This window comes from Micromonospora sp. NPDC049257 (assembly GCF_040678915.1).
Classification (GTDB): Bacteria; Actinomycetota; Actinomycetes; order Mycobacteriales; family Micromonosporaceae; genus Micromonospora; species Micromonospora antibiotica.
The window spans coordinates 1-57,671 of the sequence record NZ_JBFAQU010000017.1; the positions used below are offsets into that span (position 1 = coordinate 1).

Consider the following 57,671-nt stretch of genomic DNA (forward strand, 5'->3'; position numbering starts at 1 on the left):
ACCCGCCCACACCCACCCCCACACCCCGGTGATCAAGAGGTTTGCGTCATCCGTCGGCCGTTTGGTGACGCAAACCTCTTGATCACCGGGGAGATGCGGGGCGGGGCGGCGTGGGGGAGGGGGGAGGGCGTGGGGTGGGGCGTGGGGGTGGTGGTTGACAGGGGGGTGGGTGGGGGCTCTAGGATGCTTCCTGCGTGAAGTAATCGCCATTCCTGCCATTGTGGGGCGTGCGGCCGGGTTTTTGGTCGGGTGCCTGTGCCGGTGGTGGCGGATGCTATTTCGCGGATTCTATTGAGGTCATCGTCGGTTTGCGGCGGTGGCCTTTTCTTATGCGCCGAGATCGATTGGTGAAACAGCCAATTAAGGGCTGGGAAACGTGGCGGCAATCAATTGGGCAGAGGCTCTTGCTGCCCGAAGTCCACTGCGGACCGCCACGGTGACGTCCCACCCGTCACCCGGCGGCACCGCCGACGACCACCGCTACCGCACCGATTGCCGAGTTGGACCAATGTCTGCCGACCAGTGCTGGTCGGCACGGAAAATCGTCCGGCGAAATTCGCTCCGCGCAGGGAGAATGAATGTCACAGTTCCGGGGCCGCCGCATCCTGGCGGGCGCCATGACCCTGATCGCCGCCGCCGCACTCACCGGTTGTGGCAGCAAGACCTCCGACGAGAAGTCGACCGCCGGTGTCAGTGCCGACGTCTCCGGCGACTCCGTCAAGGTCGGGCTGCTCAACTCGCTCTCCGGCACGATGGCCATCAGCGAGGTCACCGTGCGGGACTCCATCATGCTGGCCGTCGAGGAGATCAACGCCGCCGGTGGCGTGCTGGGCAAGAAGATCGTCCCGGTCGGTGAGGACGGTGCCTCCGACTGGCCCACCTTCGCCGAGAAGGCCGAGAAGCTGATCTCCCAGGACCGGGTCGCCGCCGTGTTCGGCTGCTGGACGTCGGCCAGTCGCAAGGCGGTCAAGCCGGTCTTCGAGAAGAACAAGGCGCTGCTGTTCTACCCGGTGCAGTACGAGGGGCTGGAGCAGTCGCCGTACATCTTCTACACCGGGGCCACCACCAACCAGCAGATCGTGCCCGGCCTGGACTACCTCAAGGCGCAGGGCAAGAAGTCGGTCTACCTGGTCGGCAGCGACTACGTCTTCCCGCGTACCGCCAACAAGATCATCAAGGCGTACGCGGCGGCGAACGGGATGACCGTGCTCGGCGAGGACTACGCCCCGCTCGGTTCCACCGAGTTCGGCACCATCGTCAACAAGGTCCGCTCCGCCAAGGCCGACGCGGTGTTCAACACCCTCAACGGTGACAGCAACGTCGCGTTCTTCAAGGAGTACACCTCCGCCGGGCTGACCGCCGCGAGCATGCCCGTGGTGTCGGTGTCGATCGCCGAGGAGGAAGTCAAGGGGATCGGCACCCAGTACCTCAAGGACCAGCTGACCGCCTGGAACTACTACCAGACCACCCCCGGCGCGGCCAACCAGAAGTTCGTCGCCGCGTACAAGGCCAAGTACGGCGCGGACAAGCCGACCAGCGACCCGATGGAAGCCGCCTACGTCGCGGTGTACCTGTGGAAGGCGATGGTCGACAAGGCCGGCACGTTCGAGGTGGAGAAGGTCCGGGCCGCCTCCGGTGGCATCACCTACGACGCCCCGGAGGGCCTGGTCACCGTGGACGGCCCCACCCAGCACATCGCCAAGACCGCCCGGATCGGCAAGGTCGGCGCCGACGGGCTGATCGCCGAGGTGTGGAACTCGGGCAAGCCGATCACGCCCGACCCGTACCTGAAGAGCTACCCCTGGGCGAGCGGCCTGAGCTGACCGATCCCGGCCCGGGCGGGAGGCACCCCCGCCCGGGCCGACCCACCACTTCGGAGCGCGAACGTGACAGTCCTCTTCGGTCAGCTCTTCACCGGCATCAGCATCGGCGCGGTGCTGCTGCTCATCGCCCTCGGCCTGGCGCTGACCTTCGGCCAGATGAACGTGATCAACATGGCGCACGGTGAGTTCATCATGGCCGGCGCCTACACCACCTACGTCCTGCAGCAGACCGTGACCGCCGCCGGCTGGTCGCTGCTGGTGGCGCTGCCGGTCGCCTTCGCGGTGGCCGGCACCATGGGCGTGCTGCTGGAGGTGCTGCTGATCCGCCGCCTCTACGCCCGCCCGCTGGACACCCTGCTGGTCACCTGGGGCGTCTCGCTGATGCTCCAGCAACTCGCCCGCGACGTCTTCGGCAGCCCCAACGTGCAGACCCGCGCCCCGGCGCTGCTCACCGGAAACGTGTCCCTGCCCGGCGGCCTCACCGTCGCCAACAACCGGCTGTTCATCCTGGCCCTCGCGGTGGCCGCCGTTGTGGCGCTGACCCTGGCACTGCGGCTCACCCCGCTCGGGCGGCGCATCCGCGCCGTGGTGCAGAACCGGGACCTCGCCGCCGTCTCCGGCATCCCCACCGCCCGGGTCGACCGGACGACCTTCTTCATCGGCTCCGGGCTGGCCGGCGTCGCCGGGGTCGCGCTGACCCTGCTCGGGCCGATCGGCCCCACGATGGGCACCAACCTGATCATCGATGCCTTCCTGGTCGTCGTGGTCGGCGGCATCGGCCAGCTCAAGGGCAGCGTGATCGTCGCCTTCGCGCTGGGCGTGCTCCAGGCCACCGGCGAGTACCTCACCACACTCAGCGTCGCCAAGGTGATCGTCTTCGTGGCGATCGTGGCGTTCCTCCAGTGGCGGCCCCAGGGGCTGTTCACCCTGCGTACCAGGAGCCTCGCATGACCGCCGCGCCGCTGGTCGGCACCGATCCCGCCAGCGCGGCCGGCACCCCGGCCGGCGGCCGGCGGGGCCGCCGGTTCGACGGCCCGGCCCGCACCGCCGCCGGGTTCGCCCTCGGTGCGGCGCTGCTGTTCGCCGTCGCCCCGCTGACCCTGTCGGACTTCCGGCTGTCGCTGCTGGCCAAGTACCTGTGCGTGGCGATGGTCGCGGTCGGCATCGGCATCGCCTGGGGCCGGGGCGGCATGCTCACCCTCGGCCAGGGGGTGTTCTTCGGCCTCGGCGGCTACGCGATGGCGATGCATCTCAAGCTCGCCGACGCCGGCCCCGGCGAACTGCCCGACTTCATGCAGCTCTACGGCCAACTCGACGAGTTGCCGTTGTGGTGGCGGCCGTTCGCCAGCCCGTGGATCGCCCTGCCGGCCACCGTGCTGCTGCCGATGGCTGTCGCGTTCGGCCTCGGCTCGCTGGTGTTCCGCCGCCGGGTCCGCGGCGCCTACTTCGCCATCCTCAGCCAGGCCCTCGCCGCCGCGATGGTGATCCTGCTGGTCGGCCAGCAGGGCACCACCGGCGGCACCAACGGCCTCACCGACATCCAGGGCTTCTTCGGGTACGACCTGGACGACCCGGTCAACCAGCGGATGGTCTACTTCATCATCGCCGCCAGCCTGCTCGCGCTGCTGGCCCTGGCCCGCCAGCTCATCCGCAGCCGCTACGGCGAGTTGCTGGTGGCCGTCCGCGACGGTGAGGAACGGGTCCGTTTCCTCGGCTACGACCCGGCCGGCGTCAAGCTCGTCGGCTACGTGATCGCCGCCGGGATGGCCGGGCTGGCCGGGGCGCTGTTCGTCCCGGCGGTCGGGATCATCTCACCCGCCCTGATCGGGATCGTCCCGTCCATCGAGTTCGTCATCGGTGTCGCGGTCGGCGGCCGGGCCACCCTGCTCGGTCCGGTGCTCGGCGCGGTGGCGGTGGCCTGGGCACGTACCGCCCTGTCGGAACGGTTCCCGGGCACCTGGACGTACCTGCAGGGCCTGCTGTTCGTGCTGGTGGTGGCGTTCCTGCCGGGCGGCCTGGCGTCGCTGTGGGTGCTGGCCCGGCAGCGCCGGTCGGACCCGGCCGGCGCGCGGTGGTGGCGGCGGACCCGGCCGGTGGACCGGGCCGAGAACCGGACGGAGGTGTCGGCGGCATGACCGGCCCGCAACTCGACGGCCTGTGCGTACGCGGCCTGCGGGTCACCTTCGACGGCTTCACCGCCGTCGACGGGGTCGACCTCGACGTGCCGCCCGGCGACATCCGCTTCCTGATCGGCCCGAACGGTGCGGGCAAGACCACAGTGGTCGACGCCGTGACCGGGCTGGTCCGGGCCACCGGCTCGGCCCGCTTCGGCGACCGGGAACTGCTCGGCCGCGACGTGCACCGCATCGCCCGGCTCGGCATCGGCCGCACCTTCCAGACCGCCTCGGTCTTCGAGGAACTGACCGTGGTGCAGAACCTCGACATCGCCGCCGGTGCCACCCGGAACTGGTGGACGTTGGCCCGACGACGCAACCGGATCCCCGACGAGGTGGCCGCCGCGCTGGAGACGATCGGGCTGACCGATCGGGGTGACCAGCTGGCCGGCGCGTTGGCGCACGGGCAGAAGCAGTGGTTGGAGATCGGCATGCTGTTGGTCTCCGACGCCCGGCTGCTGCTGCTCGACGAACCCGTCGCCGGGATGAGCCACGAGGAACGCGACGCCACCGGCGCCCTGCTGGAGACGGTCAGCCGGGACCGCACCGTGGTGGTCATCGAACACGACATGGACTTCCTGCGGCGCTTCGCCCGCAGCGTGACCGTGCTGCACGCCGGGAAGGTGCTCAGCGAGGGCACCGTCGCCCAGGTCCAGGCGGACCCCCGGGTGCAGGAGGTCTACCTCGGCGTCGACACCGCACCGGAGGCGTGATGTTGGATTTGCGTGGCGTACACGCCGGCTACGGCCGCAGTGAGGTGCTGCACGGGGTGGACGTGGCCGTCCCCGCCGACGGGGTGGCCGCCGTGCTCGGCCACAACGGCGCGGGCAAGAGCACCCTGCTGCGGGTCGCCGTCGGGCTGCTGCGCCCCCGCGCCGGCACGGTCACCCTCGACGGGGAGGACGTCACCCGGCTCGCCCCGCACCAGCGGGTCGCCCGGGGCCTGGCGTACGTCCCGCAGGGCCAGCAGTGCTTCCCGCACCTGACGGCGGCGGAGAACCTGCGGCTGGTGGCCGACGGCCGGCGCGACGGGGCCGCCGCCACCGCCGAGGCACTGGACCTGTTCCCGGCGCTGCGTCCCCTGCTGCGGCGGCGGGCCGGCCTGCTCTCCGGCGGCCAGCGGCAGCAGTTGGCCATCGCCCGTGCGCTGGTCACCCGGCCCCGGCTGCTGCTGCTCGACGAACCCACCGAGGGCATCCAACCCTCGGTGGTCGCCGAGATCCAGGACCGGATCGTCGAGCTGGCCACCGGGGCCGGCATCCGGGTGCTGCTGGTGGAGCAGCACCTCGGCTTCGCGCTACGGGTGGCGACCCGGCACTACGTGCTGGAGTCCGGCCGGGTCACCGCCACCGGCGACGGCGGCCGGGACGCCGAACGGTCGGTCCGCCAGGCGCTCGCTGTCTGAACGTGTTGGATCGATGACCGAAAGTGATCGAACCTGTAACATTGGCGTGCGTAGATGGCATGGAGGTGCTTCAACCGCCCGTGACGCAGGGGAGTGACTGTGCGGAATCTGCCGGCCCGGGTCCTGGGCGTCGTGACCGCGATCTCGCTCGGTGTGGTCGGCGGCCCGTCGCCGGCCCCGGACCGGCCGGCCGGCGCGTCGGCCACCGCCGCCCCGGCGGCGGACCCGGCCGACGAACTGACCGGCGACATCGTCTTCTCCGCGCCGAGCGGCACTTTCCGGGACGCACTCGCGGTCTCGTTGCGGACGACGGTGACCGATGCCGAGATCCGCTACACGACGGACGGGGCGCTGCCCCGCGCGGACTCCCCACGGTACGACGGCACCCCGGTGGCCATCTCCGCCACCACCCAGCTACGGGCCGGTGCGTTCGTCGACGGGGTGGCGACCGGTGACCCGGGCACCGCCCTCTACGTCGAGCGGGCCGTGGACGTCAGCCTCGACCTGCCGATCCTGCTGATCGACGGGTACGGCCAGGGTGCGCCGGGACGGGAGTTCGTCGATGCGGCAGCGCTGCTCTTCGCGCCGACCGGGGGACACGCGTCGCTCTCGACGCCACCCACCCTCGCCACCCGGATCGGTTACCACCTGCGCGGCACGTCGAGTTCCCTGTTCGACAAGGCGCCCTACCGGGTCGAGTTCCGGGACAACGAGGACGACGACGTCGACCAACCGGTGCTCGGCATGCCGGCCGAATCCGACTGGGTGCTGCGGGGGCCCTACACCGACAAGGCGTTGATCCGGGAGGCGTTCACCTTCGACCTGGCCCGCGAGATCGGATTCCAGGCACCCCGGTACGCCTTCGTGGAGTTCTACCACAACGTGGCGGACCGGCCGGTGAACGCCGAGGACTACCAGGGCGTCTACCTGATCGTCGAGACCATCAAGAACTCGAAGAACCGGCTCGACCTGAAGGACCTCGACCCCGACGACGTCACCCTGCCGGCCATCTCCGGCGGGTACATCTTCAAGTTCGAGTGGCTGACGGCCGAGGAGCCGACCCTGGAGTGCCAGGGACGGCCCGCGACCTGCTGGCACTACCTGGAGGTGGTCGACCCCTCGCCCCTGCAACCGGAACAGCAGGCCTGGCTCACCGGGCACCTCCAACAGTTCAACGACCTGATGCAGTCCCGCGACTTCGCCGATCCGACCACGGGCTACCCCGCCTGGATCGACGTGGGATCGTTCGTCGACTCGTTCATCGTCAACGAGCTGACCCGCAACTTCGACGCGTACGCCCGCAGCTCGTACTTCCACAAGGACCGCGGCGGCAAGATCACCGCCGGGCCGCTGTGGGACCTCGACCTCACCTACGGCATCGGCGGCGGGGACAACCTGGAGACCACCGGTTGGCAGTACGCGCAGCCCCGCTGGCCGAAGCCCAACAACTGGATCAACCGGCTGGTCACGGACCCCGGTTTCATGGCGCTGGTCCGGGCCCGCTGGGCCGCTCTCCGCCAGGGTCCGCTCTCCGCCGCCGGGCTCGACGCGCGCCTCGCCGCTCTCACCGCGCCGCTGGCCAACGCCGCCGACCGCAACTTCCAGCGGTGGCCGAACCTGACCACCGAGAAGATCGGCCCCATCGTCACCCCGACCGCCGACACGTGGCAGGGGCAGCTCGACTACCTGCGGGACTGGCTGGACCGGCGGATGGCGTGGCTGGACTCCGCCGTCTAGGCCAGCCGGATGTCGTCACCGTCGACGGTCACCGCCCTGGGCGGCAGCGGGCTACCGGCCGGGCCGCTGCGCACCGCGCCGTCGGCGATGCCGAAGACGCTGTTGTGGCAGCCGCAGACGATGGTGCCGTCCTTGACGGAGGTGACCGTGCAGCCCTGGTGGGTGCAGGTCGCCGAGAACGCCTTGATGGTGCCGGCGGCGGGTTGGGTCACCACCACCCCCTCGGCCTTGAAGATCTTGCCGCCGCCGACCGGGATGTCCGCCACCGCGGCCAGCGCCGCCGGGGCGGGCGGCTGCTCGCCACCTCCGGCGGGGGAACCGCTCGCCCCCGCGGACGGCCCGGCCGCGCCCGGTGAGGCGCCGGCCGGGTTGCCACCCGCAGGAGCCCCGGCGGAACCGCTGGCCGCCGGAGCGGCGGCCGGTGCCGTCGACTCACCGTACGTCTGGCAGCCGGTGAGCAGGGCGGTCACACCCACCCCACCGGCACCGGCCAGCACGGCCCGCCGGGACGCACAGCCCGCCCCACGTTCGTCGCACATCTGCCCGTCGTTCCTCTCGTGTGTCACACGCCCACCCTGTCCACGGGCCGCCGCCGCGGCACGTGCCCGCCCCGCGTATCGGCTACCGGCCCGCGTCAGCCACCCGGCCCGCGTATCGGCTACCGGCCCCGCGTCACGTGCCCACCCCGAAGGTGGTGAAGTACCACAGCGACGAGGTCACCCAGATTCCCATCAGGACGGTGAAGAGCAGCCCACCGACGACCGGCAGCACCCAACCGGCCAACCCCCGTTTGGGCAGGGCCAGCATCTTCATGGTGAAGATGCCGAAGAAGAGGCAGCCGAGCAGCGAGTGCAGCAGGGTCCGCAGGTCGTAGTCGGCGAAGCCCAACGCGTAGAGGCAGTGCACCGCCACCGGCACGGTCAGCAGGAACGCCACCCGGCCGCTCCACCGGTGCAGCCCACCCGCCCAGGAGGGCGAGAAGCTACCGAGCCGGCCCCACATCGACAGCGCGGTGACCAGCTGCACCACGGCGAAGAAGGCCGCCCCGGTGCCCAACCAGACCTTGACCGCCTGGGGGCTGGAGAAGCCGGCCACGTTCACCGCGATCCCGGTGGGCTGGTGCACCTTGGCGTACGCCCCGATGGCCACCGTGACCGCCGCCCCGACCAGCAGCGGTACGACCACCGAGGCGGGTGGTCCGCCGGAGGCGGTGGACGGCGTACCGGTCGGGTCGGGCGGGATCCCGACGGACGGGGGGTCGGACAGGACCCGGACGGACAGCCCGTCGTCGACGTCGCGTCCCACGTCGGTCTCGAACCTGCGGCGGGCGGTCATCACTCACCGCCGCCCGGGTCGGCCGCCACCGGGGCCGCGGTGACGGTCCGGCCGTCCAGGATGGTGGTGCCGAACGCGGGGTCCAGCGGCGGGGCCGACACCGCAGTGCCGTCGCGGGTCACCACCCCGATCTGGCTGCCGTCGGGCAGCATGATCCAGCCGCCGTCGACACCGGAACGGCGCTGCTGCGAGGTGGCCCGGTAGAGCACCGGGTCGGGCTTGCTGGTCTGCTTGGCGGTGAACTTCCACCGGCGCTGGCCCACCACCATCTCGCCGGAGGCGACGCCGTCGCCGAAGGAGCCGGTGAGCACCTCGCCCTTCTTGCCGGTCAACCTCATCCGGCCGTCGGCGGCGGTGCCCTTGAGCCACACCTCCAGTTTCTTGCCGTCGCAGACGTACGCCACCGCCTTACCGTCGGTGACGGTGATCGCGATGGTGGCGCCGCCGTCGATCCGCCCGGTCCAGTTGGAGTCGGCCTTGGCCGCCGGTGGTGTGCTCGGCGGTGGCGTCTGCGGCGGGGCGGGCTGGCCCCGCTGCTCCGACGGCTCCGCCGGGGTGGCGTCCGGTGCCGGCTCCGCTGGTGCGGCGGGCGACTCGACGGCGGCCTCGGGCGAGGCCGCCGCGTTCGCGGCCGGCCCGGCGTCGACCGTACGCGGTGCCGCCTGGGCGCTCATCGCGAACAGGACGGCGGCCATGCCCGTCCCGGTCAGCAGGGTGAGCAACGGGGTCATGCGCTTCATGAGCAGCTCCCTTCACCGGGATGTACGAAGTCCGGGCCCCGGTCGTTCAATGTCGCGGCGAGAAGCTGTGCCCGAAAGTGGGCCGGTGGCCGGTCGGTGACTTTCGGTGACCGTCGGGGATGGCCGTTAGGGTGTCGGCATGGCTGCCGCGTTTCCGCCCCGCTGCGGGACCGGGTGACCGGTGCCGCCCGTGGCCACACCCCTGTCGCCGGTTCCCACCCCACGGGGTGCCCCCGATCCCGGTCCGGCCCACCTGTCCGGCCTGCCCAGGTGGTGTGCCCGCATCGCCCGGTCTCGTCCGTTCGAGGCGGCGATCGTGGTGCTCATCATGGCCAACGCGGCGGTCCTCGGGGTGGAGACCTATCCGGATCTCGGTGCGGCCCGACCCGCGCTGCACTGGCTGGAGCTGAGCTTCCGGGTCGCCTTCGTCGCCGAGATCGCCATCCGGGTGCTGGCGTACGGGCGTCGGCCGCAGGACTTCCTGCGGCACGGGTGGAACGTCTTCGACCTGGTGGTGATCGCGGCGATCTTCCTACCCGGGCTGCACGGCGACTCGGCGCTGCTGCGGGTCGTGCGGGTGGCCCGGGTGCTGCGCCTGGTGCGTTTCTCGCCGGGGCTGCGCACCATCGTGGCCGCGCTGTGGCGCAGCCTGCCCGGTGTCGGCGGGTTCCTCGCGCTGGCCATGGTGACCCTCTACGTCTACGGCATGGCCGGCTGGCTGATCTTCGGCCGGGCCTACCCGGAGCAGTACGGCGACATCGGCCGGTCGCTGCTGACCCTGTTCGTGCTGCTGTCCCTGGAGACCCTGCCGGATCTGGTGGAGCAGGGGATGGCGCTGTCCCCGTGGACCCTCGTCTACTACGTCAGCTATGTGCTCATCACGGTCAACCTGTTGCTGAACATCCTGATCGCGGTCATCGTGAACTCGATGGAGGAGGCTCGCCGGCTGGAGATGACCGAGCGGCTGGCGCCCGGCTACGACGCCGACGGCGACGGGGTGCCCGACGAGGTGGACCGGATCGCCCTGACCCAGCGCCTGGACGACCTGCGGGCGGTGATCGCCGAGCTGGAACGTGAGCTGCGTATCGACCGGGACGACCCGGCGAGCCGGCACCGGTCGGCCGAACGCTCCGACGCACGTTGACGACGGGCGTCGGTATCCGCCGCCGACATGTCACCCGGACCGTCGGCATTCGCCGCCGACATGTCGCACGGCCCGTCGGCCGCTGACTGGCCGGTGCCGGTCGGTGGACCCGTGACCGTCGCCCCGAGCGGTGCCGAGGGTCCGTCGGCACCCCTCCGACGTCCAGGTTTCCCGAATGGCGGGACGGTGGAGGTGGGCGGTCGCGTCCCGATCATGATAGGGATGAAGGGGCGCGCGGCCGTTACCGGCCGGACGCCCCTTCGATGTTGGGCGAAGGAGGTCGGTGTGCGGTTCGAACGTACGGTCATTCACGGGGTCGGACTCTGCCAGCGCTTCGCCACCGCACACGGCCAGTGGGCCAGCGTCATCTCCCACCCCGGCGGGCGGCGCGACATCGTGATCTACCACCCCGACGACACCGACACCGCGGTCGGCACGCTGGTGCTCGACCAGTCCGAGGCGCAGGCCGTCGCCGGTGTGCTCAACCAGGCGGTCACCGTCGACCACCTCGCCGAGCTGGAACGCCAGCTCCCCGGCGTCACCGTCGTGCGAATACCCGTCGCCGTGGGCGGTGCCGGCGACGGAAAGCGTTGGCGGGACACCGCGTCGTCCGACCTGCCGCTGTCGCTGCTCGCGGTGGTCCGCGCCGGCCGGGTCGTCCCGACCCCCGGCGACGACTACGTCCTGCTCGCCGGCGACGAGGTCGTCGTCGCGGGCGCGGAGGCGGCCACCACGGCCGCCGTGGACGTGTTCGCCGGTCACTGACCGGGTACCACCACCGACCGACCAACCACTGGTGACGCCACCACCGCGGTGGCCGTGCGACCCGGGGACGCCCGTCCCCGCGCCGCCGGTTCCGCACCGCCCCGATCGGGTCGGTGGCCGCCGACACTGATCTTTGAGGAGGGTATGTGCTGGTCCTGGTGGCGGTCCACGCACTGGCAGCCGTGGTCGCCCCGGGGCTGGTACGCCGCTTCGGCCGCCGGGCGCTCTACGCCGTCGCGCTCGCCCCGGCCGCCACGCTGGTCTGGGCGCTGAGCCGCACCGGTGGGGTCCGGGCCGGCGAGCCGGTGGTGGAGACCTGGCCGTGGGTGCCCCGGATCGGCCTGGAACTCGCCCTACGGATGGGCACCCTGTCCTGGCTGATGGTGGTGCTCGTCGGCGGGGTCGGCGCGCTGGTGCTGGCGTACAGCGCCAGGTACTTCCGCTCCGACGACCCCGGGCTGGGCCGATTCGCCTCGGTCTTCGTCGCCTTCGCCGGTTCCATGCTCGGCCTGGTGGTCTCCGACGACCTGCTGCTGCTCTACGTCTTCTGGGAACTCACCACCGTCTTCTCGTACCTGCTGATCGGCTACGACCCGGCCAAGCGGGCCAGCCGGCGGGCCGCCATGCAGGCGTTGCTGGTCACCACCCTGGGCGGGCTCGCGATGCTGGCCGGGTTCGTGATGCTCGGCCAGCACGCCGGCAGCTACCGCTGGTCGGTCGTCGCCACCGACCTGCCCGGCGGCGGCTACCTGGTCACCGCGCTGATGCTGATCCTGCTCGGTGCGCTCAGCAAGTCGGCGATCGTCCCGTTCAGCTTCTGGCTGCCGGGGGCGATGGCCGCCCCCACCCCGGTCAGCGCCTACCTGCACGCCGCCGCGATGGTCAAGGCCGGGGTGTTCCTGGTCGCGCTGCTCGGCCCGGCCGTCGCCGACGTCACCGCCTGGCGGGTGGTGCTGCTCGTCACCGGTCTGGCCACCCTCTTCCTCGGCGCCTGGGTGGCGCTGCGCCAGACCGACCTGAAACTCCTCCTCGCCTACGGCACGGTCAGCCAGCTCGGGCTGCTGATGGTGGTCCTGGGTGCCGGCACCCGCGACGCCGCACTGGCCGGCGCGGCGATGGTGTTGGCCCACGCCCTGTTCAAGGCCACCCTGTTCCTCGTCGTCGGGATCGTCGACCACACCACCGGTACCCGTGACCTGCGCGAACTCAGTGGCCTCGGCCGGCGCGCGCCGGTGCTGGCCGGGGTCGCCGTGCTGGCCGCCGCCTCGATGGCCGGGCTGCCGCCGATGGCCGGCTTCGTCGCCAAGGAGGCCGCCTTCGAGGCGTTCCAGCACGGGGGTACGGCCGACCTGCTGGTGCTGGCCGGGGTGGTGGCCGGGTCGGCGCTGACCGTGGCGTACACGCTGCGGTTCCTGTGGGGCGCGTTCGCCGGCAAGCCCGGGGTCGCGCCGACCGAGCCGCACCCGGCGGGCCGGTCGTTCCTCGCCGCTCCGGCGCTGCTCGCCGTGGCCGGGCTGGCCGTCGGCGTCGCCGCCCCGGCCCTCGACGGGCTGCTCGCCCCGTACGCCGACGGGTTCGCCTCCGCCGAGCCGGGTTACCACCTGGCGCTGTGGCACGGCCTGACCCCGGCGCTCGGGCTGTCCGCCCTGGCGGTGGCGGTCGGCGGCGGTCTGTTCCTGCTGCTGCACCGGGGACGGCTGCGGGCGACCCGGTGGACCCCTGTCGACGGCGCGGCCGGCTACGAGCGGCTGGTCGCCGGGGTGGACCGGCTCGCGGTGGAGCTGACCGGCGCCACCCAGCGGGGCTCGCTGCCGTTCTACCTCGGGATCATCCTGGTGGTGCTGGTCGTGCTGCCCGGCGGCGCGCTGCTCACCGGCGGGCCCTGGCCCCGTGAGTTCCGCGCCTGGGACACCCCGTTGCAGGCCGTCGTCGCCGCCCTGGTGATCGTCGCCGCCGTGATGGCCGCCCGCGCGCTGCGCCGGCTCACCGCGATGATCCTGGTCGGCGTCGCCGGCTACGGCACCGCCCTGATGTTCGTCCTGCACGGCGCACCGGACCTGGCGCTGACCCAGTTCCTGGTGGAGACCGTCACCATCGTCATGTTCGTGCTGGTGCTGCGCCGGCTGCCGGTGAAGTTCTCGGCCCGGCCGATCCGGGCCAGCCGGCGCGGCCGGATCGCCCTCGGGGTCGCCGTCGGCGCGGTCGTGTCCGGGATGGCCTGGGTCGCGGGGAGCGGCCGGCTGGCCACCCCGATCTCCGACCGGTTCCCCGACGAGGCGGTCTCCTACGGCGGCGGCAAGAACGTGGTCAACGTGACCCTGGTCGACATCCGCGCCTGGGACACCATGGGCGAGATCGCGGTGCTGGTGGTGGCCGCCACCGGGGTGGCCAGCCTGATCTTCCGCCGTTCCCGGGACCTGGACCGGCGCAGCGCCGTCCCCGGCCCCCGACCGGCGACCACCGGCGGGCCGCGCTGGCTGACCGCCGGCTTCGAGTCGCACCGGCACTCGGTGATCCTCCAGGTGGTCACCCGGCTGCTGTTCCACGCCATCGTGCTGTTCTCGGTCTACCTGCTCTTCTCCGGCCACAACGCCCCCGGTGGCGGGTTCGCCGCCGGGCTGGTCGCCGGACTGGCCCTGGCCGTGCGTTACCTGGCCGGCGGCCGGCGGGAACTCAACGCCGCCGCCCCGGTCGACGCCGGCGCGGTACTCGGCGCGGGACTCTTCCTCGCCGTCGGGACCGGAGTGGTGGCGATGCCGCTGGGTGGGGAGTTCCTGCAGAGCGCGGTGCTCGACCTGCACCTGCCCCTGCTGGGCAAGGTCCATTTCGTCTCGTCGGTCTTCTTCGACGTCGGCGTCTACCTGATCGTGGTCGGCCTGGTGCTGGACATCCTGCGCAGCCTCGGCGCCGAGATGGACCGCCAGCAGGAGGACGCCCACGACGACGTACGGGACAAGGAGCTGGTGTGACCCCCAACCTCACCTACATCGTGGTGGTCGGCGTGCTCTTCGCCGCCGGGGTGACCCTGCTGCTGGAACGCAGCCTGACCCGGGTGCTGATGGGCATCATCCTGCTCGGCAACGGCGCCAACCTGCTGCTGCTCACCGGCGGCCGGGCCGGTGGCCCGCCGATCGTCGGCACCACCGACGGGGCGGAGATGAGCGACCCGCTGCCCCAGGCGATGGTGCTCACCGCCATCGTCATCACCCTCGGCATGACCGCGTTCCTGCTGGCGCTGTCATACCGCAGCTGGCACCTCAACGGCCACGACGAGGTGCAGGACGACGTGGAGGACCGCCGGATCATGGACCTGGCCGACCGGGACGAGGGGCCGGGCACCGACGACGCCGACCAGCCCGACTCCGACGACCAGCTCGACGGCGACGGGCGGACCGATCCGGACAGCCGGCGGCCCTCGGCGGCGTCGGCGTCGGTGGCGGCCGGCGAGCGGGGGAGGAAAGCGTGAACTACCTCGTCCCACTGCCGGTGGTGATGCCGCTGCTCGGCGCGGCCCTGACCCTGCTGCTGGCGAGCCGCCCCCGTGCGCAACGGTGGGTCAGCCTCACCGTGCTCACCGCGACCGTGGCGGTGGCCGCCACCCTGCTGGTCCGCTCCTCGATCGACGGTCCGCTCGTCGTCGAGGTCGGCGGCTGGGTCGCGCCGCTGGGCATCGTGCTCGTCGCCGACCAGCTCGCCGCGCTGATGCTGGTGGTGTCCGCCGCCGTGACCCTCTGCGTGCTGGTGTACTCCATCGGGCAGGGCATGGCCGACGGGCACGAGGACACCCCGCTGTCGGTCTACCACCCCACCTACCTGGTGCTGACCGCCGGAGTGTGCAACGCGTTCCTCTCCGGTGACCTGTTCAACCTCTACGTCGGTTTCGAGATCCTGCTGGTCGCCAGCTACGTGCTGCTCACCCTGGGCAGCACCGAGACCCGCATCCGGGCCGGCACCACGTACGTCGTGGTCAGCCTGCTGTCGTCGCTGATCTTCCTGGTGGCGATCGGGCTGGTCTACTCGGCCACCGGCACCCTCAACCTGGCCCAGCTCGTCGACCGGCTCGACGCGCTCCCCGACGACCTGCGGTTGGTGCTGCAGGGGATGCTGCTGCTCGCCTTCGGCATCAAGGCGGCGGTCTTCCCGCTGTCGGCGTGGCTGCCCGACAGTTATCCCACCGCGCCCGCACCGGTCACCGCCGTCTTCGCCGGCCTGCTCACCAAGGTCGGCGTGTACGCCATCATCCGCACCGAGACGCTGCTGTTCCCCGGTGGCCGGACGGCCGACCTGCTGCTGGTGGTGGCGGCGTTGACCATGCTGGTCGGCATCCTCGGCGCGGTCGCCCAGTCCGACATCAAACGACTGCTGTCGTTCACCCTGATCAGCCACATCGGGTACATGTTGTTCGGGGTGGGCCTCAGCTCGTCGCTCGGGTTGGCCGCCGCGATCTTCTACGTGGTGCACCACATCACCATCCAGACCACCCTCTTCCTCTCCGCCGGGCTGGTCGAACGCCGGGGCGGCAGCACCGCGCTGGACCGCCTCGGCGGGCTGGCCCGGTTGTCGCCGCTGCTCGCCGTGCTGTTCTTCGTGCCCGCGCTGAACCTGGCCGGGATTCCACCGTTCTCCGGTTTCCTCGGCAAGCTCGGCCTGGTCCAGGCCGGGGTGGACGACGGTGGCGTGCTGGCCTGGGTGCTGGTCGCCGGTGGGCTGCTGACCAGCCTGCTCACCCTCTACGCCATCGCCCGCGTGTGGAACCTGGCGTTCTGGCGTCGCCCGCACCCGGAGATGCCCGAACCGCAGGACAGCGTGCACACCGTGCGTACCGACGGGGTGGAGCAGCCCTACCGGGGGCCGGACCGCGACGCCCACCCGGGCGCGATGCTGCCCCGCCTGATGATCGCGCCGACGGTCGCCCTGGTGGTGCTGGGGCTGGGGCTGACCGTGGTGGCCGGGCCACTGTTCGACCTCAGCTCCGACGCCGCGGACGACCTGCTGCGGCGCACCCCGTACGTCGAGGCCGTCTACCCCGGGGGTACCCCGTGAGCCACGATCCGCCGCCGCAGCGGTCCGAGGAACTCTCGCCACCACCGGAGGACCTGTCGCCGCAGCGTGCCGGTGAACCGTCGCCGCCGGTGCATCCCGAGGATCTGCCGTTGACTCCGGCGGCCCACCGCCGCAACCAGGCCGTCGCGATGATCGTCCTGGTCACCGTCTGGGTGTTGTTGTGGGGGACGCTGAGCTGGGCCAACGTGCTCGGTGGGCTGGTGGTGGGGCTGGTGGTGCTGACCGTCTTCCCGCTGCCCCCGGTGACCTTCGCCGGACGGGTGCACCCGGTGCCGCTGCTGCGGTTCGCCCTGCGCTTCCTGCGGGACCTGGTGGTGGCCAGCGTCCAGATCGCGGTGCTGGCACTGCGGTTCGGGCACCCCCCGCTGGGCGCGATCATCGCGGTGCCGCTGCGGGTCCGCTCCGACCTCAACCTCACCCTGACCGCCGAGGCGCTGTCCCTGGTGCCCGGCAGCCTCATCGTCGAGGTAGACCGGGACGCCGGCATCCTCTATGTCCACGTCCTCGGGGTGCGCGACCGCGCCGAGGTCGAACGCTTCCGCGACGGCGTGCTGGAGTTGGAGGCCCGGTTGATCGCGGCGATCGGTTCGGCGCAGGAGCAGCGGCTGATCCGGGAGCACACACCGTCCACCCTGGAAGGAAGTTCGAGATGACCGCTGTCGCCGTGATCGTCACCGTGCTGCTGGCGGTGGCCGGTGCGCTCACCCTCACCCGGATCGTCCGGGGGCCGTCGGTGCTCGACCGGGCGGTCGCCACCGACGTGCTGCTGGCGATCGTGGTGGCCGCCGTGGCGACCGAGGCCGCCTACAGCCGGGACGCGACCGCGCTGCCGATCCTGGTGGTGCTGGCCATCCTCGGCTTCGTCGGGTCGGTAAGCGTCGCCCGCTTCGCCACCCGCCGGGACGACCGGTGAGCGTCGACGCGGTGCTGGACGTGGTGGCCGCGGTCTGCCTGCTGGGCGGTGCGCTGCTCAGTCTCGCCGCCGGGGTCGCCCTGGTCCGTTTCCCCGACCTGCTGTCGCGGATGCACGCCGCGGCCAAGCCACAGGTGCTCGGCCTGCTGCTGGTGCTGCTCGGCTGCGCGCTGCGGCTGCGGACCGGGGTGGACGTCACCACGCTGGTGCTGGTCGGCGCGTTCCAGTTGGCCACCGCGCCGGTCGCCGCCCACATGATCGGCCGGGCCGGCTACCCGCACGACCGGATCCGCACCGATCTCCTGATCACCGACGAACTCGCCGCCCACCTCGACCGCCTGCACGCCGACCGCCGGCCCTGACCGGGGCGTTCCCCGGCCTTCGGGCCCCGGCCGCCGGGTCGTCGCGGCCGGGTCGTCGCTGCCCTGACCGGGGTGTCCCCGGGCGGGTCAGGGGGCCTCGACGACCTCCCGGCCGAGCGGCCAGAACGCCGCCGGGACGAGCTTGAAGTTGGCGATGCCGAACGGGATGCCGATGATCGTGACGCAGAGCGCGATCCCGGCGAGCAGGTGGGACAGCGCCAGCCACCAGCCGGCGAGCAGCACCCACAGCACGTTCGCCAGCCCGGACGGGACGCCGGCCCCGGGCTTCGCGACCAGGGTCCGGCCGAACGGCCACAGCGAGTACGACGCCAACCGCAGCGAGGCGACCCCGAACGGGATCGTGATGATGAGCACGAAGCAGACCACCGCCGCGACGAAGTAGCCGAGCGCCAGCACGATTCCGCCACCGAGGATGAGCCACAACAGGTTCAGGATGAAGCGAATCATTACTCCATAGTGACGGGTGCGTGCCACCGCGTCACCGTTCCATGATCTTATGTTCCCATGATCACTCCCACTCCTCTCATGCATCTCGTCGCCGGCGTCTGGGGCTTCAAGACCCTCGCCGTCGGGGTCGAGTTCGGGCTGTTCACCAAGCTGGCCGGCGGCCGGACCGTCACCGTGGCCGAGGTCGCCGCCGAGTTCGGGCTCGACGAACGCCCCGCCGACCTGCTGCTGTCGGCCAGCGCGTCGCTGGGGCTGCTGGAGCGGGCCGGTGACGGCTACCGCAACTCCGAGCTGGCCGAGCAGTTCCTGGTCGAGGGGCGGCCCTACTACTTCGGTGCCCAGGTGCGCTACTCCGACCTGCGCACCTACCTGCCCTGGCACCGGGTGGGCGAGGCGCTGCGCGGTAACCGGCCGCTCACCTGGGACCCGCAGCAGCAGGACTCCCTGTTCGACACCACCGACCAGGAGCTGGTGGCCCAGTTCTGGGACGCCATGTTCGCCACCTCCCGGTTCACCGCCCGCGCCCTGGCCGACGCGTACGACTTCGGCGCGCACCGCCGGCTGCTCGACGTCGGCGGCGGCGCGGGGGCGTTCCCGATCGAGTTCTGTCTGCGTCTGCCGCACCTGCGGGCGACGATCCTGGACCTGCCGCACGTGTGCGTGCGGGCCGGGGAGCGGATCGCGGAGGCGGGCCTGACCGACCGGATCAGCGCCGTCCCCGGGGACTTCCTCGCCGACCCGGCCCTGCCGGACGGGCACGACGTGATCCTGCTCAGCATGATCCTGCACGACTGGGACGAGCCGACCAACCGGGCGCTGCTGGCCCGGTGTTTCGCCGCGCTGCCGCCCGGCGGGGTGGTCGTCATCTCTGAGCTGCTGCTCAACGACGAGCGCACCGGCCCGCCGGAGGCCGCCCTGATGGGCATGAACATGCTCGTCGAGACCGAGGGCGGCAAGAACTACTCCGGTGCGGAGTACCGGGCCTGGCTGACCGACGCCGGCTTCGTCGACGTGCGTACGGTGCCGTTCGAGGCCCCCGGCGCGAACGGCGCGGTGCTGGCCCGCCGCCCCTGACCGGCCCGGCCGGCGGGCCACCACGGTCCGCCGGCCCGCCCGCTCACCCCGGCTTGTACGCGGTGACCAGCTCCCACCCGCCGGGCAGCACCGCCACCCGGGTGAAGCCGACCTCGGCGAGCAGCCCGGTGTAGAACTCGACCTCCCGCAGCCGGCTGACGCAGCTGTCCACCCCGATCAGGAAGTAGCTCCAGAAGAACTGCACGGCCAGCCGGTCCGGGGTGCGGAACTCCTCGGCGATCAGCAGCAGCCCACCCGGCTCCAGCGCCGCGTACGCCTGCTCCACCAGGCGGCGGGCGACGTCGTTGGGCCAGTCGTGCAGCACCCGGACGAACGCCATCGCGTCGTAGCCGGTCGGCAGCGGCCCGGCGAGGAAGTCGCCGCCGACGAAGCCCAGCCGGTCGGGGTGCCCCCGGGCGACCCGGGTGGCCGCCACCAGCGGTGCCACCGGCGGCAGGTTGAACACGTCGGCCCGCAGGGCGGTGGCGGTGTCGAGGATGTGCGCGGCGAGCGTGCCGTCGCCGCCGCCGACGTCCAGCAGGCGTCGCCGGTCCGGCCACAACCGGTCGGCGTGCCGGCGCAGCGTCTCGATCACCGGGCCGAGCCCGGCGGCCATGCTGCGTTCGAAGTCGGCGGTCTGCGCGTCGGTCCTGGGTGGCCAGGCGAAGTCGTCGTCGGTCATGCCGACCTCGCCGCGCAGGCTCTCGGCGAGCCGGCCGTGCAGCAGACGCCACGGGTAGCGGTCCCGGTCCCGTTCGATCGCGTCCGGGCCGACCACCGCCAGCACGGCGTCGCGCAACCCGGGCACCGCCCGGTAGCTGGCCGCGGCGATGTCGTCGCCGGGTTCGTGGCGGGTGACGCAGCCGAGGCTCTCCAGGCAGTCGAGGAACTTGTAGAGCCGCAGCGGGCGCACCCCGAACCGGTCGGCCAGCGCGTCGAGGCGTACCGGGCCGGGTTCCAGCGCGTCGAGCAGGCCGAGGGCCAGCGCGGTCTCCAGCACGTCGACGGCCTTGGGGCCGTTGACGAGCAGGCTCATCAGCGCCCGGGGGGACAGGGTGACGGTCACCGGTCCAGCTCCTCGGCCAGCGCGTCCATGAACGCGTCGACCTCGTCGAGGGTGTTGTAGACGTGCGGCCCGACCCGCAGCCAGCCCCGCCAGGTGCAGATCATGTTGCGTCCGGCCAGCCGCCGCTTGACCGCCTCGCCGTCGGGGACGTCCAGGCAGACCACCCCGCCCCGGCGCTGCGGGTCGGTGGGGCTGACCACCGCGATGCCGGCCGCCGCCGCCCGGTCCAGGACCCGCTGGGTCAGCGCCAGCGAGTGCGCCCGGATCGCCCCGATCCCGACGCCCGCGAGCAGGTCCAGGCCGACCTGGGAGATCAGCGAGGTCAACGGGTACGGCGTGCCGCCGGCGAAGCGTTGCGCCCCCGCCGCCCACCCGGTCGACACCCGGAAGGTCAACGCCCGGTCGCCGGCCTGCCACCCGGTCGCCGCCGGTTCCAGCCGCTCGGCCAGGTCGGGGCGGACGTAGAGAAAGGCGGTGCCGGCCCCGCACAGCCACTTGTGCGCACCGCCGAGGACGACGTCGACGCCGAGCGCGGTCACGTCCAGCGGGACCGCCCCGACGGTCTGGAAGGCGTCCACCACCACCAGGGCGCCGACGGCGTGGGCGCGGGCGACCAGCCGGGCCAGGTCGATGGTGGCCCCGGAGGAGAAACTCGCATGGGGTACGCAGACCAGCAGCGTCCGCTCGTCGATGCGGGCTTCGAGGGCGTCCTCGTCGAACCGGGGGCCGCCGGTGCCGACCACGTCGAGCCGCGCGCCGTAGCGGCCGAACGCGGTGCCGATGAACGGCACCGTCGGGTACTCCAGGTCGGTGGTGACGATCCGGTCGCGCGGCGGGCGGTAGTCGAAGCAGGACAGCACCCGGACCAGCAGCGTGCTCAGGTTGGCGTCGGTGACCACGCTGCCCGGCGGTGCGCCGAGCAGCGCGGCGACCGAGTCGGCGTACCGGTCGAGGCCGACGTGCCAGCCCTGCCACACGTCGTCGCGCCAGTCGCGCAGGGTGGCCCAGTAGTCGGCGAGCACCCGTTCGACGCCCCGGGGCGACGCGCCGGTGGAGTTGTTGCCCAGGTAGACGCAGGTTTCCAGCAGCGGGAACTCGGCGCGCAGGGTGGTGTGCGCGGCGGTGTCCAGGCAGCCTGCCGGGAGGGTGTCGGGTCCGCTCACTCGGAGCAGCCTCCAATCGGGTCGACCCGGGTGGTGCCCGGGTCTGCGGATACGGTGGTGAAGACCGGATCGGCGCGGACGGCCGCCAGGTAGGGGGTGCCCTCGGTGTAACCGGTGCCGGAACGGCTGCCGAGCATCCGGGTCGCCAGCCGGTGATGGGTGCGTCGCCAGGTCAGCACGGCCTCGGCGAAGGCCGCCATCCGCTGGCGTACCAGCGCCTGGTCGGGGCCCCGCAGTAGCCCGTCGCGGACCGCCGTCCGGTAGGCCTGGTCGATCGACGGCTGGCCGGACCGCACCAGGTCACGCACCTCCGGCACCGACCGGTACGCGGTGGAGTCCAACCGGTCCGGCGTCGGCGGACGGCACAGCGACTCCATCAGTTTGTAGGAGCGGGACTGGATCGCGCTGGCCCCCTCGGTGTAATCCCGGAACGTCCGGAACGCCGCCGGTTGCATGGTGGCCAGCAGCGAGAAGAGCGGACCGGCGTCGCTGATCAGTTCCCGGGCGTACGCCAGCGAAGCGGCGGCCCGGTGGGGACGACCGGTGGCCAGCGCGGTGATCGTGTCCCGCAACTCCTCGGCGACCCCGGCGAACACACACTCGTACGCCTGTAGGACCCGGATGAACAGGTATTCGTCGTGGGAGACGTAGACCGGCAACATGCTCAGCCGCAGGACCCGCTCCCGGGCGGGATCACGGCCGGCGACGGCGAGCCGGTGCAGCGCCGTCGCCGCCGCCACCGGGTCCCGGGTCGATGTCATCGGGTGCGGGTCGGTGACCGCCCCGACACGGCCGAGCCGGGTCAGCGCGGAGATCCCGGCCCGCACCCCGAGTCGGTACCGTTTGGCCACCACCGTCGGCTCCGGCCGCTGCTCGGGGAGCAGATCGGTGGCATCGGTCGCGACGGCCAACTCGAACGCGAGGGCGTCGGCGACGAGGTCGACCAGCAGCCGGTCGCGTTCCCGCCGCCCGCCGGCCCGCCCGGCCCGCACCGCCTGCTGGCTCTGCCCGGCCCGCGTCGCCGGCCCGGTCTGGTCGGTCTGGCCGCTCGACGGGGCCGGCCCGGCCGGGCGGGTGTCCATGGGCCCGGCGGCGGGCAGGGGGAGCAGGGGCAGGGCCAGGTAGCTGCGGTAGTCGTACCGGTCGTCCCACTTGTCGAGCGCCACGTCGAGGAAGGTGGACAGCTGGCGGGCGGGGGGCGTCCGGGTGCCCACCCGGGCGCGGACCTGATCCAGCAGGGCCAGCAGTTCCTTTTTGACGAAGTGTTTGCCGACGCGTTGAAATTCGGTGACAACCGCATCGTAGGGAAATCTCTCGGGATCGGCCGTACCGGACGACCAGCTGGTCAGCTCAAGCACGATCCGCACCTCGGGTGGGGGTATGTCAAGGGAGGCGCCGACGATTCTTCGAGTGGCGCTGGTCGTCATGCTTCTGCGGAGCGGGAATGGGCCGACACCGGCGTGTCGGTGTTCGGCCGGGCCGGTCGCAGCTCGGGGAAGAACCGGTGCTCGACGAGCTTGGCGAGCATCGTGGCCGGGCTGGACGGGCTGCCGTCGGCGGGGTGCCCACCGACGGCCAGGGCGACCTGGTAGTGACGTGCCCGCCACCGGGAGACCTGTTCGTCCCATCCGGCCATCGCCTCGGCGAGCCGACGTGTCGGGTCGGTCGGCGGCAGGGTGTGCAGCGTCGCGCCCCGGTCGGCGAGCTGCCCGGCGAAGGCCCGGCCGAGCTGCCGGCTCACCGACGCGACCTGACGCCAGCCGGGTGACTCGGCACCGGATCCGTTGCCCAGCGCCGGTTGCATCGTCTGAAAGTCGATCGGTGCCAGATGGTCGAACATCGCCAACTGGTCGGTGACCAGTCGCACCGCGAGCGTCGCACGGGCCAGCAGCTCCGCCGCCGCTGCCGGGTCGGCGGCCTCGGTCCGCGCCACGGCGGCGCTCAGCTCGGCCCCGGCCAGCTTCAGCCACAACTCGGTGGACTGGTGTACGACCTGGAAGAGCAACTCGTCGCGGTGCAGCACCTCCTCCGGGCGGCGTTGCAGATCGAGCAGTTCACCGGTGCGCATGTAGCGGGCGTAGTCCGTAGGACCGTCGCCGGGCAGCACGGGTGACTGGTCACGTTTCACGACTGTCCCTCCGGTAAATGCCGGCGCGGCACGGATGTCGGCGCTCAACGGTGCAATTATCCAACGAAGAACGGCAATGTGTCACCCCCCTCCCGAAGTGGAGGGTGGTCGGCTCCGGGGGAGGAAACGCACTTTTTCTCTCAGCATGTGAGCGCTAACATGAATAATTCCTTTCGTCAATGCCGAACGGTGCCTGACGTGTCACATCCGCCCGGCCCGGGCGAGGTCCGGGGTGGGTGACCCACTCCGCGCTCGCCCGACGGGGGCTGCGTGGGCAGGGCGGTCCGGCCGGGAATTCGGGCGTACTCGGAGTGTTCGATTGCTTACTGTGCGGATGCGTGGTTGGGTCGTCCTTACCCATCGGCTGCGGCGGTCGGTAGCGGCGGTGGCGGTTCGTGGGTCGACGGCTCGTGGGTCGACGGTTCGTGAGTCGACGGTTCGGTCCCGGAAGGAGTGCCATGGCGACGGTGTCGACCTCCGCCTCGCGTCTGATCGACGGCTTCGGTGAGGTGACCATCCGGCCGGTGCGGCCCGACCGGGACGTCGAGGTGATCCACGACTGGGTCACCCGGGAGCGGTCCCGGTTCTGGGGCATGCGGGACGCCGACCGCGAGCGGGTGCACGAGATATACGCGTACCTCGACTCGTTGAGCACCCATCACGCGTACCTGGTCCACCGGGACGGCCGCCCGGTGGCCCTGTTCCAGACCTACGAGCCGGCCGCCGACCCGGTCGGGCGGTGCTACGAGGTGCGCCCCGGTGACTTCGGTGTCCACCTGCTCATCGGCCCCCCGGACGGCGGTACGGAGCCCGGCTTCACCGGTGTGCTCCTCGACGCGTTCCTCGCGTTCGTGCTGGCTGATCCGACCCGGCTGCGGATCGTGGCCGAGCCGGACGCCCGCAACACCCGTGCCGTCGACCGGCTGGCCCGCGCCGGCTTCGTACCCGGCCCGCAGATCGACCTGCCGGACAAGCGCGCCCAACTGATGTTCCTCGACCGGGTCGCGCCGGGTCGCTGACCGCCGCCCGCCGGCCGTGCCCGCCGCCGGTGCCCGCCGGTCGGGTGGGCCGACGGTGCCCGCCGGTCGTGCCCGCCGACGGTGCCGCAGGGTCGGGTGCGCCCCGTGGTCCTGACCGGGTCGCCACGTCGAGACCCGCGTGGTCCTGGCCGCGACGTGGCGTGGCCGCGACGGCGGTTCACCCGAACGGGGACGGGGTAGGCCACCTCGCCATTCATCTTCTTGGTTAGGTTAGCCTCACCTACGTGCTTAGTGATCGAGTTCGCCCGGCGGGGGAGCCCCACCACGCCACCGGCACCACGACCCTGCCCGCGGCCCCCTGGCGGCTGTTCGACGTACAGGTACGCGCGGTGCGTCGACTCAGCCCGTCCTTCCTGCGGGTCACCTTCACCGGCCCGGACCTCGACCGGTTCGCCGACAACGGCTACGACCAGCGGATCAAGCTGGTGCTGCCGCTGCCCGGCCGGCCCGGCGTCCACCTGCCCGGCGGCGTCGACTGGTACTCCCACTGGCGGGCGCTGCCCGAGGACGAGCGCTGCCCGATCCGCACCTACACCGTCCGGGCGGTCCGGCCGTATCTGGCCGAGGTCGACATCGACCTCGTGCTGCACGGCGACAGCGGTCCGGCCGGTCGGTGGGCGTTGCGGGCCCGCCCTGGCGACGAGGCCGGCCTCCTCGGACCCGACGCCGGCTACCACGGTGACCACGGCGGCATCGAGTTCCGCCCCCCGGCCGCCGGTCAGCTGCTGCTGGCCGGTGACGAGACCGCCGTACCGGCGATCAGCGCCATCCTGGAGCGGCTGCCCCTCGACGCCCGGGGCCGGGTGCTGTTGGAGGTGCCGGACCGGGCCGACGTGCTGCCGCTCGTCGCGCCGCCCGGGGTCACGGTCGACTGGCTGCCCCGCGACGGCGGCGACCACGGCAGTCGGCTGCTACCCGCCGTCGCCGCCGCGGCACACCACCTGCTCTGCGACGTCGGCGTGCACCCCACCGGCCCGATCGTCGACGTCGACGTCGACCAGGCTCTGCTCTGGGAGGTGCCGACCCCGACCTCGCCGGTGCCGGTCTACGCCTGGCTGGCGGGGGAGGCCGGCGTCATCCGCGCATTGCGCCGGCACCTCGTCGCCGACCGGGGCATGGACCGGCGCGCGGTCGCCTTCATGGGGTACTGGCGGCACGGCCGGACGGACCCGGCCTGAGCGTGACCAGCGGTTGTGACCCGCGTTACCTCTCGGTGGAGCGGGAATCAGAACAGCGGATCCGGATTTGAAGCCAGGTGTGATCTTCGCACCCGTTACCGTCCGGCCGCACCCCGACCGGGCGGAGCCTTCCCGATGACCGATGTCGTCCACGACCAGTCGCCGAAGGTCGCGTCGACGCCGGGCGACCTGATGACCCGCCGGCAGCGCGTGCGACTCGTTCTCGTCCTCGGCTCGCTGATCGCCATCGGCCCGCTGACCATCGACATGTACCTGCCGGCGCTGCCGGCCATCGCCACCTACTTCGCGACCACTTCGGCGGCCGTCCAGTTGACCCTCACCGGCACGCTCGCCGGGCTGGCCCTCGGTCAACTGCTGATCGGGCCGCTCTCCGACGCGGTCGGCCGCCGCCGCCCGCTGATCGTCGGGCTCGCGGTGCACGTCGTGGCCTCGGCGCTCTGCGTCGTCGCCCCCAACATCGCCGTCCTCGGCGCACTGCGGGTGGTGCAGGGCCTCGGCGTCGCCGCCGCCACGGTGGTCGCCATGGCGGTGCTGCGTGACCTGTTCGACGGCACCGCCTTCGCCACCCTGCTCTCCCGGCTGCTGCTGGTGATGGGCGCGGCGCCGATCCTCGCCCCCACCCTCGGCGGCGGAGTGCTGCGCTGGACCGACTGGCGGGGTGTCTTCGTGACGCTTGCCGTCTTCGGCGTGCTGCTCGCCGTGCTCGCCGTGATCGGCCTGCCCGAGACCCTGCCGGCCGCCCGTCGTCAACGGGGCGGCGTGTGGACGACCGTCGGCCTGTACGGCTCACTGCTGCGCGACCGCACCTTCGTGGGGCTCGTCCTGGTCGCCGGCCTGGCCATGGCGGCGCTGTTCGCGTACGTGGCCGGTTCGTCCTTCGTCCTCCAGGAGGGGTACGGGCTCGACGAGCAGCAGTTCGCGCTGGCGTTCGGGGCGGGCGCGGTGGGCCTGATCGGGGCGGCCCAGTACAACGTACGGCTGCTGCGTCGTTTCTCCCCGCAGCGCATCCTGGTCACCTCGTTGAGCGTCGGCACGCTGGCCGGGCTGGCGCTGCTGGCCTTCGCCGTGACCGGATTCGGCGGGCTGCCCGCCCTGCTGGTGACGTTATGGGTGGTGCTGGCGACGGCCGGCCTGGCGATGCCGAACGCCCCGGCGCTGGCGCTGTCCCGCCACGGCGAGGCGGCCGGCACCGCGTCGGCCCTGCTCGGTGCCGTGCAGTTCGGCGTCGGTGCGGTGGCCGCGCCGATGGTGGGGGTGCTGGGCAACGGTGCGGTGGCGATGGCGCTGGTGGTGGCGGGTGGGATGGTGGCGGCGCTGGCGGTGCTGTTCCTGGTGGTTCGCCCGTCCCGGCTCGCCGACCTGGAACCGCCCTCGGCAGTGGTCGTCGTGCACTGACGGGACCGGCCGGACACGTCGACTCGGGTTACTCCGGCCGCGAGCGGTGCGAACAGCGGCGGAGAGGGTGAGGCGGTGACCGGCGCGGTCGCCCGCACCGGCGGCCCCGGCGGCGCGGGCACCGGCCCGCACGAGGCGAACAGGGCGGGCCCGAGGGCCCGCCCTGCCGTTTGTTGGCGACTACCAGAGGATTTGAACCCCTAGACCACATCTGCAATCCGCAACCGTGCTAAGTGGCAGTCACCATGAGCGTAGTCCCGCCCGCCGGGCCGACGCAGTCGTGCTTGTGACAGCTCAACTGACGTTGCCCGAGCTGCGCGCACCCCCGGCCACCTGGATGGATCCGTTCGACGAGACGTTGTCGGTGACCGACCACAGCCGCTTCGCCGGCGCCCCCGACCAGGACGGGTTGCACAGGATCGCCGGCTCGCAGTTCTGCACCAGGTTGTCGCGGATCGCCATGATCGGACCCCCGGCGGCGAAGGCCCAGATGCCGACGCCCGCCCCGGCGGCCACCGAGATCCGGTTGTCGGAGACGAACACGTGCCGGATGCTGCCGATCTTGATGCCCCGGATGGTGCCCGAACCACGCCACCACGCCTGGTAGAGGTGGATGTCGTTGCCGGTCACCCGGATGGTGCGGCCCTGGATCGGCGGTCCCTTGTGGTAGGAGACCCCGATGTGGATCCCCTCGGCGACCTGATCGATGCGGCAGTCGGAGACCTCGACGTCGCCGACCGCCGTACCGCCGCCGATCACCACCGCGCAGGCCCCGACGGAGACCTCCGCCGCGGCGGTCAGGTCCCGCCGGTAACCACCGGCGTACTTCTCGCCGAAGGCCGGCTCCAGCAGGATCCGGTCGGCGACGCTGCGCAGGTGCTTCGCCGCCGCCGACGGGGTCTGCACCGGGCGCGACGGGGGCGACGCGGCCACCGCCGCCTCCCAGGCGCCCTGGCTCAACGCCGAGTCGAAGCGCAGGCTCGCCCCCGGCGCCGGCAGTGCCACCTCCCGGCGGTCGCGGGCGATGTCGTCGGCCTCCCGCACGTCGATCCCCTCACCGACCAGGTAGTCGCGCAGCGTCTTGCGGCCCTCGTCGGTGTCGAAGATCCGCCCGGCGCTCTCCCCGAGCCGCCCCTTGAGCGAGGTGAGCTGCCGCTTGTACGAGGGCAGCTGGGCCGGGTCCTCGGTGGCCAGGTCCGCCAGCCGCAGCACGTACGCCTCGGCGGCCCCGGCGGTGCGCTGGTCCTCGGCGGTGGGCGGGCGCAGGGTGGTCAGGGTCTTCCACTCGCTCTGCGGGACCATCGAGTTCATCCGTACGCCCCACCGGCCGACCCGGACCACGGTGTTCCACTCGCCCGTCTCCAACCGGTCGTCGCGGTCCAGGGCGAGCCGCCCCACCAACTGGGTGGCGAGCTGGCTGCGGAACTTCTCGTCCTTGACCAGCTCGGCCAGGGTCAGCGAGGCCGGCCGGGGCGGGCAGGAGAACCGGCACCGGGTGATCACCGCGTGGTCCGGGTTCACCAGCAACACACCCTGCTGGCCGTGGCCGATGAGGAAGTCCGAGTCGAGCACCCGGACCTTCCCGGGGGCCGCGCCCTGGTCGTTGCGGACGGTCAGGCAGGTGCTCTGCGGGGACGCGCCGGCCACCCCGGTGAGCTGGCAGTGCTCGATCGTCACCTCGGCACAGTTGACCGCCGACACCGGGCCGAGCCGCCCCTCGGCGGCAGCCGGGCCGGGAGTCTCCACCGCCAGGTGCGACACCGACACGGTGCCGCAGTTGACGAACATCAGCGCGAACTCCTGACCCTGCACCCGGATCCGGCTGGCCGGCCCGCTGCCCAGCACCCGGATGTTGGCCCGGCCGGTGAAGGTGACCGGCACGGTGCTGGTGTAGAGGCCGGGGGCGAAGCAGATCAGCACGTCCCCGGCAGGCAGCGTGGTGAGCGCCTGCACCCAGTCGATGCCCGGCCGGATGGTGATGGTCGCCCACCCACCGGTGGCGGACGCGGCGAGCTGGTTGATGGCGGCCTGGACGGTGGTCGCCCCGGCCAGCGACGGCCGCCCGGTCGGGTCGTACGACACCCGGTCGGCGCGCGACAGCGCGGCGGTGAAGGTCACCGGCAGGTGGGACGGCTGCCCGGCCTCGTCGAGGAGTTGGGCGGTGACCTCCTGGGTGGCGGCGGCCGAGTCGAGTTGCCAGGCGCAGCGGGCCCGGCCGTCGGCACCGGTCTCCACGGTGACGGTGGTGGCGGTGACCGCCCCGGCGGTGAGCCGGCCAGCCCCGCCGGTGACGGTGAACCGGACCCGGGCCTTGGCGACCGGCTGACCGCCCATCGCCACCCCGGTGACCAGGTCGTGCCCCAGCGGCACCAGGGTCGCCGGGCTGCCCGGCACCGGCACCGCCTCCTGGCCGTCCCCGCCGAGCAGGCTCAGGGTGGCCTGCCCGGTCAACGGGGCGAACACCGGCCGGCAGTCGCGCAGCACGCTCCACTGGCTGCCGTCCCAGCTCACGACGCCGATCCGGCCGTGCGCCCGACGCGGCCCGTGCGGGGTCTGCGCCACCGGCGTGGTGCCGACCCGGGGCCACTGGACGTCGTGCAGCGCCGAGCGGGCCGGAAACGACCACCAGTCGCCGGTGCGGAAGCTGCCCGCCGCCGAGAACCGGATCTTGATGCCGAGTTCCAGGTCCAACTCGACGCCGCCGGCCGGCACGGTGCCCCGGCCGTCCCAGCGGCGGACCCGGGGCCGCGACGGGAAGTCCGCCCGGTCGAGGCTGCCGGTGGCGGTGCCCGGCCGGATCACGATCCGGTCCCCCTCCACCCGGTCGACCTGCACCAACGTGCCCGGCAGGCCGTTCTGCTCCCGGCCGTCGTCGGTCAGCTCCACCCAGGAGCCGTTGGTGAAGCCGGCACTGCCGTCGCGGCCGGGGACCTTCACCGTCAGCACGTCGACGTCGATGCTCTCCCAGGTCGCCACCGTGGCGGCGTTGTCCCGGGACCAGACGAAACCGGCCACCCCGGGCGCCCCACCGGTCAGGATCTCCACCCGGTAGAACTGGTTGTCCAACCCGGTGTACGGCGACCCGGTCGGGATCACGCAGTCACCCCCGGAACTGCCCGTCGGGTCGGCGCGGACCGCGAGGGTGCCGGTGGAGGCGGCGGTCAGCTCCGCCCAGCCGGGTGGGGTGTCCGCACAGCCGACCGGGGTGTTGGGCGGCCCGGCCTGCAACAACCGCACCTGCCACACGGTCCGCAGCCGGGTGGTGGTGTCCGGCCCGCCGAGGGCGACCTCCCGCAGCGCCGGGTCCTCGATCGCGGTCACGTGCTGCGACCACACCTGCAACCAGGCGGCGTAAACCCCCGGCGGCACGGGGGCGCCACCGGCCAGCCAGGAGCCGTCGAGCTTACGGACGAACGGGCCGGCCGCCGGCAGGTCCGGCTGGGCGAACACGGAGACCGGGGTGTCGTTCTCGCAGAGCACCCCGTCGAGGTAGTAGCGGCCGGCCGACAGCTTCAGGTCGGCCCCGCCGGTCAACCCGAACGCCCCACCGACCAGCGGCGCACCGGCGGCGCCGACCACGTCGGTCAGCGCGGTGGCCCGCAGGTGCGCCTGGATGTCCTGCTGTTCGTTCCAGTCCGCGTCCAGGTCGACCCGGCCCTGCTGCTTGCGGACGCTCGTCGCGTGCCGCCGCTGGTCGAACGTGACGCGGCTGATGTCGCCCTTCATGGTGTGGTTCCTCCGGTCGGCAGGACGGGCAGGGCAGCGGCCACCCGCCCCAGCGGCAGGTACTCCGCCAGCGCGAGGGTGAGGTTGTGCAGGCGTTGCGGGGTCAGGGCACGACGGAACGCCCCCAGCTCCGCCCCGGACTCCGCCCCCGTACGCAACTCGGTGGCGGCGGTGGCGGCGAGCCGGCCGTAGGTGGCGTCGCCGTAGCGGGTGCTCGCCCAGGCCGGCCCGACCCGGGTGGCCACGTCCGGGTCGTCGGGTTGAGCCTGCTGGGCCAGGTCCGGTTGGCAGCGGTAGCGGCGCGGGGTGACCGAGCCGGGCCGCAGGTAGCTGAACCGGACGTACCCCTGTTGCCGGCGGGCCACCGTCACCTGCTGGTCGAACAGGCAGTCGGTGGCGGTCAGCACCCGCGCCGTGGTGGTGCCCAGCACCGTCACCCCAGCCAGTTCCGCCGCCGCGTCCCCGGCGGCGACCGGGCCGTGCACCAGCGTGTCCGTCACGGTCAACGGGCCGTCGGTGGTGGTCAGCGCACCCGTCACGCAGCGGTGCACCACCACCCGGGTCCGGTCGTTGCCGGCGGTGACGGTGAGCCCGGTCGCCGCCGGGCCGACGGTGCAGTGCCGCAACTCCACCAGGCCCAGGCCCGGTCCGCCGTCACCGGGCGCGGCGACGGTCACCGTCCCGGCGACCAGCAGCCCGTCGACGACCAGCTCACCCGGGCGGTCCCCGACACCGACGCCGGTGACGGCCAGCGTGCCCAGCAGGCAGGGACGCACCCCGACCGGGTCGAGGTCGGTCTGCCGCCGGGGCCGGTCCGGCGGCCGGGGCCACTGCGCGGCCAGCACACTCAACCGGCTGCCCTGCCCCACCCGCACCGACAGGTTCTCCCGGTAACGGTGGCTGTCCAGCACCACGATCCGGCCGGTGCTGCCCGGGTGCGTGGCCTGGAAGTCGTGCCAGGCGGTCACCGCCTCACCCAGCGAGGCGACCACCTCCCCGGCCCGTGCCGGCTCGGTCACGCTCACCGCGAGTTGCCAGTCCACCGGCCCGTCCGCCGCCCCCAGGTCACCGCGGCGGGGGTACGGCCCGGCGCCGACGTCGGCGCTGAACGCGTACCACCAGGAGACCGCGAGGCGGTGCACGGGCCGGCCGGCGGCGACGGTGATCCGGCCGCGCACCGGGTCGACCCGCACCACACTGCCGGTCGGCAGCTCCCAGCCGGCCAGGTCGCAGATCCGTAGCAGGTCCAGCGGGACCGGCCGCAGCTCGTCGGCCGGGGTGGGCTGGATCCACACCACGAACGACGGGTCGTCGTCGCGGAACCAGCGCCGCTGCTCGGGTGGGGGCGGGGTGCCGCTGGCGAGCGCCGCCAACTCGTCGCGCAACGGCCGGCGGCGCAGCGGACCGGGCACGTTCGCCTCGTCGGCCCGGTGGTCGATGTCCGGCTCGGTCACCGTCGGCCCGGTCAGCTGCCGGCCCACCCCCACCGGGTCGATCCACCACCGGCCGTCCGCCGGCACCACGGCCGGTGCGGCGGTGGCCCGGTCCAGCCGGTACGACGGCAGCGGCCACACGTACAGGCCGATGTGCCCGATGTTGGGGCGGCCCTGACCGGCGTCCATCGCCCGTACGTCCACCGTCCGGCAGACCGTCTCGAAGGGCCCACCGACCAGCTCCAACGGCGCGGCGGCCCGGATCGACGCGGTGGCCGGCGCGTCGCGGACGTGGTTGACGTGCTGGGTGGCGACCAGCCGTTCGAAGAACTCGACGACGGCGGCGCTCCAGCCGGTGTTGGCCCGGGTCAGCTCCTCCAACGCGGCGGCGGTGCCCTTGCGCCGGCGGAACCGGATGGTGTCGGCGACGCGGGCCCGGTCGGACAGGCCGGTGCCGTCGGCCAGCGGATGCAACTGACCCGCCCCCACCAGCTCACCCAGGTAGGGCACCACCCACTCGGCGCAGGTCTCCACGAACCAGTCGTCGGTGAGTTGGTCCACGTCGGCACCCAACGCGACGGCCTGCTCGGCCATCACCTCCACCAGCGCGTGCAGCACCCCGCCGGCCGCCTCGTCCTGGCTGCGCAGCGCGGCCGGCAGCAGGCCCCAGATATCCTCGGCCCTCACGATGCCTCCAGCAGGGTGACGTCACCGGCGTCCACGGTGAGCAGATCGGCGGGCAGCAGCACGTCACCGACCCGACGGGCCGGCGCGGCGGTGATCACGTCGAGGCGGGCCGGCGACTGCCCGGCGTCGTGCAGCAGCTCCAGCACCACCGCCGTGACCCCGGGCACCCGGTGCAGCAGCGCCTGCACCTCGCTGGCGCGTACCGGCTGGGCGTAGTCGCGGGCGTCGAAGCTCAACCCGGCGACCAGCGACGCGCGGGCTGCGGTCGAGACCGCCGCGAACCGGTGCCCGGCGGCCAACAACAGCCGGGCGGTCACCGCCACCCGGCGCCGGTGGTGGCCGAGGATCCGCACCGGCACGGTCGCCTGGCGGGCGGCGTCCAGGGCCCGCAGCAGGTCGGCGCGGACCGCCGCGTCCGGCGGGATCTCCGCCCCGTCCGGGCCGGCGACGGTGAGCAGGACCAGCTGCCGGGCGTCGTCCCAGACCAGGTCCGCGCGGGCCTTGCCGATCCCGGCGAAGGCGCGGGCGAAGTCGGCGTGGTCGTCAAGCGAGACGACCCGCCCCAGGGTGCGGACCGCCAGCGGCGCGTTGCGACGGGCCCGGTCCACCCCCTCCGGGTCGTCGGCCCCCGCGGCGGGCACCGGGTTGCCGACCTCCATCAGGCCCAGCGGCCGGGACAGCGGGATCGTCAACCGGCCGGGTGCCAGATCGGCCAGCCGCCCGATGCCGCTGCGGTAGGTGGCCACCACGTTGTCCTGCCCGGTGGGCAGCCGGGCCCCGGTCAGGCCGTCGCCGAAGGTGACCGTGACGGTGCCGTCGTCGGCCCGGCGCACGGTGTAGACCCGGGCGGAGGGGGCCTGCCCGAGCAGCGCCGGAACCTCCTGCCAGCGCACCCCGTCCACCCAGACCGCCAGGGTGGTGCGGGAGCCGCTCGCGGTCGCGGCGGGCACATAGGTCAGCGGCACGTGCCGCAGGCTGAACCGTTGGAACGCCCGCCGTGCATCGCCTCCCCCGAGCACCTCCGCCCGGCTCTCCCCGTGGGTCGCCGCCGTCACGTTGCCCAGCACCCGGACGCTGTCGCGCCGGTAATGCCGCGTCACGTTGGCCGTCAGGTCCACCGTGCTCTCGTCCCGTACCCGCAGCACGGTCACCACCTCGCCGACCGGCCCGCCGTCCGGGTCGACACCGGTGAGCACCAGCGGCCGGCCCGGCTCCAGCCCCGGCGTCGGCCGGGCCAGCTCCAGGGTCGCCGTCGCAGTCAGCGGGGCGGTCAGCGGTGCAGCGGCCGGCGGCAGCAACCGGCTGTCGCCGAGCACGGTGGTGGTGCGCAGGGAGAACATGTTCGAGTCGCCGCCGGCCACGGTGACCCGGGTGGTGCGGGCGGCGATGCCGAAGTCGGCCACCGGCACCTCCGCCACCGCGTCGACCCGGCGCAGCTGCGGCACCCCGGCGGTCTCCAGGACCAGCCACGACCCGGCCACGATCGACGGGTACGACTGGTCCAGGTGCAGCGTCCGCTCCTGGCTGCCCAGCGGGGCGTCCACCCAGCTGTCCTTGCGGGTGGCGTACGCGCCCGGCAGCACCTGGTTGGTGCCCGGGTTCAACTCACCGACCCGCAGCGCCACCGGCAGCGCCGACCACGGCTGCGCCTGGTGCCCGAAGAGCGCGGCCCGCTGCGCCAGCAGGTGCACCTGCACGTCCCGTCCCGGCTGACGCAGGTCCGTGCCGAGCGGCTGGGCGGTCACCGCCGCGTCCAACCCGACCACCGTGTACGCCGGCACCACCGCACCGCCGTCCAGCGCGGTGGCCGCCGCCGGCAGCACCGCGGTGGCCGCGCGCACCCGACGGACGTCGAACCAGTCGGGGCCGAGCACCAGCAGCGCACCGCCCGGGGTGAGCACGGTGTCGGTGCCGGCCAGGTACAGGGTGGCGTCGCCGGGGCGGGGCGCGCGGGGCGCGGTGACCCGCAGCCCCACCGCGTTGAGTTCCGGCCGGGCCAGCAGCGGCGTCACCGTCTCGAAGACCTGCGGCAGCTCGCCGGGGCCGGGCACGCTCTGCGCCTGACTGCCCGCCGGGATCGGCACCCCGTCCGGGGCGCCGGGGGTGGCGGTGACGGTGAACGACAGCCACGTCGTCGCGGCCACGCCGGGACGCAGCTCGTAGCCGATCGCGCGGGCCAGCATCAGCACCGAACCGCGTTCGGTGGCGGTGCCGAGGAAACCCTCGTTGGCGATCCGCTCCTGGTAGAAGGCGAGCACGTCCAGGGTCGTCGCCCAGGCGTGCAGCAGCGCCACCGCCGGGTCGTCGACCTCCCGGGTGGTCAGCCCGGCCAGCTCCGGCCGCCCACCGAGCCGGGCCACCAGGTCGGCGGCGAAGTCGGCCTGCCGGCCCAGCCGGTAGGCGATGCCACTGCGGCCGGGCGGGTTGGGCCCCCGGCCCACTCGTGAGGTCACAGTCCACCCACCAGGTCGAGGTGCAGGATGCCGTGCTCCGGCACGCTGGGATCGTTGTCGAGGCGGATCACTTCGGTGTCGCCGGCCCGCAGCACCCGGGCGGCCAGTTCGCCGCCGGCCACCACGCCCACCGGGTGCAGCTCGGTCACCCGCACGTCGGTGACCCCGGGGACACCGACCGCGGCGGCCAGCAGTTGGCTGACGTAGAGCGGGGTGCCGAAGCTGAACCGGTCGGGGTGGAAGAAGCCCCGCACCCCACCGGGCAGGTCGCGGGCGGAGAAGAGGTCCAGCAGGGCCCGGCGTACGTCGGACCGGAACGCGCCCGGGGTGACGCACACCCACAGCCGTAGCTCCACCGGCAGGTCGACCGGGTCGCGCAGTTGCAGGTCGTACCCGGCGACGCGGAACCGGTCGAGCCGCCCGGCCAGCCGTCGGGCCAGCGCCGGCTCGTCGGTGAGCCGCTGCCCGCCGGTCAGGTCGAGGGTGAGGAAGACCGTCCACCACGACCCCGTCCAGCGGACCCGGGCGGTGGCGTTGGCCACCTCGGGTAGCCGCAGGGCCGCCGCCACCCAGTCGGCGGTGGTGACCGCCCGTTCCTGGACGGCGAAGGCGACCGGGGCGTGCTGCCGGGCGTGCTCGATGTCCTCCGGGTCGGTGCCACCGACGGCGGGCAGCGGGTTGGTCGCGGCGAGCAGCCCGACCCGGTCGGTGACCAGGGTGGTCAGCGCGTCGTGGCCGAGGTTGCCGGCCGCCCCGCCGCCGCGCCACCAGGTGACCTGGAAGACCGTGCCGGCCGGTGGTCGCCGCCCCGACACGTCGTCGCCGAACCGCAGGCTCACCCGGCCGTCGCGTTCGCGTTCCGGGACGAAACCCTGGTCGAAGCGGTCGGCGTTGAGCAGGTCCCGGCGGGGCCGCCAACTGCCCTCGGTGGTTTCCAACCGGATCAGCGGCACCGCGGCACGCGGGTCCTGGTCGAGGGCCTGACTGGCCGGGGTGTCGGTCGGGAACGGCACCGCCGAGGCGACCGGCTCGCCGGTCAGCACCGGCCGCCACCGGTGTTCGGCGGCGGCCGGGAGCTGCCCGGACACCGCGCTGGCGTGCTGGACGGCGACCAGGTTGGCCCGGGCCACCGCACAGGTCACCAGCTGGCCGGTGCCCGTGCCGGCGACGGAGGCGGTGACGGTCAGCGGGAAGGCCAACCGGTCGGCGGCGCTCCACTCGACCTCCAGCACGGCCACCCCGGTGACCGGGTCGGTGGTGGGGTTCGCCGACACCAGCCGGACCACCTGCCGGTGGGTGGGGTCGGCGTCGGCACGTCTGCCGGTCTGCGGGGAGAGCACCTCCTCCAGCAGCAGCAGGTCACCGGCGGCCAGGCCGGTGGCCGGCAGGTCGACCAGGGTGGCCCGGGTCGCGCCGACGGGCAGCCCGCAGTCCCGGCCGCCCCACACGTACAGGGCGATCTCGTTGCGGGCGGCCCTCGGGGCGAGCGGGGTCAGCGTCTCGAAGCCGGTCGCGCCGTCGGCCAGCAGCGCCGCCGCGTCGGTGGGCCGTACCGCCGGGGTGGCCCGGTCGGCGGCCAGCACCGGGGTCCCGGCGGGCACACCCCGGCTCTCCACGTCCGACCCGGCGGCCACCCGCACACTGAGCCAGGCGCGGGCCGCGCAACCGTCGTGCACCGCGTAGTCCAGCAGCCGGGCGTGCCGGCGCACGGAGATCCGGCTGCGGGCGGTGCCCAGGTACGCCTCGGTGCCGGCGGCGTCCTGCCGGTAGGACAACCGGTCGGCGACGTGCGCCAGCGCCTCCACCACCGTGATCAGCGGGTCTGCCGGGTGCCGTTCGGCCCCACCGGGCAGGGCGGCGAGCCGGTCGAGCATCAGCCGCCGGAACCCGGCGTAGTCCTTGGCCAGGTAGTCGGCCGGCGCGGTGGTCGGCGGCGGCGGCGTCACGGTGGGGGCGGCCGGTGCCGGGTCCAGGTCGCTGGGGCAGTTGGCCTTGAAGGAGAAGGTCTGCACCGACAGCACCGGGTCGAAACCGGGCGGCACCCGGTCGTCCACCGCCGAGCGCACCAACCTCAGGGTGTACGGGGAGAAGTCACCGGCCCGGTCCACCCGGACGGTCAACTCCGCGCCGGTGGCGGCGACGCTGAGCACCCGCACGCCGGTGATCCGGACCCCGCCGTCGACAAGTACGTTCCCCACCGCCAGCGCGGCCCCGGCGGGCACCCCGCCGGTCTGGCCGGGCAACGGGTGCAGGAAACCGACGTGCAGCAGCCGCTGGTCGGTGGCGTCCACCTCGACCCAGTCGATGCCGTTGAAGGCGCTGCCCGGCCGGCCCACCTCGGCCCGCCGCTCGTCGTCGTCGCAGCGCACGCTCATCCCGCACCCCTTTCCACCGACACCTGCGCCGGCCGGCCGGTGGCCCGCAGCCGGTACCCGACGTGCACCCGCACCGCCGCTTCGGCCAGGTCGACGCGGACGTCGTCGACCTCGATCAGTTCGCCGAGCCAGCGTTGCAACGCGCTGCGGGCCTGCAACTCGGCGGTGCCCACCACCGCGTCGTCGACCGGGGCGAACAGCAACTGGCCGAGACCCGCGCCGAAGTCCGGCCGGTTGACCCGTTCGCCGGGCGCGGTGAACAGCACCGCCTCCACCAGGTCGGCGACGTGCCGGTCCGGGCCGGCCAGGCCGGAGCGGCCCCGGTTGTCCGGTCGCCACGGAAACGCCGGGTACGTCATGACGCCACCGCCCGGACCTGCACGCCGGCCACCGTCGGCGGCCCCTGCGGGATGCCCTCCGCGCTGATCCCGAGCCCGACGCTGGTGGCGAGCACGGCCGGCTGCCCGTTGACCAGCACCCGGGCCGCCGGGGTGGTCCACCGGAGCTGGACGCAGGGCTGCGGTTTGGTGCCCGCGCCCACCGGCACCTGGAAGGGGCACCCGGTGACCGGGTACGCGTCGGTGGCGGTGACCACCGGCAGGCCGCCGACCAGCACCCGCGCGTTGCCGGTCTGCGGGGTGACCGGGCCGGTGTGCGGGCAGGTGAGCACGGCACCGACGTGCAGCAGCGGGCCGGGCATCAGGTCACCGTCAACGCGGTCTGGTTGACCGCCACGGTCGGGCCGACCAGGGTGATCGAGGCACCCTTGCCGTTGGAGATGATGATCCCGGTGTCGTTGATCGAGATCATCGCCCCGGTCAGCGTCTTGAGCAGGATGCCGCCGGTCGGGCCGGGAGCATCGGAGATCATCAGGGTGGCCTGGCCGGGGGTCTGCAACACGATCGGCGGGGTGGGCGGCGGGGCCGACGACACCAGCGCCGGGATCTCCGCCTTGGAGCCGTACCAGCAGCCCGTCCAGATCGGATGGTCGGCGTCGCCCTGCTCGAACTCCACCCACACCCCGGTGCCCGGCAACGGCACGGCGAACATGCCGGCCTGGATGCCGGCCAGCGGGAAACAGGGCATCGCCCAGCTCGACGGGGGGAGCGTGACGTCCGGAACGGTCACCTGGATGCGGCCCTGCTGCAACGGATCGAGGTGGTTGACCACCGTGCCGCGATACTTGCCGTAGTACCTCGTCGTCATGGCTGTGCCCTTCCCGAGGTGGAGACCTGGGCGTTGCGGCCCAGGGTGAACCGCTGCTTGACCTCGCCCGCCTTGACCGTGGTGGTCACGCTGCGCACCACGTACTCACCGTCGTAGGCCCGGCCGGCGCCGCGCACCCCGACCAGCCGCCGGCAGCGCAGCAGCCGGCCGTAGCGCAGCACGTCCAACGAGCCGGACCCGGTGATCACATTCGCCGACTGGGCGGCCCGGGCCAGGCCCCGGGCGAGGGTCTGCACGACGTCCATCCGGGCGGTGGCGTCGTCGGTGCCGCTCGGGTTCGACCGCCCGATGTTCATCCGCCGGTACGACAACGGAATCGGGATCTTGCGGCCCAGCGGCGGGTTGAGCGGGCTGACGTCCGGCACCGGCAGCGGAATCGGCACCCGCACCTGCTCCGGGAACGCGGTGAGCAGGTAGACGGTCTTCTGCACCCCGTCGAAGGAGAACGACAACGACTCCACGTTGGCACCCGCGTCGGCGTTGACCGTCAACGCCGGCTGCGGCTGACCGGCCCGCACCTCCGGCCCCCAGTAGGCGGTGTTCATCCCCGGGGTCGGCCCCGGCTCCACATAGAACGTGTAGCCCACCTCGTCGGCGAGCTGCGACACGTACGCGAAGGTGGTGCCGCGTACCGCCGGGATCCGCTGCACCGGGTTCGGCGCGAACACCAGCACGCTGGGCACCACCATCGGCACCACCCCGTACGCGGCGAACGGGGCGAGCAGGGTCAGCACCCGGGCCTCCGCCGGCATCGGCATCGGCAGGTCCGACAGGTCGATCAGGTCCATCATCTGGCTCACGTCCACCCCGGTGAGGGTGAGCGTCGACGCGCCCGCGTCGTTGCTGCGGGCCACGTCGTGCCGGGTCACCACCCCGTCGGAGAGCACCTGCGGCCGGCCGTCGACGTGCAGCACCAGCAGCAGCCGGGTCGGCGGGTCGAGGCTGCCGTCGGCGAGCATCCGCTCCACCAGCGACCCCCGGCCCAGCGCCAGGCGCAGCTGGAAGCCCGAGCGCTGCCCGGCGTTCTGGGTGACCTGCGCCTCCTGCACCGCCGCCACCAGCTCCATCGGGGCCGGCCGGAAGGTCAACGGCCCGATCAGCACCTGCAACCGCACCCCGCTAGGCATCGAGGCCCCCCGGGAAGCCCTCGGGCAGGGCGACCCGGACCACCTGGCCCGGCTGCTCCAGCTCCGCCGGGTCGAAGACGCCGTTGGCGTCGCAGAGCTGCCAGAACGCGGTGGGGTCGCCGACGGTCCGACCGGCCAGCAGGTCCACCCGGTCCCCGTCGGCGACCGGTTCCCAGCCGGCGGTGGCGAGCCGGTCCGCGGGCGGCACGAACCGGCGACGCAGGTGCACGACCTCCCGACCGGTGTCCGGGTCGACGGTGACGGTGGTGCCCACGGTGGCGTACCGGCTGTCGGGGGAGACCGCGCCGGGTGCCGGCGTGTCGACGCCACCCGCGCCGGTCGCGGCGAAGAGGGTCTGCGCGACCCGGCTCTGCGCGGCCACCAGGGCCGGATCGGTGTCCGTCGGGTCGCTCATGGCAGCCGGTCGATGCCGAGGTCGGCCAGCCGCCCGCCGCGCGCCCGGCCGGCGAGCTGTTCGAGCTGCTGGTGGGCGGCCATGGCCAGGCCACCGGCCCGGCCGTCGGTGCCCACGTCGTTGACGGTCAACACCCGCAGACCCAGTCGGATCTTGGCGCGGATCGGGTTCAGCATCGGGTCGAACGCCTCCTCGGTGATGGTCAGCTCGGTGATCCGTACCGGCCAGAGCCGGCGTCGTCCGAAGGCCAGCAGCACCAGCGGCGCCGGCGGCGGCACCACCTCCAGGGTGCCGGCGGCCAACAGCGCCGCGGCGTCCTGCACCGCGGCCAGGCTGGGATAGGCCAGCGACTCCAGGGCGGCCAGCTGGGCGGTCAACCCCAGCTCCACCGCCTCGGGGTCGGTGAGCTGGTCGGCGGCGTCGAGGTCGGCCTCCAGGGTGAGCGTCTGCACCGGCGGGCCGGTGATCCGCAACGCCTCGCCCCGCGCCCCGCCCTCGGCCCCGGCCGTCTTGAGCTGGAAGCCCCGGGTCAACGAGTCCGGGTTGTACTGCAGGGTGATCACCCGCCGGCTGCGCCCGCTGTCCGGGTCGAGCACGACCAGGCCGGCGCGCAGCAACCGGGGGCTGAGGGGACTGGTCACGGGGTGCCTCCAGAGGTGGGACGCCGCCAGCGGATCCGCTCCGCCACGGCCCGGGTGATCCGGCCCTGCATCAGCAGCGGGTCCAACCCGCTGAAGTCGACGGTGCAGTCGGTCAGGTCGGTGATCCGGATCTGCCCGGTCGACAGGCCGAGCCCGTCGAAGAGCAGGTTCACCCGGGCCACCGTGGCGCTCTGCAACGACACCGGCCGCAGCCGGCCCGGCAGGCCGCCCCCACCGGCGGCCCGGCGTACCCCACCGCCGACGGCGAGGTGCACCAGCGCGTCGGGGGCCAGCACGATCTCGTTGCTGCCGCCCAGCGGCAGGGTGATCTCCCGGGGGTTGTTGATCGACAGGTCCACGTCGACGTTGCCGATCGCCAACATGCCCGGCGGGCCGGTCGACGGTTCGTCGCTCTGCACGTCGGCGATGGTGTGCAGCAGGTCGTCACGGGAGGCGGCGGTCGGCCGCAGCAGCCGGTTGAGGCGTACCAGGTGCTCGGTGCGGGCCTGGCTGACCTCGCCGGTGTCGAGCTGCCACCGTAGGAGGTCGACGTCGCTGTCCGGCGGGGGAGCGCCCTCCGCCCCGAAGCTGGGCAGGTGCACCCGGTAGACCAGGTCGTCGCCCTCGACGATGAACCGGCCCGGGGTCCACCACGGTAGCGCGCCGGTGAGCCGGCGGTAGTCGACCGCCCCGTCGCGCAACGCCAGCCGCACCTCCCAGCTGCGCTCACCCCACAGGAACCCGTCGTGGGTGACGTCGAAGTCGATGTGCCCGTTGAGGCTGTCCAGCACCTCACCGATGCGGTAGGCGTCCAACACCCGCACCAGCGCGTCCCATTTCCCGGCCAGGGCGGCCCGCCGCTGCGCGCTGGTGGTCCGGGCGGGCGGCGGGGCCGGGATCGGGGAGCCGCCGCCGAGCATGGTGGCCAGGTCCAGCACGAACCGGGCGTTGCGGATGTCCAGCGACGGCAGCTCGCCCGACCCGCTGGTCAGGTCGTGGGTGAGGTCGCCGAGCAGCCCCTGCTCGACGAAGATGTACAACCCGAGCCCGCTGTCGGTGAAACTCAGCCCGGTCACCTCACCACCGCGTACGGCGATCCGCCGGCCGGGGGCCGCCGAGCCGTCCGGCCCGGCCGGGTCCTGCTCGTAGCCGATCGAGGTGAACCGCAGCCCGTACTCGGGGCGGCCGGTCGGTGCGCCGAGGAACAGCAGTTGGCGACGCGGGTCGGCGGTGACCTGGGCGCTGATCGCGGTCAGCGTGGGCTGCGCCAGGTTGAGCCGCAGCCCACCGTGGTCGAGGAAGTCGACGCTGAGCCCACCGGCGGTGAAGTCGGCCGTGCCGCCGGACAGGAACGTGCCGATGTCGAAGCCGACCCGGGCCGCCTCGATCGCCCCGATCCGCAGTCCACCGAGGATCCGCATCCCCTCCGCCGTGCGGGTCGCCTCCACCAGGAAGCCGTCCTGCCCGGCCGCCGGCACCAGCCGCAACTCCCCGAGCACCGCCTCGATGTCCGGGTTGAGCCGGATGGTGACGCCGTCGTGCAGATCCACCAGCAGCCCGCTGGCCCGGGTCTGCTGCACCACCAGCTCCCGCAGCAGCAACCGGCGGAACCGGCCGCCCGGCGTGCCCGCCGGCCACAGGTCGACCCGGGCCCGCGCGCTGATGCCGAGCAGGGTGATCGCCCCCGCGCCCGACGGGATCCGCAGGCCGAGCGCCGCACCCTGCCAGTTCAGCGCGTCCACCGAGATGGTGGCCAGGCTCAGCCCCGGCTGCCCGTCCGGGCCGATCTCGATGTGGTCCGGGCCGACGCTGACCACGCCGGTGTCCAGCCCCTGGATGCTGACGTGCTGGTCGTGTTCGCCCGGCCGGGGACCGACGCCGAGCTGAGCCTCACCGCCGACCACCCGGGCCTGGATCCGGCCGCCCCGACCGAAGGCGAGGGTGAGCTGGGCGGCCCACAACGCGCCGTCGACGTGCAGCGCGGCGTCGATCCGGCCGGCGATCTCCACCCGGGTCGCCCCGGTGGTGAGCCGTCCGGCGGTCACCCCCGCCGCCGCCGACCAGCGCAGGCCGCGCAGGTCCACGTCGAGGATCTCCAGCGGCGGCCGGTCCGGCTCCCCGGCCGGGAGCGGTTCGGGCCGGCCGAGGCCGACGTCGAGCACCCCGTCGCGGTAGCGCAGGTCCCGCCCGGTGATCCGGGCGATGTGCAGCCGCTCCAGGTGCAGCGCGGCGGTGGCCGGGACGACCCGACCGGCGGCGTCGCGCTGCTCCGGCGTGCTGTCCCAGCGACCGCTGGCGGTCAGCCCGTCCAGCACGGTCGCCCCCCGGGAGACGATCCGCCCGTCGCCGGCCCGCCAGTCGATCGCGCCCAGCTCGATGCGGGCCGGGCCGACGTCCTCGAAGCGCAGCCCGCCGGCCCGCTCGGTGACCAGCCGGCCGCCGAGCCCGGCCCGGCGTACGGTGACCGCGCCGTCCGGGGTCCGCAGGGTGGTGTCGGTGAGGGTGAGCCCGTCGAGCTGGATGCGTTGGCTGTCGGTGGGGTCGCTGAGGATCCGGCCGGTCACCGGGTCGACCTGGTGCGGCCCGGCCCGGATCAGGTCCACGGTCACCGTGGCGGCGTTCGGGCGGGTCGCCCGGCCACCCACGGTGCCGGTGATCGTGGTCGGGCCGCCCTGCACCGCGCGGGACACCACGGCGAACCGGAGCCGGTCGAGCTGACCGACGGTCAACCGCCCGGAATAGGTCAGCTCCTCGCCGGTGAGGTCCACGTCGAGGTCACGCAGCCGCACCCCGATCAGCGCGCCGGAGACCACCTCGACGCTCATCCCCGGCGCCGGGTCGGTGACGTCCATGCCGATCCGGTCGGCGTCGATCCGGTCGATGACCAGGTTGCGGACCAGCGCGCCACGGACCTGCCGGCCGGTGGCGGTCGCGCCGGTGCGGACCTGGACGTCGAGGCTCATCCGACCGATCCGGGTGCTGCCCCGGGAGTAGAGGCTGCGGCCGGGCGAGTGCATGGACAGCCCGGTCAGCTCGGTCTGCTCCACCACCAGGTCGGGTAGGCGCAGATCGTCACCGACGGGCAGCACCCGGCCGTGGATCGCCTCGCCGGGTGTGCCGTCGGCCCGGGTGGGCGCGGTGAAGGCGATCCGCCGGGCCTCGACGCCCGGCCCGGAGAACCCGGTGACCGCCAGCTCACCGACCCCGAAACGGACGGCGGTCCGACCGATCGGCAACCCCTGGGCCGCGGCCGGGCCGGCCAGCTCGGCGGGGAGCGGACCACCGCCGACGGTGTCGAGGTCGGCGCGCAACCGCAGCCGGGCCGCCGCCAACCGTTCCACGGTGGTGGCCCCGGCCCGGACGTCGGTGGCGGTCACCTCGGCCAACCGCAGCTCCACCCCGAGGGTGGCCGGGTCCAGGGTGACGTCGAGCCCGCCGACGGTCAGCCCGCCGGCGGTGACGCCGAAGTACCGCCGGGCCCGTTCCCGCAGCAGCTGAAGCTCCTGCTCCTGGGCGCGGGTGCGGTGTCGCGGCAGGGGGCGGCCGGCCGGGTCGACCGGTTCGGCGGCCAGCGACTCCAACTCATGCAACCGGTCCAGGTCGGTCAGCCAGCGGGTCAGCTCCGCCCGCCGGTCCGCCCAGCGGGGCTCGGCGGGCAGCGCGGCGAGCTGGGCGGCGACGTCGGCCCGGGTGGGCAGGTCCCCGGCGGTGATCCGCAGCGCCGGTGCGCCGGCCGGGCCGGGCAGCAGCCGTACCCCGGCGAGGGTGGCCGACCCGGTGCTGCCCCGGGCCGTCGTCGCCGCGTCGACCGGGACCCGGTCGCGGCGAAACCTGGTGATCAGCTCGTCGTCGGGCAGGTACTCGCCGATGCGCGACGGCAGGGACGCCTCGGCGTGGATCGGGTCGACCTCCACCCCGGCGGCCTCGACCCGGCCGGTCAGCCCGGTGACCCGGATACCGCCGATGTCGATCGCGCCGCCGACGGACTGGCGCAACTGGTCGGAGAGTTCCACCAGCCGGCGGCGTTCGGCCTCGGACAGCGACTCGGCGTGCCAGCGGTGCCGGGCCTCCAACCGGTCCAGTTCCCGCTCGGCCGGCTCCAGCGTGGTGAGCTGGCTGTCGACGGCGCGCAGCCGCTCCTCCAGGATGGCACGTTGCGCCCCGGTGGCGGTCTCGCGGCGCAGCCGCAGCGACTCCTGCTCGGCACGCAACCGGGCCGGCAGGCTGGTGGCCACCCCGATCAGCGTGCGACCCACCTCGATCCGGCCGACCTGTTGCAGGCCGGCGAAGGAGAGCCCCTCGGCGGTGGCGCTGGAGAAGCTGACCCGCAGCGAGTGCATCATCTCCACCGCGTCGGTGACCCGTTCGCCGACCCCACGGGGCGGGCGGAACACCCCGTCGGTGAGCAGCCCGATCGTCGCGTTGGCCAGCGGAGTGAAGATCTCCCCGGCGGTCAGCGAGGTGAACTGCTGGGCCAGGAACGGCGCTCCGGCCGTGTACGGGGCCAGCAACGCGTCGCTGATCTTGGACAGGAACGGCAGCCCACCGTAGAACGAGATGACGTTGTGCAGCAGGTGGATCAGCGGATCGATGATGGGGATGCCGACCCAGCCGTGCCGGCCCGGCTCGGTCACGTTCTCCTGCCCGGTCGCCCCGGCCCGGAACGCCAGCGTGGACAGCCCGAACCGGGTCAGGCCGAGCAGCCCGCCGGGCAGCCCGTCGCTGGCGTACACCACGTCGGAGACGCTCAACGCGCCCATCCCGGCCTGCGCGCCGACCGGCCGCTCGTAGCCCCGGTCGGAGAACGAGGCGACGATGTCCAGGTCGGTCAGGGTGACCCGGCCGGTCCGCAGCGAACTGCCGGTGAAGGTGCGGTTCACCCCGTCGAGTTCCAACCGGGGCAGCCGGACCCGCAGCACCCCCTGCCGGGCGTCCACCGACAGCGACAGCCGGTTGGTGCGTTCCCGGTCGGTGTCGCGCAGCCGGGCGCCACCCAGGTCGCCGCTGATCCACTGGGCGTCGTGCAGGTCGAACTCGTCGACGGTGACCTCGTCGGTGAACAGGCTCAACCCGGTGCGGCTGAGAAACAGCAGCTTCAGCCCCACCGCCACCAGCCGGGCCAGGTCACCCACCACGGTCGGCAGGCCGTCGGTGCGCAACGACTCCGGGTCGAACGAGGGCCGGCGGGTCGCGTGGTAGAGCCGCAGCTCCGCCACCAGCGCCGCCAGGTCGGGCAGCAGGTCCGCGCGCACCTCCCGGGAGCGCAGGAACACCCACCGCCGGTCGTCCAGCGCGTACGCCTGGATGATCAACGACCGCAGTTCGGTGGCCCGCCCGGCCCGCCAGAGCCGGTCGTCGCGCAACCGGTCGCGCAGCTGGTCGCGGGCCTCCACACGGCGCGGACCGGAAATCGCGGTGACGGCGAGGGAAGCGCGCATCTGCGGGGTCATCCCGGACTGCATCCGGGCCCACCGGTCCGGATCGTCGGCGGCCAGCCGGGTCTGGTCGGCCACCGGCAGGCTGCGCACCAGCTGGAAGGCCAGCCACGCCTCCCGGGGGTTCACCGCCCAGTCGGTCAGCCCGATCGCCAGCAGGCCGCGGACCTGCCGTTCCAGGTGCGCCGGGTCGCGCAGGGCCAGCAGGTCGAGCAACTCGGCCCGCCACATCTCGTGGGTCAGGTACGCATCCGGTAGGGCGGCGAGGATGCGGTCCAGGTCACGCAGCGCGTCCAGCCGGTGCACGGCGGTCCGCAACGCCTCCCGGCCCCGGGCATCCGGCCCGGCGGTCGCCCCGGTCGGCCGGTCGTAGCCGATCAACCGGCGGACCAGCTCGACGGACTTCACCCCGTCCAGGCCGTCCTGCACGATCCGGTGGATGTCGGCGACGAGCCGCTCGGCGTCGACCTGCCCGGCGCTGCGCCGGCGGCGGTCCCACGGCTCGGCGAGGGCGCCCACGCCGGTGTAGCCGCCACCGAGCACATCCTCGGCCGGGATGTTCTCCTCCAACCGGTCGAACCAGCTGCCCTGGTCCAACCGCCGCCACCGGTCCTGCGCGGCCAGCGGGAGACTACGCAGCAGCAGGTACGCGAAACGGGCCTCATGGTCGCGGATCGCCCAGTCGAACACCCCGTACGACAGCAGTCCCTCCACCCGGGACAGGTTGCGGTGCTCCGGGCGGGCGGCGAGCACGACCAGCAGCCGGGGGCCGAGCGGCGCGTCGACCCGCTTCTCCTCCCACGGCAACTGGTCGAGCAGGGTGTCGAGGTGACCGCTGTCGTCGAGCTGGCGGACCGCGTACCGCAGCCTCGGACCCGGCTCGGGCGGCCCGGCGGCGGCCGACGCGGCCGTGGCCGGGGCACCGGCGGTGGGTGCGGCGGGGGCCAGGTCGGCGAGCTGGCGCAGCGCCTCGTCGGCCCGACGGTCACCGATCGACCGTTGCACCCGCCGCAGCAGGGCGGCCAGATCGGCGTCCCGGTCGAGGCGGGCGTCGTCGGCCGACGCCCCACCCAGGATGGTGACCTGCTCGCGCAGGGCGTCGGCGTCGTTGCCCGCCGGGGGCCGCTCGGCCAGCAACGCCCGGAACTGCGCCTTGCGGTCACCGCCCAGCAGCTCCCGCAACACACTGGTCCGCAGGGCCCGCAGCACGTTCAGCGCGGTGCGCCGCTGCACCGGGTCGAGCCCCTCGGCGCTCAACCCGTGCACGTTGTCGGCTTCCAGCACCCGCAGCAGGTAGGGGGTCTGCCCACCGAGGGCGGCCAGCGCGGCACGCGGGTACGCCCGGTGGTGGTCGTCGTCGAGGTTGCCGGCCAGGTCGGTGCGCCGGGGCGCGGGCAGGCTGTGCACCAGGCTGCGGGCGACCACGAACGGCAGGGTGTCCAGGATCCGCAGGCAGCCCCGCACGTCGTCGCCGGAGACCCAGAGGCCGTCGAGCAGGTCGACCATGCGGGCCCGTTCCGCCCGGTACCGGCGCTCCACCAGCGCGCCCAGCTCCGCCTCCAACGGGCCGGTCCCGGCCTCGTCGGCCGGCGCCCGGTCGGGGGCCGGCGGGCTGGCCGGGCGCGGCGGGGTGGCGACCGCACCGGTGTCGGCGGCGACCACACCTGCCGGCAACCGGGCCACCGGCGTCCACAGTGCCCGCCCGGCCGAGGCGGCGTCGGCCAACGCCCGCGCCTCGCCCTCCGGGTCGGTCGCCCGCTGCCCCGGGTACGCCGTGCCGGCTGTCGCCTGCGCCAGGTGCCCCAACTCGTGCACCAGCAGGGCCCGCCCGGCCGCCCGGGACGGGTCGAAGCCCGGGGCCAGGTGCACCGCGCCGTCGGCGAGCAGCCCGCGCGCGCCGTGGTTGGCGGCCCGTCGACCCGCCGCACCGAGGTGCACCCGTACGGCGTCCGGCCGCAGCCCCAACGACGGGGCGTACCGGTCGACCAGTTCACGGGTCAGCGTGGCGAGGGCGTCGTCGCGGCCCGGTGCGGGTTGCGTCGTCGGTGGGGGAGCCCGGTGGGCGGCAGTCTCCCGGGCGGCTCCCGCGCCGGTGGCCGGGTCGGGGCTGGTCATCGGCCCACCCCCGGCAGACCCAGCCGGGCCCAGATCGTCTCGGCCAGCGCGGTCGGCAGGTCGTCGCCGGCGGATGGGGCGCTGGCCTGGGCACCGGCCGACGGCAGGCCACGGTCGGCGATCAGCCGGCTCAACCGGGCGCCCACCTCGGCTGCGAGGGTGGCGTCGACCGGCCCGTCGACGCCGGTGAGGACCAGCCGGCGGATGTCGACCTCGACGGTCGTGACCTCGATGTTCATGACCACAACCCGGGGTCGGCGGGCCGGTCGTGCTTGGCGTACTCGGCGGCGACCGCGTCGAGCACGTGCCGCATCCCGACCGGGTCACCCTCCCCGGCGGCGACCAGTGCGGCACGCAGCGCCACGGTGTGGATGTCCCCACCGGTGAGGTCCAGCGCGGCGAGGCGGGGCAGGTCCAGATCGGCGGTGGCGACCGCGGCCGGGAAGGCCCGCCGCCACAGGCCGGCCCGCTCGGCGGGACCGGGGTGTCCGAACGGGACCACCACCCGCAGCCGACGCAGGAACGCCGGATCGATGGCGGTGCGCATGTTGGTGGTCAGCACCGCCACGCCCCGGTACTGCTCCATCCGTTGCAGCAGGTACGACACCTCGATGTTGGCGTACCGGTCGTGGCTGTCGCGTACCTCGGAACGGCGGCCGAACAGGGCGTCGGCCTCGTCGAACAGCAGTACGGTGCCGCCCCGCTCGGCGGCGTCGAAGATCCGCCGCAGCTGCTTCTCGGTCTCACCGATCCACTTGCTCACCACGGTCGCCAGGTCGACCCGGTGCAGGTCCAGCCCGAGTGCGCCGGCCACCACCTCGGCGGCGAGGGTCTTGCCGGTGCCGCTGGGCCCGGCGAACAGCGCGGCCACCCCGAGACCCCGGCCGGTCCGACCGGCGAAGCCCTGCTCCGCCAGGAGGGCCCGGCCAGCCGCCGCGGCGGTCAACTGACGTAGCTGGGTCAGGGCGGGGGCGGGCAGCACCAGGTCGTCCCACCCGGCCCGTACGTCGATCCGTTCGGCCAACCCGTCCAGGTCCCGCCGGACCCGTTCACGGACCAGGCCCCGGGCCAGCGCCACCGGATCGACGGTCGGACCGGGGGCGGCGGGGGCGGCGGAGTCGAGGATCTCCCGGTGTCCCAGGTCGAACTCCCGGGCCAGGACGGCGGCGGCTGCCGCGGCGCGACCGGGCAGCGACTCCCGCCACAGCGCCCGCTGTTCGGCCCGGGACGGCCGGTCCACCGTCGGCCCGGGGGCCACCCCGTCGAGGGCGACGGCGCGGGGGACGCTGACCACCACGTCACCGACGAGCCGGGCCAGCAACTGCGCCACGGCGGCGCCCACCTCGGGTGGCTCGTCGCCGGTCAGCTCGACGACCAGCACCGGATCGGCGAGCACCACCTCCCGGTTCCACAGCCGGGCGAACGCGTCCCGGTCGGTCACCGCGCGGGGCAGGTCGGCTGCGGCCACCCGGTGCCCGACCCGGCCCACCGTCGCGCACGCCGCCGCCAGCACGTCGACCCGGTCGGCGGGGTCGGGCCCGCAGACCCGCAGCGGGCGACGGCCGCCCTGCCAGGCGGCGCAGAGCTGCTGCGCGGCCCGGCGACGGCTGGCCGGCAGGACGGCCGGCGGCGGGGGCAACGGCACCAGGTAGGGCCGCAACCGTTCGTCGAGCCGCCCGACGCCGCGCAGCTCGTGCAGGACCCGCTCGTCGACCCGCAGCGGGGCGTGCGGCAGTGGCCCCTCACCCAACTCCACCAGCCGCGCCGCGCGCAGCGGACGGTCGGCGGCGAGGGCGTCCCAGTGCCCGCCGGGCAGGGCGTCCAGGCACCAGGCGAAGGTCGGCGGTCGGTCGAGCAGACCCAACTCCCCGGCGACCGAGGCGACCAGCACGTCACGTTCGAATGCGGTCAGCCCGAATCCGGTGGCGATCCGGTGCGGGGTCGACCCGTCGGCCGGGCCGTCCGGGGCCGGTTCGCCCTTGAGGAGCAGGTGGATCCGCTCCACCTCGGCGGCCAGCCCGCCGTCGTGCCCGGCGGCCGGCGGTGGGCCGGGCCAGCGGGCGGCCGGGCGTGGGGCGGGCATCACAGCACCACGGCGGGGCCGTCGTACCGGCCGGTCGGGTCGGCGTGCAGCGGACTGTCCACCCCGTCCACCCGCAACCGGGCCAGGTAGGTGCCGGCAGGCAGGTCCTGGAAGGCGAAGCTGATCCGCCCGGTGTGCTGCCCACCGGACGGCACCCCGTTGTCGGCCGGCGCGGCGAGCACCGTGCCACCCGCCCCGGTCAGCCCGAGGGTGACCTGCTGGCCGGCCTCGACCTCCGGCACGACGTCGACGGTGACCGTGCCGGTACGCAGCACCACCCCGTCGACCGTCCGGCTGGACCCGACCACCACGTCGCCGGGGGCGACGGTGATCGTCGGCCGGTAGCTGACCGGTACCGCGTCGGAGCTGATCGCCGGCCGGGGCGTGGGTGGGTCGCCCAACGCCACCGAGTGGGTGACGACCAGGCCACGGACCCCGGCCGCGACGGGCCGGTCGAAGGCGGACATTGGCAGCCGCAACTCACCGGCCGAGGCGGTGGCCGGGCTGGCCGAGGCCGTCCCGATCCGGACCCGGACGTCCGGCCCGGCCAGGTTACGGCCGGTCACCACCAGCGTCGCACCGGCCGTGACCGGGGTACCGGTCGGCCCGTCGGCGCGGACCAGGTCCACCTCGGGGCCGTCGACGTCGACGGTGCCGGCGGTGACCGCGCGGACCGGCAGGGGCTCCCGGGCACCGCGCAGCGGGTCGATCAGCACCACCGACACGTCGAAGAAGACACTGCTGCGGTACGGCGCGCTGAACGCCGACCAGAGCCGGAAGCTCTCCTCCCCGCCCGGGCTGTTGGTGACGCTGACCCGGAGCAGTTCGACCTGCTCGGCGAGGCGGGAGTCGGCCACCGCGGCGGGCAGCGTCGGGTCGGGCGGGTCGGGGGCGAGTGACCGGCGGATCGTCGCCCGGGTCAGCACCGGCGTCTCGTGCAGCATCGCCAGCAGGTGGCCGAGCAGGATCTCCCCGGTCAACGGGTCGTGGCCGTAGACGCTGGCCACGTAGTGCAGGTCGACGCCGAGCGGCGGCGCGGCGACGTCGTCCCCGCCGGTGCTGCGCGGGGGCGGGCCGAGGTTGGCCCAGGTCGGGTTCCGGGTCACCCGGCTGAGGAACAGGTTGACCTGGTTGCCCTCCTGGTTGCCGACGGTCACCCGGTCCGGTGGGCCCGCCGAGACGGAGACCCCGCCGACCGCCGACGAGGCGCCGGTGGCCCGCAGGTAGGCCATCAGCTGCCCGCGCAGCACGGCGGTGACGGCGGCCAGGGCGTACCCGGTGCTCATCGCGGCACCCCCGCCCCGCGCAGGTACGACTCCAACTCCGGTGCCGGCCCCGCAGCGACGGCTGGGGCGGCGGTGGCCGGTGTGGTGGCCGCCGGTGCGGTCGCGGGCCGCCGGTTGCCGGCGAGGCGTACCTCGATCCGGTCGATGTGCACGTGCACGGTGACCGGCTCCGGGCTCCGGGCGGTGGCCCGGGTGACCGGAGGGCGGTGCCCGGGAGCGGCGGGCGGTGCGGGAGGCGGCACGGTGCCGGCGCGCACCGGCGCGACGGCCGGGGGCGGGACGACGGGGTGCGGGGCGGGGGTGTGGGCCGGCGGCCGGTCCGGGTGGTGGTCCCGGCGGGATGGCTGCGGGGACCGCTCCGCGGCGGCGGGGGTGGCCGGCGGCCGGGGCGGCGTGGCCCGGCCCGTCGGCACGCCGACAGGCGGGGTGGAGCCGGAACCTGTCGCCGGAGCGGGCAGGGGTGCGGGTGCGGGTGGGCGGGTCGCCGCCGCCGGGGTCGGCCCGGCCACCTGGCGTTGCCGCCCTGCGGCGTTGCTGCCCTGCGGTGGCACCGGGTGCGGTGGTTCGGGGGCCGGCATCCGTGCGGCCGGTGGGGCGGGTGTCCCCACCGGGCCGGGCGGTGCCACCGCGACGTGGGGGTGGGGCGTCGGCGACGGGTCCGGCACCGGCGGGGTGACCGGCCGGCTGGCCGGCGGGGGTGCCGTCGACTCCTGCTCGTCGGCCAGGAACCCGCCCACCTGCGGGGTGTCCGGTTCGAAACGCCCGTGGCCGCGCGGGCGCAGCCGGGGGGCGGTGCCGACGGCCAGCGCCGCCAGCGCGGCCAGGTAGCCGGTCACGGGACCCGCTCCAGGTACGCGGCCCGCCGGTGCGGGCCCAGCCCCAGCACCTGCGCCTCCGACCAGCCGTAGGCCCGGGCGAGTCGGTGCACCTCGTCGAGCAGCCGGCGGACCCGGGTGTCGGCGGCCTGCCACGCCCAGGCCGGCACGTCCAGCAGTGCCTCGGTGCTGCCGCCACAGCCGGGACAGGTAAGCGTGACCGCGACGACGCCGAGCGGGTCGCGTTCGGCCATCGCCTCGGACACCGCCGGCAGCGCGGCGGACGGGTCGGCCAGCGGCGGGGTGGCGTCGAGCAGGCAGGCGTCGAACAACCACCGTTCGGCCGCCGCCGCGTCGCCGGCCCGGGCCGCCCCGGCCAGGTCGGCGGTGGTGGGCAGCCGCAGGCTCAGCAGGTGCCCCCGCCAGGTGAGGGTGAACGGCCCGGCGGCCCGGTCCGCGTCGGTGCGGTCCGGCGCGGCGGCCAGCAGGTCGGCGACGCTGAGGGCCACCTCCAGGTGCTCCGGGCAGGCCCGGCAGTCCACCGTGGCCGCCACCCGGCCGCCCGTCCAGTCACCGGCGGCGGCCAGCAGCAGCGCCGTCACCTCGCCCACCGGCAGCCGGTCGGCGTCGGCCCGGCCGAGCAGCAGCAACCCCCGGACCGGCGCGGGCCGACCGAGCGCGCTGTCCCAGGCGTCGACCAGCGCCACCTCGGTCAGCGGCGGCCCCCCGGTCACGACCCGAGCCGGGGTTCGGCCGGTTCGGGCACCGCCTCGTCGCGTTCCCAGCCCTCGTTCTCCAGTTTGATGTGCTCGATCGCCACCGCGTTGGCGTTGGCGTCCAGCTCCGGCAGCGCCTGGTATTCCGAGACCCAGCAGCGGAACAGCCGGTACGACTGGGCGACCTGGCCGGCCTCGTTGAGTAGCTCGATGGTGATGTCCCGGCGGAAGTCGGCCAGGGACACCTCCGAGCCGAGCCCGGCGTGCAGCGCCCAGATCCGTCCGGCCCACTGGGCGAATTCGGCGTCGTGGGTCAGCCCCCGCTCCAGGGTGACCGCCTCGAACTCGGTACGCCCCGGCGACTTGTGGCTGGTCGAGGCGTTGCCGCCGTCGCGGTGCTTGACCACCTCGGTGGTCCGTTTCAGCGCGCTGACCTTGCTGACCCCGGCCACGTAGCGGCCGTCCCACTTCACCCGGAACTTGAAGTTCTTGTACGGGTCGAAGCGCGTCGGGTTGACCGCGAACTGCACCATGACTCACACCTCTCAGGACGGGCTCTGGCCGGCGAGCTGCTGGATCCGCACGATCACGAACTCGGCGGGTTTGAGCGGGGCGAACCCGACGACCACGTTGACCACGCCGCGGTCCCGGTCGTCGCTGGTGGTGGTCTCCGCGTCGCACCGCACCAGGTACGCCTCGCGCGGCGTGCGCCCGGCGAACGCGCCCTTGCGGAACAGGTCCTGCATGAACGACGTCAGGTTCAGCCGCAGCTGGGACCACAACGGCTCGTCGTTGGGCTCGAAGACGGCCCACTGGGTGCCCCGGAAGACGCTCTCCTCGACATAGAGCGCGAGCCGTCGGACCGGGGTGTACTTCCACTGGCTGGCCAGCACGTCCGCGCCGGCGGTGGTGCGGGCGCCCCAGTTGACGGTGCCGGTCACCGGGAAGGTGCGCAGGCAGTTGAGCCCCAACGGGTTGAGCACACCGTTCTCGGCGTCGGTCAGCGGATAGACCAGGCTGGTCACCCCCCGCAGCTGTGCCTCGGTGCCGGCCGGTGCCTTCCACACGCCCCGTTCGGTGTCCTGGCGGGCGTACAGGCCGGCGAGGGTGCCGCCGGGGGCGACGGTGCGGGGTCGGAAGCCGTCGGTGGGGTCGGGAATGCGCAGCCGGGGGAAGTGGGCCACCGCGTTGGGGCCCTTGACCCCGAGTTGGTTGATCCAGTCCAGGGCGCGGTCCGGGTCGTCCACTCCCGGCGGCGGGTCGACCAGCAGGACCGCCCGCCGCCGTTCGCAGACGTCGTAGGCGGCCGACCAGACCGCCTCCGGGTCCAGCCCGCTGTCGACGACGCCGGGGTCGCCGTGCTTGGCGCGGGTGGCGTCGGGGATGCAGAGCAGGTTGAACAGGTCGGTTTTGAGCAGCGCGTAGATGCCGGTGTAGGCGGCCTCGCTGCCGATCAGCGCGCCGGTGCCGGGCAGGGTGGTGCCGTCGGAACCGGTGACCAGGTCGCCCTGCCCGAGCCGCTTGACGCCGACCGGGCTGATCCGGCCGACGTTGGTGGCAGCACCTGACAGGCCCAGCAGGGCCGCGCCGTCGGCCACGTCACCGGCGGGGGTGACCCCCGCGACGGTGAAGGCGGCGTCCACGGCCGCCGGGGCGACCAACGCGTCCACGTCGCCGAGGACGCGCAGCCCACCGGCGGCGGTGGGTACCACCCGGACCCGCAGGCCGGCCGCGCCGTCGGCGGCGCCGAGCGCCGTGTTGACCTTCCGCTGCAGCAGCGCGGCCACCCCGGCCGGGGAGGACGGCAGCCGCTCGCCCTTGGTCAGCACGGTGACGGTCACCGGGGCGACCGCCGGCACGGTCTTGGCGGGGTCGTTCGGGTCCGGTTTGGTGGGCCGGTCGGGCTGCACGGTGAGCCGGTAGTTCTTGGCGGCGTCCACCGTGGGCGTGCCGAGCGCCGCGCCGACCGTGCCGCTGGGCACCGGTCGTCCCGCCCCGGCGGCCCCGGCCCGTGCCCGGACCAGCGCCGAACCCCGGTCCGGGTCGTTGAGCAGGGCCACCGCGTACGCGGCGCTGGTCGGGTCGGCGGACAGACCGGTGAACCGTTCGGTGTCGCCGGTGGCGGTGTCGGTGACGGTCAGGTTGAACGACGTGGCGTCGGCGGCCCCGTCGTGGTCGACGTCGACGAGTAGTCCGCTGCCCCACGCTCCGGTGCTCGTCGCGTCCAGCAGCAGCGCGGACTTCGCCCCGGCGCCGACCTTGTCCAGCAGGGTCACCGAGGCGGCCCGGGCGTCGGCGCGGGGCACCCGCACGACCAGGGCGGCGGCCCCGCCGTTGCGGAAGAACTGCTGCACGGCCAGGCTGAGTTCGGAGTCCCGGTCGGCCCCGCCGAACCGGCGTTCGAACTCGCCGAAGGTGTTCACCCGGACGGCCCGGTGCTCCGGTCCGGTCCGGACGTATCCCACGAAGGCGGTCACCCCGGTCGCCACGCCGATGACGGGGCGGACGGAACTCGCGACTTCCTCGATGTACACGCCGGGATAGCTCGGAGTGACGGGCATGACTACCTCGTCTCGCAGTGGCGGGTCGGCTGTTGTCACCCTCCGCTCATGCCGTACCCACCTCTAGCGGGCACCCGACTACGTCGCGTCAGCTACCCGACACCCGGTGCCGTCACCGGTTCACGGAGACGAGTTGTCGGTGCGCCGGCCTCCGGTCCCCTCCGGCACGTGTCCCGCCGGTCCCGCCGGTCACCGGTAGAGCTGAAAGTTGTCGAATTCGAAGACGCCGGTGCTCGTCGCGATGACGCCGCTCTGCCCGTCGGTCAGTTCCTCCGCCGGCACCGTCTTGACCCGGGTGTCGTCGAGGTAGAGGTCGAGCCGGTCGCCGTGGCCGACGATCCCGATCCGGTTCCAGCCGCCGGGCCGGATCCGGTCCGAGGCCTCGGTGAACCGGTAGGACAGTCCGCCGCCGCTCGGCCGACGGACGGCGAACGAGTAGGTGCCGTCGGGCGAGACCAGGAAGGCGTAGTACGCCCGGGGTTGCTCGGTGGTCCGGTAGAGCAGGCCCGCCGAGCTTGCCGGGGTGCCGTGCTCGGGAATCCGGACGTCGACGGTGACCGGTCGGTCGGCGGCGTCGAGCGCCGTGCCGGTGCGGTGGTCCCGGACGCTGACCCAGTGGTAGCGCACGGCGTTGCGGTCGGCCCGGTTGGTGAGCCGGAACAGGCCGTTGCCGGTGTCCACCTGGGTGGTCCAGGCGTCGTCCGGATCGCGGTCGCCGTCGGGGTCGGTCCAACTCGCGTAGTACCGGTCGGCTTCCTGCGGGTCGGCCAGCGGCGAGTTGAACGACTCGGAGAAGGCCGACTCGGCGAAAGGCGAGGACGGGGGCCGGTGCGGGATCAACGTCACGACACCGCCCACCACCCCCACCGCCCCGGCGAGGACGGCGACGACGGTCGGAATGGACCGGACCAGTCGTTGTCGGCGCGTCGGTCGGGCGTCGACCGGCGGCTCGTCCGCGCTGCTGCCAGGGGGACCGGAGTTGCCGTCCCGGTCGTCGGGGCGGGCGGGTTCGGCGTCGACTGCCCGTTGCTGTTGCGCGCTGCGCTCCTGTCCGGCGGGGCGCTCCTGTCCGGCGGGGTGCTCTTGGTCGGCGGGGCGCTTCTGGTCGGCGGGGCGGTCCTGCGTGCGACGCGCCGGGTCGACGGCGGCGTCTTCGGTGTGGTCAGACGCTGACATGGAGTAATCATGTCAGGCGTGCGCAGCCGTTCACCCCGGGCGACCGTCGGCTACTCGACACCGGCCGTCGGGAGTGGATGAGCATGCGGCGAGATGACCGGCGGGGCTGGCCGCTGCCAGGATGCAGTGAAAGACGTCAATCCCGTGGGGCAGGGTGGTGGGTCATGGGTTCCGGGTTGTCGCTCGCCCTCTTTCCGGTCGCCCTCGGCATCGTCATGCTGGGCATCGGTCTCAGCCTGACCGTCGAGGACTTCCGCCTGGTGGCCCGCCAGCCCCGGGTGGTGCTGATCTGCCTGGGTTGCCAGATGCTGGTCCTGCCGGCGATCTGCCTGGGCCTGGTGGCCGCCTTCGGTCTGCGCCCGGAGCTGGCGGTGGGGATGATGCTGCTCGCCGCCTCGCCGGGCG

Annotated in this window: 46 protein-coding genes (1 of these 46 running past the window's edge); 19 read left to right on the forward strand and 27 right to left on the reverse strand. The window is 73.7% G+C overall.

Annotation, left to right across the window (positions count from 1 at the left end; all coding sequences use genetic code 11):
- Positions 1-578: 578 nt before the first annotated feature.
- The 6 genes from urtA to AB0K25_RS22545 all read left to right on the forward strand — a co-directional run bounded on the left by urtA (position 579) and on the right by AB0K25_RS22545 (position 7,139).
- Positions 579-1,823 (forward strand): urea ABC transporter substrate-binding protein, encoded by a 1,245-nt coding sequence (urtA, locus tag AB0K25_RS22520; protein WP_208566110.1) that lies wholly within the window; start codon positions 579-581, stop codon positions 1,821-1,823.
- A gap of 63 nt (positions 1,824-1,886) precedes the next feature.
- On the forward strand, positions 1,887-2,774 hold the full coding sequence (urtB, locus tag AB0K25_RS22525; RefSeq protein WP_363822466.1) for an urea ABC transporter permease subunit UrtB: 888 nt from the start codon (positions 1,887-1,889) through the stop codon (positions 2,772-2,774).
- Complete coding sequence (gene urtC / locus AB0K25_RS22530) at positions 2,771-3,958, forward strand: urea ABC transporter permease subunit UrtC (RefSeq protein ID WP_219461649.1); 1,188 nt, start codon at positions 2,771-2,773, stop codon at positions 3,956-3,958. Before urtB ends, urtC begins: the two co-directional genes overlap by 4 nt.
- Entirely contained in the window at positions 3,955-4,710 is a 756-nt protein-coding gene (urtD, locus tag AB0K25_RS22535) for an urea ABC transporter ATP-binding protein UrtD (RefSeq protein WP_357533621.1), read from the forward strand. Before urtC ends, urtD begins: the two co-directional genes overlap by 4 nt.
- Positions 4,710-5,402 carry an urea ABC transporter ATP-binding subunit UrtE gene (gene urtE, locus AB0K25_RS22540; RefSeq protein WP_208566106.1) on the forward strand — a complete coding sequence of 231 codons (693 nt, stop codon included), beginning with the start codon at positions 4,710-4,712 and terminating at the stop codon, positions 5,400-5,402. The genes urtD and urtE overlap by 1 nt, the downstream gene beginning before the upstream one ends.
- A gap of 99 nt (positions 5,403-5,501) precedes the next feature.
- On the forward strand, positions 5,502-7,139 hold the full coding sequence (locus AB0K25_RS22545) for a CotH kinase family protein (protein WP_357533619.1): 1,638 nt from the start codon (positions 5,502-5,504) through the stop codon (positions 7,137-7,139).
- On the opposite strand, the gene AB0K25_RS22550 is transcribed toward AB0K25_RS22545, so the two are convergent.
- The 3 genes from AB0K25_RS22550 to AB0K25_RS22560 form a co-directional block, all read right to left on the reverse strand.
- On the reverse strand, positions 7,136-7,705 hold the full coding sequence (locus tag AB0K25_RS22550; RefSeq protein WP_308290718.1) for a Rieske (2Fe-2S) protein: 570 nt from the start codon (positions 7,703-7,705) through the stop codon (positions 7,136-7,138). The two genes, AB0K25_RS22545 and AB0K25_RS22550, sit on opposite strands and share 4 nt — an antisense overlap.
- 106 nt (positions 7,706-7,811) lie before the next feature.
- Positions 7,812-8,474, reverse strand: a complete 663-nt coding sequence (locus AB0K25_RS22555; protein ID WP_219461659.1) for a DUF6529 family protein — start codon at positions 8,472-8,474, stop codon at positions 7,812-7,814.
- Positions 8,474-9,214: a hypothetical protein gene (locus AB0K25_RS22560; RefSeq protein WP_219461662.1), complete on the reverse strand. Its 741-nt coding sequence runs from the start codon at positions 9,212-9,214 to the stop codon at positions 8,474-8,476. The genes AB0K25_RS22555 and AB0K25_RS22560 overlap by 1 nt, the downstream gene beginning before the upstream one ends.
- A 190-nt stretch (positions 9,215-9,404) precedes the next feature.
- On the opposite strand from AB0K25_RS22560, the gene AB0K25_RS22565 reads away from it, so the two are divergent.
- The 8 genes from AB0K25_RS22565 (at position 9,405) to mnhG (ending at position 17,462) form a co-directional block, all read left to right on the forward strand.
- Entirely contained in the window at positions 9,405-10,358 is a 954-nt protein-coding gene (locus AB0K25_RS22565; RefSeq protein ID WP_308290719.1) for an ion transporter, read from the forward strand.
- Positions 10,359-10,643: 285 nt separating this feature from the next.
- Complete coding sequence (locus AB0K25_RS22570) at positions 10,644-11,123, forward strand: potassium transporter TrkA (RefSeq protein WP_219461666.1); 480 nt, start codon at positions 10,644-10,646, stop codon at positions 11,121-11,123.
- Between the two features lie 146 nt (positions 11,124-11,269).
- On the forward strand, positions 11,270-14,092 hold the full coding sequence (locus AB0K25_RS22575; RefSeq protein WP_363822473.1) for a Na+/H+ antiporter subunit A: 2,823 nt from the start codon (positions 11,270-11,272) through the stop codon (positions 14,090-14,092).
- Positions 14,089-14,589, forward strand: coding sequence for a Na(+)/H(+) antiporter subunit C (locus tag AB0K25_RS22580; protein ID WP_363822476.1), 501 nt, complete (start codon positions 14,089-14,091; stop codon positions 14,587-14,589). The genes AB0K25_RS22575 and AB0K25_RS22580 overlap by 4 nt, the downstream gene beginning before the upstream one ends.
- On the forward strand, positions 14,586-16,166 hold the full coding sequence (locus AB0K25_RS22585) for a Na+/H+ antiporter subunit D (protein WP_219461678.1): 1,581 nt from the start codon (positions 14,586-14,588) through the stop codon (positions 16,164-16,166). The genes AB0K25_RS22580 and AB0K25_RS22585 overlap by 4 nt, the downstream gene beginning before the upstream one ends.
- Positions 16,163-16,840: a Na+/H+ antiporter subunit E gene (locus AB0K25_RS22590; protein WP_308290721.1), complete on the forward strand. Its 678-nt coding sequence runs from the start codon at positions 16,163-16,165 to the stop codon at positions 16,838-16,840. The genes AB0K25_RS22585 and AB0K25_RS22590 overlap by 4 nt, the downstream gene beginning before the upstream one ends.
- Positions 16,837-17,100 carry a monovalent cation/H+ antiporter complex subunit F gene (locus AB0K25_RS22595; protein WP_088645903.1) on the forward strand — a complete coding sequence of 88 codons (264 nt, stop codon included), beginning with the start codon at positions 16,837-16,839 and terminating at the stop codon, positions 17,098-17,100. Before AB0K25_RS22590 ends, AB0K25_RS22595 begins: the two co-directional genes overlap by 4 nt.
- Positions 17,097-17,462, forward strand: a complete 366-nt coding sequence (gene mnhG / locus AB0K25_RS22600) for a monovalent cation/H(+) antiporter subunit G (protein WP_208566100.1) — start codon at positions 17,097-17,099, stop codon at positions 17,460-17,462. The genes AB0K25_RS22595 and mnhG overlap by 4 nt, the downstream gene beginning before the upstream one ends.
- Positions 17,463-17,549: 87 nt before the next feature.
- Here the strand turns inward: mnhG and AB0K25_RS22605 are convergent, their stop codons facing one another.
- On the reverse strand, positions 17,550-17,930 hold the full coding sequence (locus AB0K25_RS22605) for a YccF domain-containing protein (protein WP_219461681.1): 381 nt from the start codon (positions 17,928-17,930) through the stop codon (positions 17,550-17,552).
- Between the two features lie 57 nt (positions 17,931-17,987).
- Between AB0K25_RS22605 and AB0K25_RS22610 the strand changes: the two genes are divergently transcribed.
- Positions 17,988-19,004 carry a methyltransferase gene (locus AB0K25_RS22610; protein ID WP_357533608.1) on the forward strand — a complete coding sequence of 339 codons (1,017 nt, stop codon included), beginning with the start codon at positions 17,988-17,990 and terminating at the stop codon, positions 19,002-19,004.
- Between the two features lie 43 nt (positions 19,005-19,047).
- Here AB0K25_RS22610 and AB0K25_RS22615 read toward each other — a convergent pair whose 3' ends face one another.
- The 4 genes from AB0K25_RS22615 to AB0K25_RS22630 are packed head-to-tail and all read right to left on the reverse strand — an operon-like array spanning position 19,048 to position 23,361.
- The gene (locus tag AB0K25_RS22615) at positions 19,048-20,070 is read right to left on the reverse strand and encodes a methyltransferase (protein ID WP_363822482.1); all 1,023 of its coding nucleotides are present in this window, start codon (positions 20,068-20,070) and stop codon (positions 19,048-19,050) included.
- Positions 20,067-21,233: an aminotransferase class V-fold PLP-dependent enzyme gene (locus tag AB0K25_RS22620; protein WP_308290722.1), complete on the reverse strand. Its 1,167-nt coding sequence runs from the start codon at positions 21,231-21,233 to the stop codon at positions 20,067-20,069. Before AB0K25_RS22620 ends, AB0K25_RS22615 begins: the two co-directional genes overlap by 4 nt.
- A complete protein-coding gene (locus AB0K25_RS22625) occupies positions 21,230-22,600 on the reverse strand; it encodes a tryptophan 2,3-dioxygenase family protein (protein WP_363822485.1) in 1,371 nt (456 codons plus the stop codon). The genes AB0K25_RS22620 and AB0K25_RS22625 overlap by 4 nt, the downstream gene beginning before the upstream one ends.
- Before the next feature lie 56 nt (positions 22,601-22,656).
- Positions 22,657-23,361 carry a tryptophan 2,3-dioxygenase family protein gene (locus AB0K25_RS22630; RefSeq protein WP_219461693.1) on the reverse strand — a complete coding sequence of 235 codons (705 nt, stop codon included), beginning with the start codon at positions 23,359-23,361 and terminating at the stop codon, positions 22,657-22,659.
- A 458-nt stretch (positions 23,362-23,819) separates the two neighbouring features.
- Between AB0K25_RS22630 and AB0K25_RS22635 the strand changes: the two genes are divergently transcribed.
- The 3 genes from AB0K25_RS22635 to AB0K25_RS22645 all read left to right on the forward strand — a co-directional run bounded on the left by AB0K25_RS22635 (position 23,820) and on the right by AB0K25_RS22645 (position 26,995).
- The gene (locus tag AB0K25_RS22635) at positions 23,820-24,380 is read left to right on the forward strand and encodes a GNAT family N-acetyltransferase (RefSeq protein ID WP_219461695.1); all 561 of its coding nucleotides are present in this window, start codon (positions 23,820-23,822) and stop codon (positions 24,378-24,380) included.
- A gap of 305 nt (positions 24,381-24,685) precedes the next feature.
- Entirely contained in the window at positions 24,686-25,579 is an 894-nt protein-coding gene (locus AB0K25_RS22640) for a siderophore-interacting protein (RefSeq protein WP_255598096.1), read from the forward strand.
- 135 nt (positions 25,580-25,714) lie between these two features.
- On the forward strand, positions 25,715-26,995 hold the full coding sequence (locus tag AB0K25_RS22645; protein WP_255597567.1) for a multidrug effflux MFS transporter: 1,281 nt from the start codon (positions 25,715-25,717) through the stop codon (positions 26,993-26,995).
- Positions 26,996-27,289: 294 nt separating this feature from the next.
- Here AB0K25_RS22645 and AB0K25_RS22650 read toward each other — a convergent pair whose 3' ends face one another.
- The 19 genes from AB0K25_RS22650 to AB0K25_RS22740 all read right to left on the reverse strand — a co-directional run bounded on the left by AB0K25_RS22650 (position 27,290) and on the right by AB0K25_RS22740 (position 57,266).
- Positions 27,290-30,721 (reverse strand): DUF6519 domain-containing protein, encoded by a 3,432-nt coding sequence (locus AB0K25_RS22650; protein ID WP_357533598.1) that lies wholly within the window; start codon positions 30,719-30,721, stop codon positions 27,290-27,292.
- Positions 30,718-32,841 (reverse strand): phage tail protein, encoded by a 2,124-nt coding sequence (locus AB0K25_RS22655; protein ID WP_219461704.1) that lies wholly within the window; start codon positions 32,839-32,841, stop codon positions 30,718-30,720. Before AB0K25_RS22655 ends, AB0K25_RS22650 begins: the two co-directional genes overlap by 4 nt.
- A complete protein-coding gene (locus AB0K25_RS22660) occupies positions 32,838-35,294 on the reverse strand; it encodes a hypothetical protein (RefSeq protein WP_357533595.1) in 2,457 nt (818 codons plus the stop codon). Before AB0K25_RS22660 ends, AB0K25_RS22655 begins: the two co-directional genes overlap by 4 nt.
- A complete protein-coding gene (locus tag AB0K25_RS22665; protein ID WP_357533593.1) occupies positions 35,291-37,669 on the reverse strand; it encodes a hypothetical protein in 2,379 nt (792 codons plus the stop codon). The genes AB0K25_RS22660 and AB0K25_RS22665 overlap by 4 nt, the downstream gene beginning before the upstream one ends.
- Positions 37,666-38,028: a GPW/gp25 family protein gene (locus AB0K25_RS22670; RefSeq protein ID WP_219461715.1), complete on the reverse strand. Its 363-nt coding sequence runs from the start codon at positions 38,026-38,028 to the stop codon at positions 37,666-37,668. The genes AB0K25_RS22665 and AB0K25_RS22670 overlap by 4 nt, the downstream gene beginning before the upstream one ends.
- Entirely contained in the window at positions 38,025-38,369 is a 345-nt protein-coding gene (locus tag AB0K25_RS22675) for a hypothetical protein (RefSeq protein ID WP_363822492.1), read from the reverse strand. Before AB0K25_RS22675 ends, AB0K25_RS22670 begins: the two co-directional genes overlap by 4 nt.
- A complete protein-coding gene (locus AB0K25_RS22680; protein ID WP_067303923.1) occupies positions 38,369-38,875 on the reverse strand; it encodes a phage baseplate assembly protein V in 507 nt (168 codons plus the stop codon). The genes AB0K25_RS22675 and AB0K25_RS22680 overlap by 1 nt, the downstream gene beginning before the upstream one ends.
- Positions 38,872-40,023 carry a hypothetical protein gene (locus AB0K25_RS22685; RefSeq protein WP_219461720.1) on the reverse strand — a complete coding sequence of 384 codons (1,152 nt, stop codon included), beginning with the start codon at positions 40,021-40,023 and terminating at the stop codon, positions 38,872-38,874. Before AB0K25_RS22685 ends, AB0K25_RS22680 begins: the two co-directional genes overlap by 4 nt.
- Positions 40,016-40,438 carry a hypothetical protein gene (locus tag AB0K25_RS22690; RefSeq protein WP_219461722.1) on the reverse strand — a complete coding sequence of 141 codons (423 nt, stop codon included), beginning with the start codon at positions 40,436-40,438 and terminating at the stop codon, positions 40,016-40,018. Before AB0K25_RS22690 ends, AB0K25_RS22685 begins: the two co-directional genes overlap by 8 nt.
- Positions 40,435-41,079: a hypothetical protein gene (locus tag AB0K25_RS22695; protein WP_208566086.1), complete on the reverse strand. Its 645-nt coding sequence runs from the start codon at positions 41,077-41,079 to the stop codon at positions 40,435-40,437. Before AB0K25_RS22695 ends, AB0K25_RS22690 begins: the two co-directional genes overlap by 4 nt.
- Positions 41,076-48,629, reverse strand: coding sequence for a DUF4157 domain-containing protein (locus AB0K25_RS22700; RefSeq protein WP_357533589.1), 7,554 nt, complete (start codon positions 48,627-48,629; stop codon positions 41,076-41,078). The genes AB0K25_RS22695 and AB0K25_RS22700 overlap by 4 nt, the downstream gene beginning before the upstream one ends.
- Positions 48,626-48,868, reverse strand: a complete 243-nt coding sequence (locus tag AB0K25_RS22705) for a hypothetical protein (RefSeq protein ID WP_219461731.1) — start codon at positions 48,866-48,868, stop codon at positions 48,626-48,628. The genes AB0K25_RS22700 and AB0K25_RS22705 overlap by 4 nt, the downstream gene beginning before the upstream one ends.
- Positions 48,865-50,712 (reverse strand): ATP-binding protein, encoded by a 1,848-nt coding sequence (locus tag AB0K25_RS22710; protein WP_363822497.1) that lies wholly within the window; start codon positions 50,710-50,712, stop codon positions 48,865-48,867. The genes AB0K25_RS22705 and AB0K25_RS22710 overlap by 4 nt, the downstream gene beginning before the upstream one ends.
- Positions 50,712-51,998, reverse strand: a complete 1,287-nt coding sequence (locus AB0K25_RS22715) for a DUF4255 domain-containing protein (RefSeq protein WP_357533585.1) — start codon at positions 51,996-51,998, stop codon at positions 50,712-50,714. Before AB0K25_RS22715 ends, AB0K25_RS22710 begins: the two co-directional genes overlap by 1 nt.
- Positions 51,995-52,834, reverse strand: coding sequence for a hypothetical protein (locus AB0K25_RS22720; RefSeq protein ID WP_357533583.1), 840 nt, complete (start codon positions 52,832-52,834; stop codon positions 51,995-51,997). Before AB0K25_RS22720 ends, AB0K25_RS22715 begins: the two co-directional genes overlap by 4 nt.
- Positions 52,831-53,547 carry a hypothetical protein gene (locus tag AB0K25_RS22725; protein ID WP_208566080.1) on the reverse strand — a complete coding sequence of 239 codons (717 nt, stop codon included), beginning with the start codon at positions 53,545-53,547 and terminating at the stop codon, positions 52,831-52,833. The genes AB0K25_RS22720 and AB0K25_RS22725 overlap by 4 nt, the downstream gene beginning before the upstream one ends.
- Positions 53,544-54,062, reverse strand: a complete 519-nt coding sequence (locus tag AB0K25_RS22730) for a phage tail protein (RefSeq protein WP_208566079.1) — start codon at positions 54,060-54,062, stop codon at positions 53,544-53,546. The genes AB0K25_RS22725 and AB0K25_RS22730 overlap by 4 nt, the downstream gene beginning before the upstream one ends.
- A 12-nt stretch (positions 54,063-54,074) precedes the next feature.
- Positions 54,075-56,090, reverse strand: coding sequence for a phage tail sheath C-terminal domain-containing protein (locus tag AB0K25_RS22735; RefSeq protein ID WP_363822502.1), 2,016 nt, complete (start codon positions 56,088-56,090; stop codon positions 54,075-54,077).
- A 189-nt stretch (positions 56,091-56,279) separates the two neighbouring features.
- Entirely contained in the window at positions 56,280-57,266 is a 987-nt protein-coding gene (locus AB0K25_RS22740; protein WP_219461763.1) for a hypothetical protein, read from the reverse strand.
- A 164-nt stretch (positions 57,267-57,430) separates the two neighbouring features.
- On the opposite strand from AB0K25_RS22740, the gene AB0K25_RS22745 reads away from it, so the two are divergent.
- On the forward strand, positions 57,431-57,671 hold the 5' portion of the coding sequence (locus tag AB0K25_RS22745) for a bile acid:sodium symporter family protein (protein ID WP_219461766.1). The gene runs 668 nt beyond the window's last position; only the first 241 of its 909 coding nucleotides appear in the window; the start codon lies at positions 57,431-57,433; its stop codon lies beyond the right edge, outside the window.

Excerpts from the sequence above, each read along its gene's own strand:
- urtA (WP_208566110.1), top strand. The coding sequence starts at position 579 with ATGTCACAGTTCCGGGGCCGCCGCATCCTGGCGGGCGCCATGACCCTG.
- urtC (WP_219461649.1), top strand. The coding sequence starts at position 2,771 with ATGACCGCCGCGCCGCTGGTCGGCACCGATCCCGCCAGCGCGGCCGGC.
- urtD (WP_357533621.1), top strand. The coding sequence starts at position 3,955 with ATGACCGGCCCGCAACTCGACGGCCTGTGCGTACGCGGCCTGCGGGTC.
- urtE (WP_208566106.1), top strand. The coding sequence starts at position 4,710 with ATGTTGGATTTGCGTGGCGTACACGCCGGCTACGGCCGCAGTGAGGTG.
- AB0K25_RS22555 (WP_219461659.1), bottom strand. The coding sequence starts at position 8,474 with ATGACCGCCCGCCGCAGGTTCGAGACCGACGTGGGACGCGACGTCGAC.
- AB0K25_RS22560 (WP_219461662.1), bottom strand. The coding sequence starts at position 9,214 with ATGAAGCGCATGACCCCGTTGCTCACCCTGCTGACCGGGACGGGCATG.
- AB0K25_RS22595 (WP_088645903.1), top strand. The coding sequence starts at position 16,837 with ATGACCGCTGTCGCCGTGATCGTCACCGTGCTGCTGGCGGTGGCCGGT.
- AB0K25_RS22605 (WP_219461681.1), bottom strand. The coding sequence starts at position 17,930 with ATGATTCGCTTCATCCTGAACCTGTTGTGGCTCATCCTCGGTGGCGGA.
- AB0K25_RS22610 (WP_357533608.1), top strand. The coding sequence starts at position 17,988 with ATGATCACTCCCACTCCTCTCATGCATCTCGTCGCCGGCGTCTGGGGC.
- AB0K25_RS22635 (WP_219461695.1), top strand. The coding sequence starts at position 23,820 with ATGGCGACGGTGTCGACCTCCGCCTCGCGTCTGATCGACGGCTTCGGT.
- AB0K25_RS22645 (WP_255597567.1), top strand. The coding sequence starts at position 25,715 with ATGACCGATGTCGTCCACGACCAGTCGCCGAAGGTCGCGTCGACGCCG.
- AB0K25_RS22650 (WP_357533598.1), bottom strand. The coding sequence starts at position 30,721 with ATGAAGGGCGACATCAGCCGCGTCACGTTCGACCAGCGGCGGCACGCG.
- AB0K25_RS22665 (WP_357533593.1), bottom strand. The coding sequence starts at position 37,669 with ATGAGCGTGCGCTGCGACGACGACGAGCGGCGGGCCGAGGTGGGCCGG.
- AB0K25_RS22670 (WP_219461715.1), bottom strand. The coding sequence starts at position 38,028 with ATGACGTACCCGGCGTTTCCGTGGCGACCGGACAACCGGGGCCGCTCC.
- AB0K25_RS22675 (WP_363822492.1), bottom strand. The coding sequence starts at position 38,369 with ATGCCCGGCCCGCTGCTGCACGTCGGTGCCGTGCTCACCTGCCCGCAC.
- AB0K25_RS22680 (WP_067303923.1), bottom strand. The coding sequence starts at position 38,875 with ATGACGACGAGGTACTACGGCAAGTATCGCGGCACGGTGGTCAACCAC.
- AB0K25_RS22685 (WP_219461720.1), bottom strand. The coding sequence starts at position 40,023 with ATGCCTAGCGGGGTGCGGTTGCAGGTGCTGATCGGGCCGTTGACCTTC.
- AB0K25_RS22690 (WP_219461722.1), bottom strand. The coding sequence starts at position 40,438 with ATGAGCGACCCGACGGACACCGATCCGGCCCTGGTGGCCGCGCAGAGC.
- AB0K25_RS22700 (WP_357533589.1), bottom strand. The coding sequence starts at position 48,629 with ATGACCAGCCCCGACCCGGCCACCGGCGCGGGAGCCGCCCGGGAGACT.
- AB0K25_RS22705 (WP_219461731.1), bottom strand. The coding sequence starts at position 48,868 with ATGAACATCGAGGTCACGACCGTCGAGGTCGACATCCGCCGGCTGGTC.
- AB0K25_RS22710 (WP_363822497.1), bottom strand. The coding sequence starts at position 50,712 with ATGCCCGCCCCACGCCCGGCCGCCCGCTGGCCCGGCCCACCGCCGGCC.
- AB0K25_RS22715 (WP_357533585.1), bottom strand. The coding sequence starts at position 51,998 with ATGAGCACCGGGTACGCCCTGGCCGCCGTCACCGCCGTGCTGCGCGGG.
- AB0K25_RS22730 (WP_208566079.1), bottom strand. The coding sequence starts at position 54,062 with ATGGTGCAGTTCGCGGTCAACCCGACGCGCTTCGACCCGTACAAGAAC.
- AB0K25_RS22735 (WP_363822502.1), bottom strand. The coding sequence starts at position 56,090 with ATGCCCGTCACTCCGAGCTATCCCGGCGTGTACATCGAGGAAGTCGCG.
- AB0K25_RS22740 (WP_219461763.1), bottom strand. The coding sequence starts at position 57,266 with ATGTCAGCGTCTGACCACACCGAAGACGCCGCCGTCGACCCGGCGCGT.